Origin of the sequence: Microbispora sp. NBRC 16548 (assembly GCF_030268985.1) — a bacterium.
GTDB classification, from domain to species: Bacteria; Actinomycetota; Actinomycetes; order Streptosporangiales; family Streptosporangiaceae; genus Microbispora; species Microbispora catharanthi.
In genome coordinates, this window is the sequence record NZ_BSSF01000013.1 from 1 (window position 1) to 53,914 (window position 53,914).

Here is a 53,914-nt window from a genome sequence, read left to right on the forward strand (position 1 = left end):
TGGTCATCCGGATCCTGGCCCTGACCTGCGTGATCTGGCACAACGACAGGACCGGTCAGCCGGTCAAACGGTCGCTGATCGCATACGACCACTGACCCAGCCGGAGGGCTTGGAATCAATCATCTAGTCGGCGGGCAGGCCGTTGCGGCGGGCCAGCGTGCCCAGAGCGCTCCGCAGTGTCTCCGTCTCCTCGGGGCTGAGGCCGTCGGTCAGTTCCGCGTCGAGTTCGGCCGCCGCCGCGGTGCACGTGGCCAGCAAATCCCGGCCCTCTTCAGTGAGCGCGAGCGTCTGCCTGCGCCGGTCCATGGGGTCACGTTCCCGCCGTACGGCGCCGAGCTCCTCCAGGCGGTCGGCGAGCGACACCACCAGGCTGGGCGCCACGTTCATGAGCTTGGCGATGTCGAGCTGAGAGGTCGCCGTTCCGGACTCCAGCAGTGCCAGCAGGCCCACGTGCTTGGGCTTGAGTCCGTGGGCGGCCAGGCGTGCCGAGAACCGCTCGGTTATCACGGCCCCCAGCGTGCCGAGCCGGAAGGCCAGCGTGGAGGTCAGCTTGACACCGTTCATGCCTCCAATGCTACCGTCCTCATACAATTCAAGCCCTGAATGATTAGGAGTCAGAACGATGTTGGACCCCGCCTCCGTCCACGTGGTGTTCGCCGACCTCCAGGACGGCATCGTCGACGCCGGTGCCACCAACCCGGCCTCTTCCATCCGCCGCGCGGTCAAGGTCCTGAACGGGCTCGTCGCAGCCCTCGACATCCCGTTCACCGTGTCGGCCGCGCCTCGCCCGGGCGGCCCCGTGATGATCGAGGAGGTGCCGGACAGTGAGCCGTACGTGCGCACCGGACCGTCCTGCTGGGATGACGCCGCCTGGCGTGAGGCCGTCGTGTCCGCGGGCCGCCCCACCCTGGTGATCTGCGGGGTGACCACCGAGATCGTGGTGCTGCGCACCGCCCTCGACGCGCTCACGCATGGCCTCGACGTGCAGGTCCTGGTAGACGCCTGCGGAGGCATCACCGCCCGCACCGAAGACGCCGCCCTGCGGCAGATCGAGGCCGCGGGCGGCGTGGTGACCTCCGTGGCGGGTTTCGCCGCCGACATGGTGCGCGACTTCACCACGCCCACCGGCCGGCGGGTCATCGCCGCCCTGCACCAGTTGGTGTGACCCGCCGCATCACCGGTTCACGGCGGGGCGACGTCAGGCGGTTACCGCGTACGCCAGAACGTGCCGTTGGCCGAGGGGTCGTCGGGGTCGCCCTGCGGCACGGTGAATCCCGCGCCCCACACCGTCGTCGTCCCGGGCCTGCGCGCGATCGAGAACAGGACGGCGTCGGTGCCGGCCTTCCGAGGGACCGGGGTGCTCCGCCACGCCGAACCCGTGACGTGCCACAGAGTGGAGTTCCAGTTGCTCTGCACGACCCACACGCCGCCCGTGCCGTCGGGCTCCACCTCCGTGTACGGCTGGGCGTTGGCGGCGCCGATCGAGGTGGTCCATGAGCTGCCGTTCCAGCGCATGACCAGGGTGCGGCTGTAGGTCACGTCGTCACCCTCGTCGTCGGCGCCTTCCCAGCTGACGCCGCCGACGGCCCACACGTTGCCGGGGCCCACGACGGCGATGTCGTTGAGGACCGCGGCGGCGTCGGGAGCGGGCAGCTCGACCGCGGGCGTGGGCACCAGCGCCCAGGACCTTCCGTTCCACCGCATGATCGCGGGACGGTCGCCCTTGGTCCCCGCCGCCCAGACGTCGCCGGCCTTGTACGCGTCGACGGCGGCGGCGCGGGCCGGCAGCCGGACGCTCTTCCATGAGGACCCGTTCCAGTGCCTGGCCGAGGCCGAGGAGTCGGCGACCGCCCAGACGTCCTTCGCGCCCGTTCCGTCGGCGTCCGTCGTGGAGAAGCCGCTGCCGAGTGAGGCGGTGGTCCACGCGCGGCCGTTCCACCGGGCGGCCTTCCCCGGGCCGAAGACCCATACGTCCCTGTTCGAGGTGGCGGTCACGGCCTTCAGCTCGTACGGCGGGCTGCCGGGGATCACCTTCCACGACCCGCCGTCGAACCACTGGACCAGGCCCCGCTGCCTGCCGTTCACGACCCGGTGACCGGCCGCCCACACCGACCCGTTGCCGAGGACCGTCACATCGTTGAGGACGTCGTCCCCGGGCAGTGTGTTCACCCTGGTCAGCCGCCACGCCGGCGCGCTCTCCCCGGCCTGGCGGCCCTGGTGGGTCACGCCTGAGGCCGCCATGGCCGGCAGGCACGCCAGCCCGAACGCCGTCATGGCCGAGACGAATACGGTACGCACGATGCCTCCCCCTTCCGCTCACCAGTACGACGTCTGATGGAGGGGAGCCGTTCACACGTCGCCGGCGGCGAGGGCCGGACTCACTTCTTCTCCGTCCACGGCTCGTATTCGTCGTCCCCGGGGAGCACCCAGACCTTCGCGTCGGGCCTGACCATCGTTCGTAGCGGCGTCGCCTTGCCGGTCGTCTTCGAGACCCGGTAGACCGCCACCCCCGTCTTGGTCTTCGACCGGACGACCAGGTGTCCCGCCTTGTCGAAGTCGAGGTCGTCGACGTGCTGTCCCCGGGGCAACCGCACGGTCACGGTGCCGCTCGCCTTGCCGGTACGCAGGTTGAGCAGGCGCAGCTTGCGAGACTCGGGCCACGAACCGACAGGCGCCGCCGCCGTCACGTAGTCGTTCGCCAGGGCGATCGGCGACAGCCGCGTCTTCGACCGCAGCCGGGTGCGCAGCCCTCGGTCGAACACCGTCACCCGATCCTCCAGCGCCCCTTGCATCAGCAGCCGCTCGCTGTCGGGGCTGAAGCCCGCGAAGCCCCACTGATCCGTCCCCCCGGGCAGCGGCAACGTCTTGCCTTTCCGCAGGTCCACCAGGACCCCCAGCCCCGGCGCCGAGGTCCCGGTGACCACGAAACTGCCGTCGTCCGACACCGACGGCCACTCCTCGCCGGTCGTGTCCACCGTGATGCTCCGGATCGCTCTTTCCTTGCCGTGCAGAGTCCGCTCGGTGAACCGCCCGTCGGACTTGCGGAAGTAGAAGAAGTGCCGGCCGTCCCCGCTGATGAGGAACGCCGCCCGCGCCCCGGCGTTGACCGCGTCGCGAGGCGCCACGGCGAGCGCTTCCGGCACCTTGACCACGTCTCCGTTGGTCAGCACCAGTTCCCAGGTCTGCGTCCGCTGGGCGTACGCGATCGTGACCGGGGTGGCGGCGGCCGCGGGTCGTCCGATCAGTGGAACGGCGGTCAGGAGAAGTGTCGCGAGAACCGTGCGCAATCTCATGGTGGATGAGATGCCGGAGAACCCCGAAATGTTGCCGGATCCGAAACACTGGTAGGTCTTCGACGAGGCGCCCATGCTGTGCGCGACAGATGGTGCGGATGACGATGTGTACGGCTACGAAGCCGGCGTTCGGTAATCCCTGATCGTGATCGCGGTCGCGGCCTTGCGGATGGGCTCGGTGACCCGCTCGATCATGCGGTTCTTCCCCGGCAGATGCGGCATCAGCCGCAACATCCACATCTGGAACCGGATCTGCGCCGTGGACTTCAGCACCATGCCCTTGAGGTTGTTCGCGGCGAGCTTCTGGTTCTCCTCCACGAAGTGCCGCATCTCGCGCTCGTAGGCGGCGAACCCCGCGGCGTGGTCTCCCGCCGCCTCGGCGAGGCAGCCCGCGAGAACGTAGGCGCCGACCAGGGCCAGGCTGGTGCCCTGGCCGGACGCGGGTGAGGCCGCGTAGGCGGCGTCGCCCACGAGTGCCACCCGGCCCGACGACCAGCGGTCCATGCGCACCTGGCTGATCGAGTCCAGGTAGAAGTCCGGCGCGTCCTCCATGGCGTCGAGGAGGCGCGGAACCTCCCAGCCCTGGCCGGAGAAGAGGTCGGCGAGCAGCTTCTTCTGCTGGGCGGCGTCCCGCCGGTCGTACTCCAGGGGCGGCGAGGAGAAGAGGAACATCGCCTTGGCGTCGTCGCCGCGCCCGGTGCTGTACATTCCGGTGCTTCTGCCCGGTGCCGGATACATCATCTCCGTACGGTCCAGGCGGAGATGGTTCGGCACCGTGAAGATCGAGATGTGGTGCCCGAGGTCGTGGACGAACCGGGACTCCTCGCCGAAGGCCAGCGCGCGCACATTGGAGTGCAGGCCGTCGGCGCCCACTACCAGGTCGAACGTACGCGGAGTGCCGTTCGCGAAGGTGACCTGCACACCTTCGGGGGTCTCCCGCAGGGCGGTGATGGAATCGTCGAAGACGTATTCGACGCCGTCTCCGATCGCCGCGTGCAGGAGCCGGGTGAGGTCACCGCGCATGATCTCGACGTCGTCGCCCTCGCGGCCGCCGAACAGCTGCGCGCTCATCGTGCCGATCTGCCGGCCGCGCGCGTCGACGAAGCGTGCGACCTGCATGTCCGTGCTGTGCCGCCGCACCTCGTCCAGCAGGCCCATGCGAGCGGCGACGTCGAGTGCCGCTCCCCGAATGTCGATCTTGTAGCCGCCGTCCCGCAGCGAGGGCGCGCGTTCGACGACCGTCACCGCGAAGCCGTGCTCGCGGAGCCAGAAAGCCAGCGTCAGGCCGGCGACGCTTCCGCCGGAGATCAAGATGTTCGCCATGCCGTGAACTGTACAAGTGTCTCAATCATCTGTCTAGCACGAATGTCCAAGACATTTGTGCTGGCATGGGCTAGGCTCTGGCCATGGGAAACCGGGAAGATCTGCTCGCGGGCGCCAAGCGGTGCCTGATGGAGAAGGGATACTCCGGCACCACCGCGCGTGACATCGCGGCGGCCGCCGGCACGAGCCTCGCCGCCATCGGCTATCACTTCAGATCGACGAAGGCCCTGCTCGACGCGGCCCTCATCGAGGCGATGGAGGAATGGGGAAAGGAGATCGAGCAGACTCTCGCCGCCGACGCGTCACTCGACGGCGCACCCGCGCAGCGATTCGAGGCGACCTGGACGCGGATCATCGAGTCCTTCGTCAGGCTGAGACCGCTGTGGGCCATCCAGTTCGAGCTCATCGCCCAGATGGACCGGCTCCCCGAGCTGCGCGAGGCGTTCGCGACCGCCAACCGGCAGGCGAAGCTGGGCCTGGCGGCGATCTTCGAACACCTGGATCCGGCCGCGGACGAACGCAAGGCGATGGCTGTCGGCGCGTTCTATCAGGCACTGCTCGGCGGGATGGCGGCCCAGTGGCTCGTCGATCCGGAGCAGGCTCCCTCGGCCCGTGACCTCCTCGAAGCCCTGCGCACGATCAGCGCGAGGCTCGGGACGGAGTGACCTGCGGAAATCGTGGCTCTGCCGCTTGAGGCCGGCCGGGCGGCGGGTGGGCGCGCTCCCCGGCCGGCCTTTCCGCGGGCGTGTCAGTCCGTCGCGGTCAGGGGTCCGTCGGCGTGCGGAACCCGCTCGGCGGGGATGACGCCCAGACGGCCCGCCTGGTAGTCCTCCAGCGCCTGGACGATCTCGGCACGGGTGTTCATCACGAACGGCCCGTAGTGCACGACCGGCTCGCGGATCGGCTGCCCGCCGAGCAGCAGCACCTCCAGATTGGGCTCGGCCTGGGGCTGGGCGGTGTCCGCCGCGAGGGTCAGCGACCCACCCGGGCCGAAGACGGCGAGCTGCCCCTTGCGGACCGGCCGCCGTTCGGCGCCCACGGAGCCCTGCCCGGCCAGGACGTAGGCGAGGGCGTTGAACTCCGGGTTCCACGGCAGGTCGAGCCGGGCACCGGGGCTGACGGTCGCGTGCACCATCGTGATCGGGGTGAACGTGACGCCCGGGCCGGCGTACCCGTCCAGCTCCCCGGCGATCACTCGGAGCAGCGCGCCGCCGTCGGCGGAGGCGAGCAGCGCCGCCTCCCGCCCCCGGATGTCCTGGTAGCGGGGCAGGTGGAACTTGTGCGCGCGAGGAAGGTTCACCCACAGCTGGATGCCGTGGAAGAGCCCGCCCGAGACCACCAGGTGCTCCGGCGGCTTCTCGATGTGCAGCAGGCCGGCCCCGGCGGTCATCCACTGGGTGTCCCCGTTGGTGATGGTGCCGCCGCCTCCGTTGGAGTCCTGGTGCTCGAAGACGCCGTCGACGATGTAGGTGACGGTCTCGAAGCCGCGGTGCGGGTGCCACGGCGTGCCCTTCGGCTCGCCGGGGGCGTACTCGACCTCGCCCATCTGGTCCATGTGGATGAACGGGTCCAGCATCGACTGCGGCACTCCGGCGAACGCGCGCCGTACGGGGAAGCCCTCACCCTCGAAGCCGCTGGGCGCGGTCGTCACCGAGCGAACGGGGCGTGGTGCCGCGACGGCGGGATCCGGTGCGGCGACGCGGGGCAGCGTCAGGGTGTCGGCGGTGACAGCGGGCATGGCCGCCCTCCTAATTGAAATTTCAACTTCCGTCGCCTTGAACCACCCGAGATCGCCGGACATTCCCGCCTGCGGATCGTCGTGCGTCCGTCGCATATCGTCACGGCCGGTGGGGAGGGAGTGGTATGGCTGGAACCATGATCTCCACGAATCGCACCCTTCAAGCCGCCGTACTGTCCCTTGTGGTCCTCCCGATCACCGCCGTCGCGATCGCCCCGCAGGCCGCGGCCGACGCCCGTGGACAGGCCGATGCCGGGGCGACGGCCCGCCGCATGCTGGCGCAGCTGAAGGTGGCCAAGCCGTTGTCGCTTCGCGGCTACAGCCATCGGCGGTTCCAGCCGCGCTGGGCGCACCACAAGGGGGAGTGCGACGCGCGGGAGGTGGTTCTCGTGCGCCAGGGCCGGGGCGTACGGAGGAACGGGGCGTGCCAGGCCGTGAAGGGTGTGTGGCACAGCCCGTACGACGGCAAGATGCTGAAGAGCGTGAAGCAGGTCGACGTCGACCACGTCGTTCCCCTGGCGTACGCCTGGCGTTCCGGCGCCAAGAGATGGAGCCAGGCGAAGCGGCGCGCGTTCGCCAACGACCTCAGCCGTCCCGAGTTGGTCGTGGTGAGCCACTCCGTCAACATGGCCAAAGGAGGCCAGGGACCGCAGAGCTGGCGTCCGCCGCGCCGCGCCTTCTGGTGCCGCTACGCGACCTCATGGATCACCGTGAAGCACCACTACCGGCTCCTGGTGACCCGTGCGGAGAAGGTCGCCCTGCTCAACATGCTCCGCACCTGCGGCAGGTGAACGGACCTGGCGGTGCCGGCGGCTGAAGGCCGTACGAGTTCGTCCCGAGGTCAGCCGCTGCTCGCGGCGCGGGCCTGCTGGATGACCTTGCGGAGGGCCGGGGCCGCCGGGCCGCCGCGTTCGGACAGCAGGGCGATGCGCTGCTTGTGCGCCCGTCGTCTGGCTCGCGGGAGGATCGTCCCGAGCTCTCCCGCGGCGGCCAGGCCGACAAGGGCGGCCTCCCGGTCCTCGACCCGGGAGACCGGACCGGTGAGAGCGGTGGCGACGCGCGCCGTGAGTCGTTTCACCACACGCGTGTCGCGTACGCGGACGTGGCTCCTGTTGAAGACGAGGAACGGCTGGCGCAGCTCGACCCTGACCCAGCGTCCCGTCTCGAGTTCGTCGCGGACCGCCCGGACCGTCGCGCGGCCGTCCTTGCTGATCCAGTGCCGCCATGGCCGGGGCCCTGACTGGGCGATCTGGTGCAGCAGTCCGTCGAGGACCGGGTCGGCGAGCCGATCCTCCGACACCACGCGCACCTTGCCGCCGTCGTCGGTGATCCGGCCGGTCAGCAGCAGGTCGGTGAGCGCGGCCGCGCGCAGCAGGTAGGGGAAGCGGTAGTTCGTCACCACCCGCTCCTTGCGGGGGTCGTAGGCCAGCAGGTAGAGCTGAGCCGTCAGGGAGCCGGGGACGTCCACGCGACTGCCCTCCTTTCATTCGACGGGTGGATCGGCGGCGGGAGCCTCCGGAGGCGGGGTCTCCTTCTTGGCGGGCCGCCCGCGCCGGGGGATGCGGCCGGCGTCGCCCGGGAGCCGTCCCGCCTCCGACAGCGCCCGGCGCAGCAGGAACTCGATCTGAGCGTTGGTGCTGCGCAGTTCGTCGCCGGCCCAGCGGGCCAGTGCGTCGTGCACCGCGGGGTCCAGCCGCAGCAGGATGCTCTTTCTTTCGGTCGCCACAATCTGCTCGGTCGCCTACGGTTCAGCGGTACAGGGAGCCGGTGTTCACCACGGGCTGCACGTCGCGGTCGCCGCACAGGACGACGAGCAGGTTGCTGACCATGGTGGCCTTGCGCTCCTCGTCGAGTTCGATCACGTCGTGCTCGTCCAGGCGGGCCAGTGCGGCCTCGACCATGCCGACGGCGCCCTCCACGATCCGCTGGCGGGCCGCGACCACAGCGCCGGCCTGCTGGCGGCGCAGCATCGCCTGTGCGATCTCGGGAGCGTACGCGAGGCGGGTGATGCGCGACTCGATGACCTTGACTCCCGCCGACGCCACCCGGGCCTGGATCTCGGCCGACAGGCGACCGGTGATCTCGTCCGCGTTCTGACGCAGGGACAGCGTGTCGTCGTGCCCGTCGTACGGGTAGCTGCCGGCGATGTGACGCACCGCGGTCTCGGTCTGGAAGGCGACGAACTCCACGAAGTCGTCGACTTCGAAGACGGCCTTCGCCGTGTCCTCGACCTGCCACACCACCACGGCGGCCATCTCGATCGGGTTGCCGTCGGCGTCGTTGACCTTGGTGACGTCGGTCTCGTGGTTGCGGATCCGGGTCGACACCCGGCGCTTCTGCGTGAAGGGCACCACGAACCGGAGGCCGGGCGTGCGGACCGTGCCCACGTAGCGGCCGAGCAGCTGGATCACCCGCGCCTCACCCGGAGCGACCGCGGTGAGCCCGGTCAGGACGACGAGGGCCGCCAGGAAGAGCAGCACCCCGGCGGCGATCAGGGCGGCTCCCGGCCCGCCGCTGCCGTCGGCCGCGAGGCCGGCTCCGACCGGGATCAGCGCGGTGGGGCTCAGCAGGCCGATCAGGGCCAGGACCAGCATCGGCCACCCCGAGGCCGCTCGCGCCGTCCGCTCGTGGGTTTGGGGGGCCGGCATGTCGACGGCGATCTGCAGGTCTGTCATGTCTTCTCCTCGGTGTCTAGCACGACACTAGCAAAGTGATATCACTTTTTGCCAGACCCGACCTGGTCGCCCGGGACGCAACCGAACCCTCAGTCGTTCTCAAGTGGAGATCGCTAGCTTCGCGCCATGACGAAACGATCTGTCGCCGTGGCCGCGCTCGCGGGGCTGGCCGTCCTCGCCGCTCCCGCCGCGGCCTCCGCGGAGGCCCTGACCACTCTCGCTCGCTCGTCGGCTTCGGGCACCACGACCTTCACCTTCCGAGGGATGAACCTGAGGATCCCCGCGAGCTGGAAGGTGCACCGCAAGGGGGACGAGGTCGTGGTGACGACCGGCGCGTGCAGGCGGCCGGAAGCCTTCGCCGCGAACTGCCGGTCGTTCTGGGTGCTGGGCCCCAAGAAGTTCACCGGCGTGCCGGTCGGGGGCGGCTCCTTCACCTATACGGGCAAGTATCAGTGGTATCCCTTCAGCGCCCCGGTGCCCTGTCCGTTCGACTCCACGACCGGCTGGAACCCCGGCGACAAGGCCGGTTCGAGAGGCCTGTTCCAGATCGGCAGGGGCCACAAGGCTAAGTACGCCGCCTGGCCCAACGAGTGCGTGACGAACAACGGCGCCCACCGGACGAAGAGCTTCACCGCGCGGGAGTGGTTCCTGCCCTCGTCCAAGATCTTGATCATCGATGTCTGGGCCACGCCGGGGCTGGCGGGAGTGCTCAAGGGCGCGACCTGGAGTTGACCGCACGCCGTGTGCCGGATCGGGGCGTCCGGCACACGACCCCTCTCAGGTGCCGGTTTCCAGGCCGCCGCGCAGGAGCGCGGTGAGCCGCCGGGCGTGGGCCACGTCGGTTGCGGTGAGTGCCGCGCCGCCGGCGAGGGCCAGCAGGTCGGTCACGGTGAGTCCGGGCCGTACGGCACCGGCGTCCTGCGCGCGTTCCAGCAGGTCCGACGCGGTGGCGCGGATCGACGTGTGCCACTGGTCGAACAACGCGCTACGGCGACCGGTGGGACCTTCCGTGGCCGCGAGGGCGAGTGGCCGCTTCGTCGCGACGTGCACGACGAACGCGTCCAGCCAGGAGAAGAGCGCGTCGGCCGGGGACGGGCGGGCCGGCAGGCCGGCGCCCTGGCGGCACAACTCCGCCACCTCGTCCGCGTACACGGCGACGAGCAGGTCGGCCCGGGTGGGGAAGTGCCGATACAGGGTCGCGTTGCCGACGCCGGCTCGCCGCGCCACCTCGTCCAGCGCGACCTCGGGTCCCGACTCGGCGACGAGCTCGCGCGCGGCGGCGAGCAGCAGCGCCGCGTTGCGTGAGGCGTCCGCCCTGCGCGTACGGCTTGGCGGTGCGGGCTCGGGACTGCTCGGCGTCATCCACATTCCCTTCTCTTCTTGCTATCCGGGGAGTTCCCCGTTTACGGTAACAGCTCGAACCGGGGAACTCCCCACTTAGAGGAACGGCGGAGGACGATGACCCTGACTGCCGATGACCGCACGGCCATCGCGGACCTGATCAACCTGCACGGCCACCTCACGGACGGCGGCGACTTCGACGGCCTGCGCGAGGTGTTCGAGTCCGGCGTGGTTTACGACGTCAGCGATCTCGGCGGCGGGGTGATCGTCGGGCTTGCGGCGCTGCGCGACGCCGCGCTCACCCTGGGCGAGGCGAACCCCGTCGCCCATCACGTCACCAACATCGTCGTCACCGAGGCGGCGGACGGCCGGGCGCGAGCGCTGTCGAAGGGCATCGGGGTCAACGCCGACGGGACCACGGGCAGTGTGACCTACGAGGACACGCTGGTGCGCGGCGATCACGGCTGGCGGATCAGCCACCGGACGGTCCGCGCCCGCCGGATCCCCCTGACTCCCTGAGGGTGGTCACACGGTGACGACGACCTTGCCGGCGGGGTGTCCTTCCATGAGACGGCGGATCGCGTCGGGCGCTTCGCTCAGGGGGTAGGCGCGGTCGATCGCGGGGGCGAGGGCGCCCGACTCGACGAGCCGCGTGAGTTCCTCCAGGTGCTCGGCCCGCTCCCTGCTCATCACCGGGCGCAGCCGCTGACCCCTGAATATCGACCCGGTGAACATCGACAGCAGTGGCGCCCGGAACGTGCGTCCCATGCCCCCGGTGAAGCGGTATGCCGTGTGCCCGCCGCCGACGATCACCAGCGTCCCGCGCGGGGTCAGGGCGCGCCGCAGCAGGGACAGCGGCCGGTTTCCCGCGGTGTCGACGACGACGTCGTAGCGTGCGCCGTCGCGGTCGATCTCCTCGCGGGCGTAGTCGATGACGTCGTCGGCGCCGAGCGACCGGACGAGCCCGGCCTTCGCCGCCGAGCACACGCCGGTGACGCTCGCGCCGTACGCCTTGGCGATCTGCACGGCGAACGACCCCACGCCCCCCGCCGCGCCGATGACCAGCACCCGCTGTCCCGGCCGGACGCGGGCGACGTCGCGGACGGCCTGCAGCGCCGTCATACCCGAGACGGGCACCGCGGCGGCCTGCTCGAACGTGAGGCCCGCCGGCTTCGGTGCGAGCCTGCTCTGCCGTGCGCTCGCGTACTCGGCGTACGAGCCGCTCTCGCAGGTGCCGTACACCTCCTGACCCGGCTGGAATCGGGTGACGCGGGCGCCGACGGCCGCCACCACCCCCGCCACGTCACGGCCCCGGACCGCGACCTTGGGCCGGCGCATCCCGAAGCCCGCGAGGCGCATGAGGTAGGGCCTGCCGGTCATGAGGACCCACACACCCGGGTCCACGGCGGCGGCGCGGACCTCGACGAGCACCTCCTCGTCGCCGATCGCGGGGCGGTCGACGTCGCGGAGGCGGAGCACGTCGGCCGGGCCGTACGCGTCCTGGACGATGGCTTTCATGGCGTTCCTTCCGGGAGGTCGGGGGGGTACTGGAACACGTCGTCGAGCGGAACGCCGAACACCTGGGCGATCCGGAATGCCATCTCAAGAGACGGCGAGTATCGCCCCTGTTCGATGGCGATGAGGGTCTGCCTGGTCACGCCGATGCGCTCGGCGAGTTCGGCCTGGGTCATCTCGTCGTGGGCGAACCGCAGCGCGCGGATGCGGTTCGTCACGCGTGTGGGCTTCACCACTCCGGAAGGCTCTTGCGATAGACAATGATCTTGGTGATTCCGCCGAGGACCGCCGACAGCACGAAGCAGAGGTAGACGACGTTCGCGATCCAGAACCGGTCCCATCCGGCCATGGCCATGAGCATCGCCGCGAGCGCGCCGATGACGACGAACGCCTGACCGGTGTGGTCGCCGAGCCGCCCGATCTCCCTGTCGCGGGCGTCGACGACCCGCGAGGCCCGAGGGTTGACGATCGACATCCCGATCTCGGCCACGATCGACGCGACGATGGCCCCGCCGACCGTCCACAGCAGGGTGGCGGTGTACGGCACGTCGGGTAACGGGCCTCCATCCGCCCGTCTGAGTACGGCCACGACGTACGCGGCGTAGGCGAGCACGGCGACGACCAGCCTGATCCAGGCGCGCTTTTCGATGTGAGTCACGATCGGCTCCTTGTGATGTACAAAATCTTTGACATCACCAAGGTAGCGAATCTTTGACCTCGTGTACAGAATCTTTTACATCGGACGCCCGTCAGGCGTCAGCGGACACCTGCTCGGCGCCGATGACCTTGAGGAACTGCAGGGACTCGTAGGCCGGGGACCCGGGCTCGGCGGTGAAGATGACCACCTGCTGCTCCTGGTCGGGCACGGTCAGCACATCGAAGTCCAGCTCGATCGGCCCGACGCGCGGGTGCCGCACGGTCTGGCGCAGGTGACGCTCGATGTGGAACCGCTGGGAGTTCCAGAGGCGGGCGAACTCCTCGCTCCCGGCCAGCAGCTCCTCGATCAGGCCGCTCAGCTCACGGCTGTCGGGATAACGGGTGACGGCGACGCGCAGGTAGCCGACCGCCGTGACGACGAACCGCTCCGGGCTGCCCATGCCGTAGTGCCGCCGCTCGGGGTCGGGGTGCAGGAAGTAACGCCGGATGACGTTGCGCTCCTGGCCCGCCAGAGCGGAGAAGTCCTCGAACAGGGCGGCCGCCAGCGGGTTCCAGGCCAGCACGCGGCAGGTGTCGTCCACGACGATCGCGGCGGCGTCGGTCAGCCGGTTGAGCAGGTTCAGCGTGCTCGGCCGCACCTCGCGTACGGGTTCGGCGGACCGGCTCTCCTCCCGCTCCCCGGCCAGGTGGAACAGGTGGGCCCGTTCCTGGTCCGACAGGCGCAGGGCGCGGGCGATCCCGTCGAGCACGCGCCGTGACGGGTGCCGGCCCCGCGCCTGCTCCAGCCGCGTGTAGTGGTCCACCGAGATGTACGCGAGCTGGGCGACCTCCTCGCGCCGCAGCCCGGGGGTGCGGCGGCGGCGTCCCTCCGGCAGGCCGACGTCGGCGGGGCTGACCTGCTCACGCTTGCCGCGCAGGAACTTCGCCAGGCCAAGCTTGTCCATGCCTGTGACCGTACGTCGGAAATCGGCTGCACAGACCGGATAGCCATGGACTCCTGGTCCCTGGTTGTGCGGGACGGCCCGGGGCGACGGTGGGGTTGGCACCGACCGGCGGCGAACACGGACGCGCCGCGGTCACCCGACCTCACGGAAGGCACACGATCATGCGGATCTTCATCACCGGTGCGAGCGGCTACGTCGGCGGAGTCGTGGCCGAGCATCTCGTCAGGGCCGGCCACGAGGTGGTCGCCCTGGCCCGCTCGGACAAGGCGCGCGAGCGGGTCGAAGGGCTGGGCGCCAAGGCGGTGCCCGGGAGCCTGCGGGACCTCGACGTCCTGCGCGGCGCCGCCGCGGCGGCCGAGGCCGTGGTCCACACCGCCGTGGACTACGCCGATCCGGATATGGGCGAGATCGAGCGCGACACCCTCGCGGCGCTGCTGGACGGCCTGCACGACGGTGGCGCGTTCGTCTACACCAGCACGGGACTGGTCTATCCGGACCGGCAGGGCGCCACGGTGGACGAGGACCACCCCGTCACCCCGGAGACGTCGCCGCAGCCCTACAAGGTCCTCGGCGAGCGGCAGGTCCTGGCGGCCGGCCACGTGGCGGGCACGGTGATCCGGGCGGCGCTGGTCTACGGACGCGGCGGGTCGGGACTGCTCCAGGGGCTCATCGGCGCCGGTCGGCAGAACGGGATGGTGCCCTACATCGGCGACGGCGCCAACGAGTGGTCGTCGGTGCACGTCGACGACCTCGCGGCGCTGTACGTCGCCGCGCTGGAGCACCGCGAGCCCGGTGCCGTCGTCAACGCCGCCTCGGCCGAGCGGACCCCGATCCGGCGGATCGCCGAGGCGGTCGCCGGCCTGACCGGCGCCCAGGCCGTGTCGCTGACGCTGGAGCAGGCGGTCGCCGCGATGGGGCCGGCCGTCGACGCGCTGACCCGTTCGTCGCCGATGGACGCCTCGCGGGCGCGCCGGCTGTTCGGGTGGGCTCCGGAGCGGCCCGGACTGATCGAGGAGCTGACGACCGGCTCCTACGCGCGGTCCTGATCGGTGGCTCGTTCCGTTCTCGGGCGCGGTCTGAGGCACAGGGCGCGCCGTACGCGCGGTCCGTGCCTGCGCCACCAGGCCCGCGCCCAGAGCACCTGGAACGCGACCGCGGACAGCAGCACCGCCGCGGCGTCCAGTTCGGCGAGCGGGCCGGCGGGGGCGACCAGCGCGCCTATCGCCCTGCACAGCAGCGTCAGCGTCGCCGGCGCCGTCACGGCGAACGCCACCCCCAGGCAGGCCGCGGTGCCCGCGACCAGCAGCACCGCGTAGGCCCTGAGGGCGCGGCGCTCCCGCTGCGGCAGCCCGGCGAGCGGGTCGGGGGAGGGACGGCGCAGCAGCCGCAGCGCCAGGTGACGGGCGTAGGCGGAGGCGTCGCCGTACATGTTGCGGCACCCGCTCAGGTCCTGCAGCAGGAAGTAGACGTCGGTGCGCATGAACACGAGGAACTGCGTGGCCAGCATGCCGAGCGAGGTCAGCGCGACCAGCGAGAGCGCGGGGTGGCGCCCCAGGACGGCGGTCAGGAGGAGCGCGGCCGAACAGGCCGCCGCGTCCGTCGCCATCCCGGCGAGGTAGACCGTCAGGCGGACGCGCCGCGCGGCCAGCCACACGCCGGACACCTCGGTCTGGACGGCCAGGAACTGCAGCCGGGTGCCGAGCCGGATCCTGCCCGGCACCCCGGCGGCCCTGGCGGTCGACAGGTGGGCCATCTCGTGCAGGAAGACCAGCATCCAGCCGATGGCGATCTGCGACGCGAGCACGAGCGTGCCGCGCTCGCTCCACAGCAGGTCGCGCCAGCCCGGCAGCGTCTCCCACCGCGTGACCGCCGTCGCGATCCCGGCGGCGATCAGGCCGGCGACCAGCAGGTGGACCAGCGGGTGCAGCGTCCACCGCACGTGCCGGGGGCGCAGCCACGGAAAGGTCGGCGGCGCGGCGGGGGCGACCGGTCCGCCGGGCTCGTCCAGGAAACCCAGCTCGCCCAGGGCGCGGACGAAGCCGTGGACGTCGAGATCGGCGCCGGTCTCGGCCCGCAGCCGGCGTTCCGTCTCCTCGACCGTGGCGCCCGCCGACAGCAGCCTGATGGCCCGCATCCCCTCATACGGCACGGCGACGAACGCGTCCCCGTCCGGGCGGCCGACGATCCACTGGGAGCCGTCCTGCCGGAACGCGAGGTCGCGCAGCCGGACCACGCTCGCCTCTCCCAACGTGGGCCTCCAGACGCGGAGTCAGGGGCGGAAGGTCCCGGTGTGGTGCGAGTAGCCGGGCAGGAGGTCGCGCGTCCGCTCGGAGATCACGGGCGGCGGCAGCGGGGCGACCTCCCGCTCGACGTACGCCCGCACGTCCTCTCCCCGGCCGTGGAGTTCCTTGATCGCGGCCAGGCAGGGACCGACGAGGGCGGGATCGGTGATCCGCCGGGCGCCCACGTGTGCGCCGATCTCGTCGTACCGCACCTCGTAGAGCAGCGCGGGGCCGAGCACGACGATCTCGGGCAGCGGCGCGGGGTGCTCCAGCTCCCGCACGGCGTCCGCGTGCAGCACCCGGGGCTGCTCGCCCGCCGTCGCCCGTACGGCCAGGACGTGCAGCTCCCACTGGAGATAGGGGGTGAGCGGCGTCTCCACGATGCGGACCCGGCGGGCCGTGGGCCGGGTCCGGTAGTAGCCGACCAGGAACTCCCGCAGTTCCTCCAGCAGGGCGAGCGACCCGTCCCAGTCGCCGGCCATCATCGCCCGCCAGCTCGCCACGTCGGGTTCGAAGAACTCCTGGGCGCGTTCGAGCTTCCACGCCCCGCCGGGGGCCCGCTCGAACTCCTCGGTGAACTCGGCCTGGTAGGCGTCGGCGGACAGGACCCGCGCCTCGGCCTGCCGTACGTCGTCGAAGACGGTGCCGGCGTTCGCCACCCTTCCCTCCCTGGGTTCCGGCTGCTGGCTCTCGTCGGTCGCGGCGTGCGGGCGGCGGCCCCGCGTCACCCCTGGGGCACCCCCGCGCGCCGCGACCGGCGCTTCTTCAGTTGCCGACGCTGTTGCTGCTGGTCGTGGTCTCGATCTTGTCGAGCAGCCGGATGGTGATCTTCGTCTTCACTGGCACGACGGCCTCGTCGACGGGTTCGGTCTCGTGCTCGTTCGTGTTCATCCGGTTCCTCGTGTTCATCCGATTCCTTTGAAGGGGAGGGGACATGGATGTTCTCGCGAGAACCTGTTCTAGATTCGTCCGTTGACCGGAGACAGTCAAGGTTTTCTTTTGCTCATTCAGCCGGCGTCGATTTCGGTCATTCGTCGCATTGAATTGTGCTCCGAGCCGCCGGCCCGGGTCCCGCACACCGGGCAGCCGGGGCGAGGCGGATGCCGGACCCACACGTGGTGGTCCCCGGCGATCAGGTTGACCCCCTGGATGGTGCCGACCGGCGGCACGGGCACCCCGGTCAGCAGCCCGAGCAGCGCGTGGGCGACGAGCTGGCCGGACACGCCCGCCGAGGTGGCGATCACGCCGGGCCCGCCGAGGTGCACGGGCGTGCCGGGGCGGCGCCGCGCCTCCTCGCCGCTGCTCAGGCACTCGTAGCAGGCGCCCGCTCCCGGCGCGAAGCACCCCACGGTGACCAGCGGTCCGTTGTATCCGCCACCCGCCCAGGGGATGTTCGCGGCGGCGCAGGCGCGGTTGGCCCACACCCGGATGCCGTGCCCGGTGGGCCGGTCCGCGCAGAGGGCGAGCGCGTCGTAGCCCGCGATCAGGTCGTCCAGTTCGCGCCTGCTGCCGATGTGGCGGCGTTCGCCCGTGACGGAGATGTCGGAGTTGACGGTCCGCAGCCGGGCGACTGCCGCCTCCGCCTTCGGGCGCCCGACGTCGTCCTCGCCGTAGAGCACCTGGCGGTTGAGGTTGGACAGCTCGACCAGGTCGGGGTCCACGCAGTGGATCGCGCCGACGCCGACGGCGGCGAGCGCCCAGGCCGCGTGGCAGCCCGTGCCGCCCAGGCCGAGCACCACGACCCGCGCGGACTTCAGCCGGAGCTGGGTCTCCCAGCCGTGGCCGCGCGGCACGACGTCGACCGTGCGGAAGAACGCGTGATTCCTGCTGTAGCGGTCGAGTTCGCGCTCGCTCAGCCCGGCGGGCGGCACCGCCGCGGCGTCCTCCACGTATCGGGTGGCGGCCAGCTGCTCGACGATCGACGGGGGGTCCGGCAGCTCCGGATGGGCCAGACGCAGCCGCTCGGCGATCTCGTCGCGAGAACGGGTGCCGTCCATCAGTGTGAGGGCCGTCCACGCCCAGCCGTACGGGTCCGCGATTTCGGCGGCGATCCCGTAAATCTCGCCGCCGATGCGAATGGTGCCGTCCTCGTATCGGTGAGGCCGGTGCTCGAATTTCACGCGGGGCAGTCGCACGTGACGACGATTACTGGGCGATAACTGTGCGAGTCAACACTGAATTCCGCAGCAGGGAAAAAGCGGTCGGCCGTAAAACGTTCCCGCCTCCTCGGGGGGCTCTCGCGGGGCTCCGCTCCGCCACGAAGAGGGCATGGAACGTCACCGCTGGGCATACGTTGGTGCTGATGAACGATCAGCCTGCCGTGATCTCACCGCCGATGCCGCGCCGCACGATGCTGGCCGCCGCGCTCGCCGCCGTGGTCGTCCCGCTCTCGGGATGCGGAGGCTCGGCGGGCGAGGCCGCCTCGGTCGCTCCCCGCGAGAGCGTGACCCTGCCCGCGTCGGGACGGCCCTCCGCGAGTCCCGAGGGGCTTACGCCGGAGTCTCCCGCACAGGACCTGCCCGCGCCGGACGAGGCGATCCCCAAGGACCCGAAGCGGCTGGCCGACGCCCTCACCCGTACGGCGGGGCGACTGCGTGACGCGATCGACGACTGGAGGCGTACGGGCGACCCCGCGAAGGGGGAGGCTCCCGAGCCGGTGGTCCTGCTGTCCCTGTACGAGCAGCGCGTCTACCGCCATCTCGCCCGCAATCCTGCGGTCGCGTCCCGCACCTACGGAAAACTGCCGAAGGACATGGTCGCGCGGGCGCGGGACAACGTGACGGCCATCCGCGACCTGCTCTCCCTGGCCCATCCCGTCAGCGGCCCGATCAAGATCAAGGTCGAGTCGCCGGAACCCGCCGACGCCCTGCTGGCCGATTTCCGGCGCGCCGAGCGCCGCTTCGGTGTCGAGTGGGAGGTGCTCGCGGCGGTGATGCTCGTGGAGACCAAGTTCGGGCGGGTGCGCTCGCCGAGCTACGTGGGCGCCAGGGGGCCGATGCAGTTCATGCCGGGCACCTGGAAGGCGTACGGCATGGGCGGCGACATCGACGACACCGGTGACGCCCTGCTCGCCGCGGCCAACTACCTCCACGCGTCGGGCGCGCCCGGCGACTACCGGCGCGCGCTGTACGCCTACAACCACTCCCAGGCGTACGTCGACGCGGTCCTGCTGCACGCGCGCCAGATGAAGCGGGACATCAGGAACTACTACGCCTACTACACCTGGCAGGTCTACGTGATCACGACGAAGGGCGAGCGCCGCCTGACCGGCCCCTGACGACAGGGTGGCACCCCGAATCCGTAACCAAAGCCGCTTTCCATGCGACTCATCCTTCGGGGGATCGATCGCGTACGGGAGGTCGGTTGTGCGGCGGCTGACGACGGATGCCGGAATGAAGCCCATCGCGCTGCTACGGGAAGCCGCGATCCTCATCGCGGCGGTGCTCGGCCTGCTCGCGCTGAACCCGCGTCCGGCGCTCGCGGACGACATCGACTGCGGGTTCGGGCCTCCCCGCTCACCCTGGGTGGAGACGTCCGTGACCGTCGCGGAACGCGGCCACGACACCACCGTGATCACGAGCACGACGCGGGTCGGCGTCCCCCGTGACTGGGCGGGGGCCGCCGCCCTGCTCGGCGACGGGAGCGCGGTCGGCTGCCTGCTGCCGGACGGCGGCACGCCGAGCGTCACGATGTCGGCCGACGACACCGAAGTGGTGGTCCAGAGCACGCAGGAGAGCCGGCTGGACCTGTACGACATCCACGGGGGCGGGGAGTCCGCCGGGCTGTGGTCGAGCCGCGAGTCCGGTGGAACCCGGATGGTCACGCTGCTGCCCGCGTTCGGGGCCATGCCGCCCGGGCTGGCCGGGGCACGCTGGCGGACCGTGGCCGTCAAGGCGCCGGAGTCCCGGGTGCGCACTGTGACGCCCCTGCCGTCGGAGGTGCTGCCCGGCGGCACCTACGTCTGGCGGGACGCCGCCGCCCCGCCGCGCGTCGAGGTCGCCCTGCCGTTGTCCGCGCGGGAGGCGTTCCAGCGCTGGGGCGAACTGCGGGGGCAGGAGGTGCTCACGGTCGCGACCTACCTGGGCTTCGCGCTGCCCTACCTGCTGCTGGCCGGGCTGCTCGTGCTGCTCCGCCGGCGTTCGGCCGACCGGGAGGAACGCGTCCTCGTCCGGATCACCCTCGGCGCGCTGGCGATGATCACGGCGGTGGAGACGGTGCTGGTCGTGGGGGCGCTGACCGGCACGCTCTTCCTGGCCGGCGTGTTCCATGTGCCGGACACGCTGGCGATCCTCGTCGTGGCGGCGCCGCTCTGCCTGGCGGTGTGGGGGCTGGCGCGCACCGGACTCCGGCGGGGCGGCGCGGTGCTCGCCGGCGCGGTGCTCGCCGTCATCGGCGGGCTGGTGCTCCTGGCCGCACCGTCCTTCGGCGACGAGCCTTCGGACCCCCTGCGGATCGCGTCGGCCGTCGCCACGGCGCTGCTGCTCACCGGGGCGGCGTGGGCGATCGCGGTCCGGGCCGCCCGCGTCAGGGGCAGGACACCGCGCGCCGTGCGCGCCCTGCTGTGCTGGAGCGTCCCGGGCCTCGCACTGCTGACCCTCGCTTACGTGGCCCACGCGGCCGTCGTCGGGCTGCGGACCGCGGGCTTCCTGCCGGACGCGGCGACGTCTCCTTTCTTCCTGCTGCGCGGCCTCTCCTCCCTGATGTGGCCGCTGGTGGTGCTCCTGCTGCTCCTGCTGCTGCGCGTGCACGGGCGGCGTACGGACTCCATCGGGCCGTCCACCGTGTGGCTCCTGGTGTTCCTGTTCGTCGTGGGGACGATCAGGTGGTCCAACACGTACGCGGGGATGCCCTTTCCGCTCGCCGGGCTCGTGGGGCTGGCCGCGCTGCCCCTGCTGCTGCGGCTGACGCGACGGGCCGAGGTCGCCGACCCAGGCGTGTCGCGCCGCCGGCTCGCCATGATCGTGGACGAGTACCGGGACCTGGAGGCGAGGGAGAAGGGACTGCGGCGGCGCTGGGCGGCGGGGGAGACCGACGACGAGGAACACACCAAGGAGATCGGGCCGGTCGTCGACCGCATCCGCCGGCTCCGCGTGGAGATCGGCCTCGATCCCGACAGGGAGGACGGGCTCAGCCCGCTCGACGTGGCGCTGTCGCGCGGCCCGGGCGTGTCGTGGTGGGCGAACGCGCGGCTCGCCGCCCGGTACGCGTCCTACGTCGGCGCGCCCGCCGCCGTCTTCCTGATCTGGGCCACGTGGAGCACCGACAGCCGGGGGCACGACGGCTGGCTCGACCGGCTCGGCGATCCCAACGGGTTCTACGGCCTGGCCGGCGACCTGATCGGCGGGTTGCTGATCTGGCCGGTGGCGGGCTTCGTGCTGGGCGCGCTGTGGCGTCGCCTGCCCGGCAGGCGCGGCTATCTCAAGGGCGTCGTGCCGGTCCTCGCGTACGCCGCCGCGACGGGGGCCCACGCCGTGCTCAACAACGTCATCGGCCAGGCCCCCGTGCGCGGCTCGCTCGTGCGGGTGCTGCTGCTGTTCCTGGTGCTCACCGTCGTCGCCGTCCTCATGGACGCGCGGACCCTCCAGACCCGCCCGGGCGGCCTCGCGTCGCGGCTCACCCCCGTGGCCGTCGTCTACCGGCTCGGTACGGCGGGCAGCGGGATCGCGCTCATCGTCGCGCAGGCGGCGGCCGTCCTCGGCCTGTGGAGTCAGCTCAGGAACGGCATCGACATCACCTCACAGGTGGACACCTCGGCCCAGGCGCCGATCAGCGCCGACGCACAGGTGCTGCTGGGGCACGTGGACAGGTAGGACGCACCGCGGGCTCAGAGAGCGGGGTAGGCGTTCTTCACCAGCATCACGAACTGCTCGTGGTGCCAGTCGCCCGCCAGCGGCGCGTCGGGGAGGGCGCCGGTCGGCCGGAAACCGTTCGACCAGGGTGTGAGGGAGCCCTTGGGGTCGCACCTGTAGTCGATCAGCCGGTCGGAGCCCTCGGGCAGGAGCGGTCCCCCGACGCCGTCCGACTCGCCGGGCCGCTTGATCCACTGGTAGGCGTCGACGCCCGGAACGGGCGCGGCCACCGGCCGGGCCCCCAGCCCCGCGCCGTTCTGGTTGCACTCCGCGGCGCGTGACGGACGCCGGTCGACGCGGCTCTGGTCCACAAAGGTGTTGAGATCGAGGGAGGTGCTCGCCGCGGTGGGCCGGGCCGGTCCGCCCCAGCCGTTGCGGGAGGTGTCGACGACCACGCCGAGCGAGCCGGGGAAGCCCTTGGCGATCAGGGCGCTCCGCATCGCGACGGCGTAGTCCCGTTCGTTCAGGTAGGGGTTCCAGTCGATGAACCTGCTCTGCTTGATCGGCTGGCCGGCCACGGTCTGGTCGGGGCCGGTCAGGAAGGGCTCCTCGAGGGGGACGTAGTCCGCGACGTTCGTGGCGATGCCGTCGAGGCTGTTCAGGCCCGCCGTCGTGCCGCGCGCGGTCTCGGTGATGGAGGTCACGAGCGCGGTGGAGTTCGTCTCCCAGCCGGCCCATCCCGCTGTGCCCGCGTCCAGGTAGGTGTAGACGTTGGGCAGGGGCGACAGCTTGTCGAGGGCGTAGCGGATGCCCATCACGTACACGCCCGACCCCGCCGCCTGATCACACGGATAGGTGTCCAGGGCCCCTCCCACGATGAGGTCGGTCAGGGCCCGCGGCTCGATCACGGCCGCGACGCGCAGGTTCCGATACTCGGGCCTGGCCAGGAGGGCGGCGACGGGGTCCACGAACTCCGCCTTGTAGCGGTTGAGGCCGTTCTCCTGCTCGTGCAGCTCGGCGTCGGAGACGCGCGACCGGCAGTCGCGGTCGGGCAGGTCGTGGAGGACGAGGGTGATGTATCCGGCACCCTGCTCGACCGCCGTGTCGAGATGGTCCTTCAGCGTACGGGCGACCCCGGAGCCGCCGCTGACGTCCGCGATCCGGTCCAGCCAGACCGCGGTGGGCGTCTTCTCCAGGCCGCGCATCTTCTGCGCGGTCGCGTCGTCCACCTTCAGGGCGGAGGACTCCACGTCGGCCGCCCAATCGGGGTCGACGTACCCCTTGGCGCCGATGAACGGGTTGTCCACCGGCACGTCCCCGCCCGGGCTCGGCGTGATGCTCGGGCTGGGGCTCGGTGACGGGCCCGCGGTGTCGTTGTCCTGCTCGGTGGCGGTCCACAGCACGGCGCTGGGCGCGGTGGCCTGGCTGCTGCGCGTGTCGAAGGTGGCGCTGCCGTTCACCGCGTCGTCGTCCTCGGCGGCGGCCACGGTGAGGGGCTGCGGGATGTTCCAGTCGTCCGGGGTGAAGGTCGGGCTGGTGACGATCGTCAGGTCCTTGTCGCCGGACACGTTGCCGGTGCCGATGTGCACCGTGCCCTCGGGCCTGCGGTTGAGCCACACCTGGACGCTCGCCGTGCCTCCCTCGGGCACGGTGACCGTCTTGGGCTCGATGACGATCCGCAGCGGGCCGGGCGACGGGCTCGCGCTGGGACTGGCGGACGGGCTCGTGCTGGGACTGGCGGACGGGCTCGGCGACGTGCCCGGCACGATGACCTGGCAGGGCACGCCGTTGAAGGCGAAGTCCGTGGGCGGCGGGTTGCTGCCGGTCCAGGTGCCGTTGAATCCGAGCTGCAGGGACCCGCCGGACGCCACCGTGCCGTTCCATGCCTCGTTCTGGGCGGTGACGTGGTCGGCCAGCTGGGTCCACCGGGCCGACCAGCCCTGCGTGAGCTTCTGCGAGCCGGGGAACGTGAACGTCAGTTTCCAGCCGGTCAGCGTTTCGCCGGTGTTCCTGACGGTGATCCCGGCCGTGAAGCCGCCCGAATTCGTTCCCCACTGGGTGCTCGCGTAGGTCACCTGACAGGTGACGGCGGCGTCGGCGGACGCCGCGCCCAGGACCGGTCCCGCCACGGCCGGTGCTGCGATGGGGACGACCGCCGCGGCGGCCGTCAGGATCCTGCGGACGAACCGATGGTGGCCGAAGGGCATGGGCGATCGTCTCCAGGGTGAGGTGACCTGCTCTGGCGTGCCGGCGCCCGTTCCGGTTCGCGCGTGAGGGCCGACGCTCCCCAGATTCGGCAATCGCCCGGCTCATGTACACGATCCGCCGAAGTGGAAATATCCCTTTCCGTGCCGAATTCGCCGGGATCGTGCGGCACCTCGGGAAACGCCGTACGAGATCTGCCGGTCGGCGCCGAATTCCGTGAAATATTCAGCGCGCCGCAGGGCCCGGTTCGGCTCCGGCGCGTCAGAGCCGCCGGCCGGGCCGGTCCACGATGCCGGAGGCCAGCAGGGCGGTCGCCCACACCGAGCCCGCCCGGAAGGCGGGCCGGGAATCGCCCTGGACGTACTCGTCGCGCAGCCACACCATGCGGCTGCCGAGGTAGCGGTAGGTGCGGGGATCGAGGATGTGGTAGCTCAGGGTGCTCGGATCGCCACCCCAGTCGAAGCGAATCCCCAGGCCGCGCCGTCCGGCCGCGTCCGCGACGTCCTTCTCGACCACGACACGGGGGATCTTCATCAGCGCCCGGAACATCGCGCCCTCAAGCTTCGGCGGCATGACCACGTGCCGTTCGAGGTAGAGGAAGATCACGCGGAAGGCCCGCGCGTCCGGGGGCTCGACGTTCTTCTTCACGCCCTCCTCGACCGGCAGGTCGATCCAGTGCCGGTCGCCGCTGACGTGGGCCAGCAGGTCGTCCGGGTCCGTGGGGAGCCGGCGCAGCTTCGCGTCGTACTGCTGGGGGGACAGGTCGTCGTCGCCGGGGTCCGGTGGCACGTCGCTGACGTGCATCCGGCCGTCCTCTCCGTAGCCGGCGGCCTGCTTCCCGTCGTAGCGGATCCAGCCTTCCTGCGTCGTGCCGGGCGAGCCGGGATCGTCGTTGGCCTGCTTGTCCAGCGTCCTGGTGTAGTGCCACTGGTCCGGCCGGGGCACGGCCGGTCGCGGCCGCGACTCGGCGACCTCGGCCGCCTGCCGCAGCACGGTCGCGGAGTCGAGCCGTACGACCGGAGACCGGGCGACGACGCCGGGCTCGTCCCGCCGGGTGGCGATCACGACGGAGGCGGCGCCGCCGAGGGTCCCGGCGAGCAGCAGCCGGCGGCCGAACCGGGGGAGGTGCCAGGTGCGGACGCGGCGCAGCAGTCGTGCCCTGGTGGAGACCAGCCACTCGGCGCCCGGCTCGGGCACCTCCGCGCGCATTTCACGGAGCAGTCGCAGGTCATCCATGAAGGGGCTCCTCACTTGTCGCGGTGGGGTTGTCGCCGCCGAGCGCCGCGCGGGTCTTCGTCCGCGCCCGGTGTAATCGCGAGCGCACGGTCCCGACGGGTATGTCCAGGGCCCTGGAGATCTCCTCGTAGGTGAGGTCGGCCCAGGCGACGAGCAGCAGCACGTCCCGGTCGCCCGCCGACAGCCCGGCCAGCGCCTCGGCCAGGCCGCGCTGCGTGCCCTGCGCGGACACCCGCTGGTCGACCCGGTCGGCGTACGGCTCGGCGACCTCGTCCACCCCGGTCCTCGCCAGTGCCCGGTAGAACCGGGTCTCCGTACGGCGGTGCCGTCCGATGAGGTTCGCGGCGATGCCGTACAGCCAGGGGCGCGCGTCCGGCTGGGTCAGGTCGTAGCGCTCGCGCTTGCGGAAGGCGGTCAGGAAGGTGTCGGAGACGACGTCGTCGGCGAGGGACGCGCCCAGACGGCGGGCGACGTACCGGTGCAGGGCTGAGGCGTGCCGGTCGAACAGGTCCGCGAAGGCCTCGGGGTCGCGCCGGGACCGCCTGATCAGCTCGGCGTCGTCGACGCGGTCGGGTGGTGCTTCGGGGATCACGTGGGGGCTCCATCTATCCGGCTACCCGCTTTCACCCGATGAGGGGGAATGAGTTCGCGGCCGGTTGGAGCCTTCTCGAGCGGTGGCCCGTTACGAGCCGCCGCCGAAACAGAGGCAGCCGCCGATCTGGGTCGCCATCTCCAGTTGGTCGTAGAAGAGCCGATGGCTGAGAATCAGCCCGTCCTCCACGGTGGAGAAGCTGCACGAGCGCACGAGGATGGACCGCCCGGTGCCCTCCAGCACGTCCCCGCCGGGGACGAGCAGCGGCCCCTTGTGCGTGCCGCTGATCGTGAACTCCGCCGCCACCGTGTCCCCGAACATGGTCACCGATTGCGGTGTGATCATCATGTTGGGGAACGCATCCATCCACTCGCCGTAGTAGGAGGCGATCTCCTCCCGGTTCTCGGCGATGCCGTCGGGGGCCACCAGAACGGCCCGCTCGTCGAAGCACTGCGCCAGGGCGTCGAGGTCATGGCGGTTGATGGCCTGTCTCAGCCTGTCCACGGCACGGAGCACTTCGGACATCGGACGTTCCCTTCCCCCGACGAGAGCGGCCGTTTGGTGCGCCTGCGCCGTGACCGGCATGGCGACGCCCGGACATCGGCAGCATTTTCACGATAACCCAGCTCACAGGCTGGGCCGTGTGAGTCCGTGGGGACTCAGGGCTCGTCGGCGGGGAGGGCGAACATCCGTATGTAGAGGGGCCGCGCGCCCGGCGGCGCGTCCTGCGCCCGGTGGCTGTACTTGAGCAGCAGCGCGACGTAGGCGTCGAAGAACTCGGCGAACTCCTCCTTCGTCATCCGGCCGAGCCCGCGCGAGCCCTTGGCCCAGTCGGGATCGCGCCGGTAGGCCTCGGGGAAGCGCTCCAGGAGCGCCCGATCCTCCTCGAAGCCGACGCGGTGGAACTCCTCCAGCGCCGGACGGTCCTCGGGGGCGAGCTGTGCGGGGGTCGGCGCGCGCATGTCGCGTGGGGTCTCGGTCCTGCGCCACCAGCGTTCCCGGCCGCCCGAACGCTCGGGGATCTCCTCGATGAAGCCGTATTTCTCGAGCTGGCGCAGGTGGTAGCTGGTCGTGCCGGTCTTCGCGCCGAGCAGCTCGCCGATCGTGGTGGAGGTCGCGGGCCCGTGGATGTTGAGGTGGCGCAGGATGAGCCGCCGCATGGGGTGGGCCAGCGCCTTGAGGCGGGCCGGATCGTCGAGCAGGAACGGCTCCTCGTCCTTCATGAGGATCACCCTAGTCCTCCAGAACGATATCTGCAGAGAAGCCTTTGCCGAGACTTCTCTGCAGACTAGTTTCGGCACCATGCGTCGAATCGCCCTGGCCCTCGGCCTCGTTCTCACCCTGATGGCGGCCCCCACGGCGGCCGCCTCCGCCGCCCCGCCGTCCCCCGCCGCCGGAGAGGTGGTCGCCGTTCCCGCCGACCTGACCGGAAGAGAGGTGAGCTTCCCCGGCGGCGGCGGCCTCACCCTCCACGGCACCGTGCTGTCGCCGGCGAAGGCGTCAGCCGGGCGGCCCGGCATGGTGCTCGTCCACGGGGCGGGCAGCGGCACGCCGCGCGCCAAACTCATGGGCGAGGCCGTGGAGTTCGCCCGCAGGGGCATGTCCGTGCTCGTCTACGACAAGAGGTCGGAGGGCTACTCGACCTTCCACCGGTCCTACTCGACGCTCGCGGACGACGCGCTGGGCGCGGTGGCCGCGCTGCGGTCGCAGCCGGGCGTGGATCCGGCGAAGGTGGGTGTCTGGGGGCTCAGCGAGGGCGGCTGGGTCGCGCCCCTCGCGGCCTCCCGCTCGCGGGATGTCGCGTTCGTCGTGGTCGTCGGCGCCAACGCGCTCGCGCCGCTGCGGCAGCAGACCTGGGCCGTCGCCGCGGGTCTGCGCAAGGCGGGGGTCGCGGGATCGCTGGTGGACCGGGCCGAGCCGAACCTCTACCGGGTGATCGCGGACGGCGGCATGTTCCCCGAGCCCTGGTACGACCCCGAGCCGACCCTCTCCGCCGTGCGGCAGCCGGTGCTCGCCATCTGGGGCGTCCACGACCTGCTGACTCCGCCGAAGGAGACTCCGCCGATCTTCGCGCGGGCGCTGGAGAAGGGCGGCAACCGGCACTACACGTTCCGGTTCTTCCCCGGGGCGGACCATGCCGCCCACCTCACGCCCGACGGCGGCGTCACCCGGCTTCCCGCCCTCGCGCCCGGGTACGCCGACCTCGTCGGCACCTGGGTCCGGGAGGTCGTCTCGGGGCGGCCGCCGCTGTCGAGCATCTCGGGTCCCGCGCCCGAGCAGGCGACGCCCACCGTGCCGGTGGACCGTCCGGCGCCGTGGGAGTCGGCCCCGGTGCAGCTGGCCGCGATGCTGCTGATGATCGCCGCGTTCGCCGCCTACCCGGTGACGGCCCTCGTCCGCCGGCTGCGCGGGCGGTCCCGTACGGCCCTGCCGGCCGCGCCGCGTGTGCTCGGCGCCGCCGGACTGGTGGCGGTGCTCGGGTCGTTCGCTTTCCTGTTCTACCTGCTCATGACCGGAGGCAAGCTGGCCGCGCCGGGGCCGGTGCTGCTCGGCCGTCCGGTCGTCTGGCTGGCCCTGCAGGCCCTGGCGCTGACCACGGTGGCCGCCTCCGTACGGACCGTCCGGGCGTGGCGGCGGGCTGGGACGAGGGGCGAGCGGGTCCGTCTCGGGCTCCTGCTCGCCGGCGGCGCCGTGTTCCTCCCGTGGTCCCTCTACTGGGGCCTGCTGCTCCCGTGAGCGGGGGTCCGGCCGAGGCGGGCGAGGATCTGGTCGAAGCGGGAGGCCTCCGGGGCGGCCGGCACGCTCGGCGCGAAGGCGGCGCCCGGCCTCTCGCGGTAGTCGCCGTCCGGCACCGCCAGGGCGATCGGCCAGGCGGCCTCGGCCAGGTCGGGGTCGGGATCATAGGCGATCCCCAGTGCGCGGGCGACGTCCCACCCGTGGACCAGATAGTCGATGAAGTGGAAGCCCATGGCGTGCACGGCCGGGAACGGCGCGTCCACCCCCACTTCGGGGAGGACGAACCCGCGGTCGAGCACCCCCTCGGCCGCGAACGCGGCGATGACGCGCTCGGCCGCCGCGGCGTAGGCCCAGACGGGGTCGGGGGCGGGCCGCTCCCGCCACACGTCGGGGTCGGCCCCGCGACCCTCCGCCGCGGCGGCGAAGCCGAGGTGCTGGGCGGTCATGTGCGCGAGCAGGTCGGCCAGGGTCCAGCCCGCACAGGGCGTCGGCCGCTCCAGATCGCCGGGACGCACCTCTGCCACCACTTCGACGCTCGCCTGCACGGCCCGCCGGTCCAACTCCCGGATGTCCATCTCTCCTCCAGTTTTCGTAGGCGAGTGCAGACGATATGCGTCCGCTTATTTTCTGTCAATGTCTAAGCTGTGGGGCATGCCCGACCGCCCCGATCTCGCCGCGATGGCGGCCCCCCTGACCAGGGCGCTGATGGCCGCCGAGACGCCGATCCTGCGGGAGCACGGCCTGTCGATGTGGGCGTACGCCGTGCTTCTGGGCCTGGACGAGCGGCCGGTGCGCACGCAGGCCGCGCTGGCGGAGTCGATCGGCGCGGACAAGACACGCATCATCCGCGTCCTGGACGACCTCCAGCGCAGAGGGCTGATCGAGCGGAGCCCGGACCCGGCCGACCGCCGCGTCCGGCTCCTGTCCATCACGCCGGAGGGCCGGCGCCTGCGGGACGCGGCCCAGGCGGGCATCCGCCTGATGGAGGAGCGGCTTCTGTCGCGGCTGTCCGACGACGACAGGGAGGCGTTCGTGCGGGTGTTGCGGGTCCTGTCGGTCCTGCCCGCGCAGGAGTTCCGGTAAATCCCGTTGATCCGTGAGCGCACCGATGGCTACGGTGTGCGCCCATGTCTTTTCAGTTGACCCGTCTGGTCGATCCGCACACCGGCGCCTCGAGTCACCGTCTGGCCTGGCTGGCCTCCCGGCCTGACGGCGTACCCGCCGGATCGGCGTACCTGCGCCTGTTCACCGCCGCGGGCCACGGGCATCTCGCCGAGCTCGACCTGCACGTCCACCCGGCCGAGCGCCGCGCCGGGGTGGGGTCGCGCCTGCTCGCCGCGGCCCTGGCGGCGGCGCGTGAGGAGGGCCGGCGGTGCGTCACCGCGGAGGCGGAGGCCGGCGCCCCCGGAGAAGCGTTCCTGGCCGCGCGGGGGTTCCGCCCGGCGCTGGGCCTGACGTTCACCCGCCTGGCACTGGCCGGTGTGGACACCGCCGTCCTCGCCGCTGCACTCGCGGAGCCGCATCCGGGATATCGGCTGGTCTCCTGGGAGGGCGTCGTCCCGGACGAACTGGCCGAGACGTTCGCCGCGTCCCGCCGTGCCATGGACGACATGCCGATGGACGGGCTCGACTACAGGCCGACGCCCTGGGACGTCGCCCGGGTCAGGGGCGCCGCCGAGGCGATCGCGCGGTGTGGCGAGCTCCTGTACACCGTCGCGGCGGTCGACGCGGACCGTGGGACGATCGCGGGCTTCACCGAGCTGGTGGTCCCCGGCGACGGCACGGGCGACGGGCAGCACTACGGCACCGGCGTCCTTCCCGAGCACCGCGGGCGCGGCCTCGGCCGCCGGATGAAGGCCGAGATGATCCGGCTGGTCCGCGAACGCCACCCGGACCTCGGGGGGCTGCTCGCCGACACCGCCGACGGCAACACGTACATGCGGGGCATCAACGACGCACTCGGCTACGTGCCGACGCACCGGACCGTCCGCTACCGGCTCGACCTCTAGGTCGCGTCTGACAGATCAAGTCCCGCTGCGCGTGGCCCAGGCGGCCGCTCTGATGTGGCCGGGCGTGACCGCGTTGGGTAGCAGACTGGGAAGGAAGCTGATGCGGTTCGGCAGGGCGGCGGCCGCCCGTGCGTGCCGCGGCCGGAGGCTGCCCGCCGGTTGCCGAAGCAGGGAAGTGAGGAAGCGCCTGACCGTCGGATCGGCGGCGCGACAGCAGTCACGGTCCACCAGGAGGTGTCATGAACGCACCGACCGACGTGCTGGACCTGGTGCGAGACGGCGCGGACCTGATCGTGCCGATCCGCAACGGCGAACCGCACACCGTCATCGATGCTCTTGAGGCCCACGCCGACCGCTTGACCGGTGTTCGGATCCATCAGATGGATCCCGCCCGCGAACGCCCCTATATCAACGGCAAATACCCGGGGCGGCTGACCCACGTCAGCTACTACCTGGGGCCGGGATGCCGGCAGGCGTACTGGAACGGCACGTGTGAGCTCGTCCCGGCGCACTTCAGCGAGGTGCCCCTGCTGCTACGCGAGTACACCCGGCACTCCCTGGTCCTGGCCGCGTCGACCATGCCCGACGAGCACGGCTACTTCAGCCTGGGCACCAATGCCGACTACGCGGCCGCGCTCATCGGCGAGGTGCCGTTCTTCCTGGAGGCCAACCCGCGAATGCCGCGCACTTTCGGACAGAACCAGATCCACGTCAGCCAGGTCGCCGGCTGGTGCGTCGCCGACTACCCCCTGCAGGAGACGATGCGGGCCGTACCCGACGACCGGGACACGCGTATCGCGGAACTGGTCGCCGAGCGGGTGCCGGACGGGGCATGCCTGCAGATCGGCGTCGGCCGCATCCCCGACGCGCTGCTGGCCGAGCTGGCGGGGCACCGCGATCTGGGCGTGCACACCGAGGCGATGTCCGACGGCGTCATGCGCCTGGCGGAGCAAGGCGTCATCACCGGCGCGCGCAAGAAGCTCCATCGCAACAAGCATGTCGCCACCTTCTGCATCGGCACCCGGCGTTTCTTCGACTGGCTCGACGGCAACGCGTCGGTGGCCATGCTGCCGGTCGACTGGGTCAACGATCCACGAGTGGTGGCCCGCGAACCCGCCATGATGTCGATCAACGCCACCAGTGAGGTCGACCTCATGGGCCAGGCGGCCAGCGAGACCATCGCGGGTCGTTACTGGTCGGGCTCGGGAGGGCAGGCCGACTTCGCCCGCGGCGCCATGTACTCCGACGGCGGGCGGGCGTTCCTCGTCACCCACGCGGCCACCGGCGACGGCACCAGCAGAATCAAGGTCCAGCTCGGCCGCGCCACCCCGGTCACCACGCTGAAGAACACCATCGACCACGTCGTCACCGAGTACGGCATCGCCGAGCTGAGGGGCCGCAGCATCTCCCAGCGCGCGGCCGCGCTGATCGCGATAGCGCACCCCGATCACCGCGACCGGCTCACCTACGAGGCCCGCCACGCGGGGTTGTTGCATTGAACGCTGCGGCCGCAGGCGTTCTCCATCGGCTAGCGACTCGTGAAACCGCGCCCGAGCGGCGGGCCGAGCCGCAGCTGGAGCGCGGGATAGCGGGGCGCGTCGAACCCGAAGGACTGATACAGCTCGATCCCGTACGACGTGGCGTTGAGGTCGATCGTCCGGACCTCGGTCTCGGTGCGATACCAGACGAGCAGCGCGTCGAGGCAGGCGCGTGCGAGGCCGAGCCGGCGGCGCCGCCGGTCGGTGCAGATGTTGAAGACGTGGCCCTGCAGGCCGCTCGGGTTCGTCGGCCCCGGAGCGTGGGGGTCGCAGGTGCCCGCCGCGCAGCTCACCAGGCCGAGCTCCGGGTCGTCCACCACGAACGCGGCGAAGTCCCCCGGATCGCGTAGCCGCCGGGCGAACCACGCCTCGGCCGATGCCCGCCAGGGCGCGCTCTCGTCCCCGACCTCCGCCCCCATGTCCTCAAGCATCACGGCGCGCAGGCGGACGAGGGCCGCGGCGTCCGCCGCTCCCGCCCGGCGGACCACCGTCCCCGAGATCGTCATGGTCACCATTGTGGCCGCGCCGGCGGGCAGGCGCGCGACCCCGATCAGGCCGTGGCGGCGGCGTTCTCCGCAGCGCCGTTCTCCGCGGCGCCGTTCTCCGCAGCGCCGTTCTCCGCGGCGGCGACGACGTCCTTCAGCCGGCCCATCGCGTGGTAGGTGCCGAACACGTCCATGTAGTCGCGCGTCTCCACGATCTCGCCGTTCCGTACGCGCAGGGTCAGCAGGCCCGTGGCCCGGAACGGCCGGCCGTCCGGTCCGACCGTGCCGGTGCCCTCCCATTCCCCGGTGACGACCTCGGGATCGGCCGCCTCGTGGACGACGACGTCGTGGATCTCGGCGAGCCGCACGGGGCTCGCGCCCCACGCCGCACGGTAGAGGGCGCGGATCTCCTCCCGCCCCTCCAGCCGGGCGGGGAACAGCGGCGCCCGGAACGGGAACGTGTGAAGGGCGTCGGCGGCGTAGAGGTCGGCGAGGTCGTCGGCCGACCTGTCGACCATCGCCCGGTGAAAGCGGGCCAGGACCTCGCGCGGGGTGAGCTGCATCCGTTCGCTCCGATCATCATTCGAAAGCACTTCACTCAACAGTCGTTGACTCAACGAATGTAGAGCGAACGGGCCGATGTGGTCAACACCGGTAGAGTCGTCACGTGGAGGGGACGCCGACGAGCCGGGCAGAGCGCCGGCGCCGCACCGAGGAGCGCATCCTGTCCGCCGCGCGGGCGATCTTCGCCGAGCGCGGCTTCCAGCGCACGACGATCCGGGCCGTGGCGGCGGCCGCGGAGGTCGATCCAGCCCTGGTCATGCAGTACTTCGGGTCGAAGCAGGAGCTGTTCGAGCAGGCCGTGCGGATCCCGTCGATCCCGCCGCTGGACGGCGAGCTGGAGCCGGTCGAGGAACTGCTGGGCAGGATCGGCATGAAGATGGGGCCGCTGCCGCAGGCGACGCTGGCGATGATGCGCTCCATGCTCACCCACCCCGACGCGGCCGAGGAGGTGCGCGGCAAGCTCGACGGCCAGGTGACGCAACTGGCGGACGCGATCGGTTCCGGTGACGCCGAACTGCGGGCGGCCCTGATGGTCAGCACGATGCTGGGCGTGACGATCGCCCATCAACTGCTCGGCCTCACGGCCCTGCGCGGCGCGTCTCCCGAACGGATCGCCGAGACGCTCCGCGCATCCCTGCGCGCCCTCGCCGACGGCTGAACAGGGCCCCGTACGGTATGACCGCAGGTGAGGCACTCCCGACAACCCTGTGACCGCTGTGATTAGAGGGACCGGCCGGGGGCAGTGCCGCTTCCATGGTCATCTCGGCTTCCCCCGGCACTCGGCGAAGTGAGCGGGGGCTCTGTTCGGCCTGCGTGCGTGAGCTGTTCGACCGGGCCGGCCGCAGGTACTCGTATCCGCTCGTCTGCTGCGACGACTGCCGCCCGCCCGCGGCCGAGGCGCCCTCCGCCGTCCTGTGCGAGGACTGCGGACGGGAGAGCCGGGAGCCGGACGTCCGCAGATCCGCGTCCGTCGCGACGGGCTGCGCGGCCTGCGGCCCCGCCCTGCGGTGGGAGGCGGCCACGGGGGCGGACGCGCTGGCGGCGGCCGTCGCGGCGATCGAGGCCGGGGGAGTGGCCGGCCTGCGCGACCTGTTCGCCGACCAGGTCGTCTGCGACGCGAGATCCGAGCAGGCGCTGGCCCGCATGGACGGCGCGTCCGGACCGGTGCGGGTGCTGGTCAGGAATGTCTCGATGGCCCGGGAGGTGGCGAACCTGTCCGCTCCCGACATCCGCGCGCTGGTCGAGCGTGCCGAGCCCGCCACGCTGGTGCGGCTGCGCGAGCCGGTGCTGCCCCGGGCCGTGCGGCGCGGGACTCCCGACGTCGACCTGTTCCTGCCGCGCACCCCGCTGCAGTATCTGCTCACCGCGCGCCTGGACGGCCCGCTGGCCGTATGGGACCGGTCGGGCGAGCGGGCGGACGAGTGGCCGTGCGACGGGACGCTGACCGTGAGCGGGCCGGCGCGCGCCGGGCGTCAGAGTCGGACGACGGGGTTGCCGGCTCGCCTGGCGCTGGGCGGGACCTCCTCCCCCTTCATCAGGAGGGAACCGGCCGCGAGCCCGGCGCCGTCGCCCGTCAGCACCTCGTAACGCATCGCGGCGCTCGGCCGGCGCTTGACGCCCGGGGTGTGCTCGCCCAGGGAAGCGACCGCCGCGCTGGCGAAGAGCGATCTACGATCGGCGGATGTGCGATCGTCTCCAGATCGACCGCAATCACCCGAAGATGGGCACGCGGGGCACGCAGAGCGCTCGAATCGGCGTGCAGGCGGCCTGGCTCGGCCATCCGGTGACCGTCGCGGCGCTCGCCGTGCTGATCGTCAACGACCGGGTGCTGAAACCCCTGTGGCCGGGCGCGGTCACGGGTGCTGTTCGCCTGGATGAAGACGACAGGGATCGGCGCGGAGGCGGCGACCCGGGCGTGCGTGCCCGCCGAGCCGCGGCGCTGTTACCGGGTCACGCCGGGCCGGCTCAGGGTCGAGCAGACCACGGACGGGGGAGCGACCTGACGGTCGCCTGGGAGATCTCCAGAGGCAGGCAGGACTGGCTCGATCGGGCCTACGAGAATCCCGACCCCTTCGGCGAGCACAGCGACCGGGCCACCTCCGTGGCCGTCGCCGTCCAGGCGGTGCCCGGTGGCCACGTCGTGGCCGTGGCGAACGGGACCGACGGAGTCGTCCTGCGCGACGTGTCGGGACGGTGGCGGCGGCTGGGCTTCCCCGAGTACGACGCGGAGAGGGCGCCGCTGTTGGAATCCGCCGCCCCTCCCCTCGCGTCCCCGGGGGAGCGGATCGGCACCGAGTTGGGGGTCGCCGTTCTCGTGGCGCTCGCGGCCCTGCCGGCGGCCCTCGGCACCACGGCGGGGGCGCGCAGGTGGCCGGTCCGGTTCGGGATCTGCGCCGCCGCCATGTGGACGAGCGTCCTGCTGGTCGTGACCGCGGACGGGCCGGCCGGCGTCGTTTCCCTCGCGCTCTTCGTGCCCATGTTCGCGGCCGGCGCGGCCGGCGTACTCGCCGTCTGGCTGTGGTCGCGGCCGAGGTGGACCCGCCTCCTGCTCGCCGCGCCCGCCGCGTTCGCCGCCGTGTGCCTGCCGTTCCTCGGCTGGAGCGCAGGCCTGCCCGACGACCACGGCATCGCGGTGCTGCTCGCGGTCCTGCTCTCTGCACGGTGGTTCTGGTCGTCGCCGTACGCGCCGCCGTACGGGTCCGGATGCGGACGCGGAGGGAGCGGGGCCTGCCCGTTCCCCCCGCGAGGTGATTCACGTGATGTGATTCGCGTGAAGCGCCGCGTGTGATCCGATCAGGCGTTGGCGCAGATGGCGTAGACGCTGATGCCGACGGTGTTGTAGTAGTTCTGCCGGCCGAGCGCGATCCATCCGGTGCCGTCCGCGGTGGGGAAGCTGCCCACGAGGACCGCGTCGTTGCCCTGCGCCTCGCCGCCGCCGCCCACGGCGCGCTTGCCCGCGGGGCAGTACACGGTGCGCCGGGTGAAGTTCGGCACGTTCGCGTTGGGCAGCGTCACGACCTGGTAGCCGTCGACGACGGCGCGGGACGTGGTCTGCGGGCCCGCGTCGGCCAGCGCGGTCGCGCCGGTGACCGTGAGGCCGGTGAGGACCAGCGCGCCTGTCGTGATTGCGTGAACAAATCGCACGTAAAAGCTCCGTTGTGTCGAAAATGACCGAATTCGAACCGAAGAATCGGGTGTGAATGGCGCCAACGCCGTCCCCGTCGGTTCCGTGGCCACACTTACCCTTGATCGTCTGGCGTCACACTTCGCAATGGTGTATTTACTCCTCGTATTGCCTGCGTCGACTTCGGCATGACACAAGGTCACGACCGTCCATGCGGGTCCGGCGCGGCGCAGGGGGCGGCCGTTCGCCCGTGGGTACGTTCCTGCTCGGGAGGATCGCCATGAGAAAGATCGTCGCTGTCGCCGTGCTCGCTGCGATGACCATGCTCGGCACGGTCGCCGCAGTCGCGTCGGTGGCCGCCGGGACCGGCGGCCACCCGAGGACCGGCCCGTGGGCCGGGAGCCCGCCGCAGGCGCCCGCGCCGCCCAAAGGGGGCGTGAAGCAGCAGGAGGTGAGCCAGAAGCAGTACGACATCCTCGTCGGCCAATGCCGCTACCCGAAGACGCCGGAGGCGCGGCACCGCTGCCGCACGCAGGTGCGCGAGCAGTACAGGGTGGGCGCGTTCAACCCGAACCTCGACTGCCGCACGTACTCCGGGGTCAGCGTCTGCGGCGTGCTCGAACTCGACGCCGCGCAGCGCTCCTGCGTCGAGGAGTCGGTGGGCGGCGGGCTGACCCGCCGGCGGGCCGAGGTGGAGTGCTATGCCTTCCGCTGAGGCCGCCCTTTTCGGCGAAATCTCCGGTCCAACCTAAATATTTGGCCAAACCGCAACTTTCCGTGATCTACCCTGCGGGGGTGGACGCCAACAGTCAGGGTGCCGCCGAACTCCTGGAAGCGTTGATGCGAACGGCGGCGCGGTTCAGCGAGATGGGACGGTCCGTCTCCCGCGACTTCTTCCCCCACGTCCGCGTCGAGCCCGTCTCGGACCTGGCCGGGCCCGCCGTACGGCTCGGCGCCGCGCTGGCGCTCCAGGGGCACGACCTCGTGTTCGAGACCGCCGTCGCGGTCGGCGAGGAGACGTTCAGCGTGCGGGGCGGCCTCGTGCTGGACGGCGAGGAGGAGATCCTGGTCCTGCCGTCCGTCGAGACCGCCGACGCGGTCGCGTGCGCGGCCATGCTGGACCGCTATGTCGACGAGCTCACGACACCGGCCCGCTGGCACGTGCAGCGGCTTCTGGAGTCCTGCGAAGCGGACTCCTAGAAGGAGCGACGTCCCGCGAGGCGGACTCCTGACGCCTCACAGCGCCTGGAGTCCCTGGATCACCTCACGGAGGATGCGTTCCTCGGGCAGCTGGGCGACCGTGGCCTGCGGCCGCGCGCTGATCAGTCCCTGGTCGCGCAGGTCGCCCAGCAGGATGCGTACGACGTTCAGCGACAGGCCGAGCTCCGAGGCCAGGTCGGCCACGGAAAGGGGGACCCGGCACAGCTGCAGGATCCGCCAGTGCTCGGGGGCCAGCCCGGAGATCCCGCTGTACGCCGCGGGAGCCGTCCTGATGATGGACATCAGGTCGAAGTCCGGCCCGCTCGGGCGCGTACGGCCGCGGGTGAGCGTGTAGGGGCGCAGCAGCGGCCCGTCCTCGTGCTCGGTCACGAGTCCTCCTGTGCGCGTTGCCAGCCCGCCTGGAAGGAGGAGAACAGGTCGCCCCGCTCCTCCTTGAGCTGCGGCGCCAGGTTGGCCTGCCGCACCCGGCGGGGCAGGGAGTCCTGGGCGCCGCCGATCGGCGGCGTGAGGGCCAGGGCTGGGGGCGAAGCCTCCGGCTGGGCGAGGCGCTCGACCGCCGGTTCCCTCGTCTCGTTCTCCACCACGATCTCCTGCGGGAGCAGGAGCACGGCGCTCGTCCCGCCGTACGGCGAAGTGCGCAGGGAGACGCGGATGTTGTGCCGCCGGGCCAGCAGCCCGACGACGAACAGCCCGAGCCTGTCGCTGTCGGCCAGGTCGAACTCCGGCGGGTCGGCGAGCCGCGCGTTGAGGTGCGCCAGCTCCTCCGGGGGGATGCCGAGCCCGCGGTCCTCGACCTCGATGGCGAAGCCCCGGGCGACCATCTCCCCCCTGACCTGCACGCGGGTCTGCGGCGGGGAGAAGACCGTGGCGTTCTCGATCAGCTCGGCGAGCAGGTGGACGACGTCGGTGACGCTGCTGCCCGCGAGCGAGTACCCGTGCGGCATGTTCACGTCCACCCGCAGGTAGTCCTCCACCTCCTCGGTGGCGGCGCGGGCCACGTCGTACAGCCGGACCGGGTTGCGCCAGCCGCGGCCGGGCACGGCGCCGGACAGGATGATCAGGCCCTCCGCGTGGCGGCGCATGCGGGTGGTGAGGTGGTCGACGCCGAACAGCCGTTCCAGCAGGTCGGGGTCGGTGATCTCCTTCTCCAGGCCGTCCAGCATGCCGAGCTGGCGCTGCAGCAGCGACTGGCTGCGCCGGGCCAGGTTCAGGAAGACCTTGTTGACGCCCTTGCGCAGCTCGGCCTGGCCGACGGCCGCCTCGATCGCGGTGTGCTGCACCGAGGTGAAGGCGCGGCCGACGTTCTCGATCTCGACGGTGTCGCTGGCCTGGGCCATCGGCGGCGTCTCGGCCGCCACGTCGACGTCCTCGCCGCGCCGCAGCCGCCGTACGAGGTCGGGCAGCCGCCGCCCGGCCAGGTCGGCCGCGGCCCGGTGCAGGACGCTCAGCTCGCCGGTCACCGTACGGGCGAACCGGAAGGAGATGAACGCGGTCGCGAGAACGGCCGCGAGGCCGAGCCCGCCGACGATGCCGATGTCCCAGAGCACGCTCTGCGCCAGCGGCACGGCGCGCGCGGCGGTGGCGTCGGCGGCCACGTTGGTCGTCTCGGTGAGCTGGCGGGTCAGGGCCTGGGCCGTCGTCGGCCATGCGATCGCCTCCGGCGGGAGCGGCTGGCCCGGCCGCACCCTGGCGATCACGTCGTCCTCCAGGGAGACGAACGACGTGTAGATCGGGGTGGAGTTCAGCGTGCCGTACTGCTTGAGCAGGCCGGCGTCGAGCTGGCTCGTGCCGAGCTGGTAGAGCAGGCGGCGCTTGCCGACCATTCCGGAGAAGGCGTCCCGCTCGTCCTGCGTCATCCGCCCGGACGCCTGCGCGCCCAGCACGAGGGCGGACTGCTGGCTCACCAGCTCGCGGCTGCGGGTGATCAGGATGAGCGCCTTGGTCTGCTCGATGATGTCGATGTCCGGGGAGATCATCAGCCGGTCGTAGACCTGGTGGGCGGTCTCGACGACCGAGCTGTACTCCTCGATCACGTCGAGGCGGGTGAGCCGCTGGTCGTCGACCTGGCCGCGCAGGACGTCGAGCCGGTCCATCTGCCGGATCAGGTCCTGGACCCGGTCCCACATGGCGGAAGGCGTCTCGTCCCGGGCCTGCTCCGACAGACGGGTCAGCAGGACCGCGGTGGCGTCGGTCTTGCGGCGCTGCCCCTGAAGGTCGGTGCGCAGCGTCGAGGTGCGCCAGGCGAGGTAGCTCACCGACACGAACCGCTCGCTCTGCAGCTCGTTGATGGCCTCACTGACGGGATAGACGATGTTGTCGTAGACCTTCTGGATGCGCAGGAGCTGCTGCCCCTGCTCGATGGTCAGCTTGGCGGCGAACCCCCAGATCACCACCAGGGCGGTCAAAGGCACCAGCAGGATCGCGAATATCTTGAAGCGGATGGACCGTTTCCGACCAGCCATCAGACCTGCCCGTCGGTTACACATGTGTTAACAGTGGCGAAACCCTAGCAATCCGTGAGCCTCTGGTACCAGGGATCGTTCCTAACGACTTGGGCCACAGCCCCATATCAGGACAGTCTCGACGTTACGGAGAAAAGCTCTTGCTGCTTTCTGTCTAGTTGTCAGACAATCCTTCCATGAACTCCAGATCGGGCCCGCTCGCGGTGGTCGCGGCGGCCGTCCTGTGGGGCACCGCGGGCACCGTGGGCACCCTCGCCTCCGCCGGCTCCGTCTCGCTGGCCGCGGCCCGCCTCGTGCTCGGCGGGGCCCTGCTGGGCGCGTTGGCGCTGGTCACGCACCGACGCACCCCCATCGGGAACGTTCCGACGCGCTGGCCGCTGGTCCTGGGAGCCGCCGCGGTCGCGGCCTACCAGCTGTGCTTCTTCGCCGCGGTCGGCAGGACGGGCGTGGCGATCGGCACGGTGGTGGCCATCGGCAGCGGGCCGGTCTTCACCGGGCTCCTGTCCTGGATCGTCGGACACGAGCGGCCGAGCGGGCGCTGGGCACTCGCCACGGCCGCCGCCGTCGCCGGATGCGCGGTGCTCGTCACCGGCGGGAGGGGAACGGGTGGCGTGGACGCGGGAGGCGTCGCGCTCGCCCTCCTCGGCGGGCTCCTGTACGCCTTCTACGCGGTCGTCGCGGCCCGGGCCATCGGCAGGGGCATGGAGTCGGGGATCGTCATGGGCGTTCTGTTCGGCGGCGCGGCCGTGCTCATGCTGCCGGTCCTCGCACTGACCGGACCGGCCTGGCTCGCGCGCCCGGGCGGCCTGCTGACCGCGCTCTACCTCGGCTGCGCCACCACGGGCCTGGCCTATCTCCTGTACGGCCGGGGACTGCGCACGACCCCCGTCGCCACGGCGGCCACGCTCGCGCTGGCCGAGCCGGCCGTCGCGGCCGTGCTGGGCGTCGTGGCGCTGCGCGAGCACCTGTCCCCCGTCTCGTGGGCCGGTCTGGTGCTGCTCGCCCTGGGGCTGGTCGTGGTGGCGCTGCCCGCCAGGGCGCGGGGCCCGGAAGCCGTCGCACCCGGCACGGAACGGGCGGCGGCGGGAAGTCGCCAGTAGGCTCGGCCCCGTGACCACCCTGAGGCCCGTCTCCACCGTCGAGGCGCTCGCCGCCGCGCTGCGCGAGCGGGTGCTGTCCGGGGACATCGAGCCGGGGGCCGCGCTGCCCGAGCAGGAGCTGTCCGCCCGGTACGGCGTGGCCCGCCCCACCGTGCGTGAGGCGCTGGCGCTGCTCGTGCACGAGGGACTGCTGCGGCGCGAGCGCAACCGCAGCGCGTACGTCCCGGTGATCACCCCCGCCGACCTGGCCGACCTCATGTACGTGCGCGCGCCGCTGGAGGAACTGATGGCACAGGCCGTCGCGGGGCGCCGGGTGACGGCGGCGGAGGAGGCGCTGGACCGCCTGTCCGGCCTGCCGCCGGGCGCGCCCTGGGCGGCCGTGGTGGCCGAGCACATGGCGCTGCACGAGGCGCTCGTCGCCGCCGCCGGTAGCCCCCGTTTGGAGCGCCTATACGCCACGCTCGCGGCCGAGACGCGGCTCGGACTGGTCGGGCTGAGGCACGCGTACGAGGATCCCCACGAGCTCGCGGCCGAGCACGCCGCGCTGCTGCGCGTCATCGCCGAGGGACCGGCGGACGCGGCCGTCCAGGCGGTGCGCGAGCACCTGCGATGGCGGCACGCCTGAGCCCGGAGGAGGTCCGGGCGATTCCTCCTGCGCGTTATCTCCCGGGGGCGGATTTCCTCGCACGGTTTCCCTTGGTCGCGGATTCTCTTGCACCGTGCCGCTCCAAGTCGTCACAATCGCGCCCATGCACGGCAACCCAGTGCCGGACACCTATGTGTACGTCACCGAAGAAGGCGTGACACGTCACTACGCCGACGGCAGCGTCGAGGCCCTCGCTTGGGAGGACGTGGTCGAGGTCCGCGTCGGCGGCCTTGGCGACCAGGATCCGCCCGGCCAGCCGGAGGACGTGTTCATCGTCCTGCTGGACCGTGAGGGCGAGGGCTGCGTGGTCCCGCACTCGGCGACCGACGCGAGCTTCCTGGCCCGGTTGCGTTACCTGCCGGACTTCGACCTCGACCGGCTGAGCACCGCGGTCGAGAGCGCGCGCTCGGACTACGTCGTCGTGTGGCGCAGCCCGGAGCCGCCGTCCCCGTTACCCGACCTCGAATACGACTAGAGGCCGGAAGCGCCGGGCCGGGCCCCACTCCTGAGCGCCTACGAATAAGACTCCGAATCTAGTTCGGCCTGCTGGCGGGGGATGTCCGGGCTTTACGGGCTGACGCGGGCGGCGCGCACGACACGGACGGAAATCCCCCGGCAGGCGCTCCGGCCCTCATCCGGCCCACCGGGAGGCGCCGCATGCGGCGGATCCGTATCGGCCCCCTGTCACGGCTCTCGGCGGGGCGCCGTGGAGGCTCGCATGGCCGGGCACGCGTACTCCACCTGCGTCTACTCTCGCCCCGGCTGCCCCGGTCGGTGGCACCCCCCGCACGAGGAGTGCATTTCGGCAGGTTACGGAGGTGCATACTTCGGGTGACATTTCCTCAAGCCCATCGAAGACGGCATCATTGGACCGTTCCGTCAAGCCATTTCGATAGTGTCAGGACGGCCGAATGTGGACATGAGCCGTCGTTCCGTCGGCGTAGATCGCTCTTTAATATCAAAGTCGGATAGCGGGCGATGAAGCGTATGTGCTTCAGGTCAACCTGTGTGGCGGAACAGGCGTCATGTCTGCAGAGTCCGGCGACTAGGGGCGTGATAGATGGAGACGCGGTTGGGGTCGACCCCGACGCGAACTGTCACCACGCACGTTGAACAGCGGAGATACGCCAGCATGGCGACGGCGGCCTACTTCAGGCTGCTGATGGCCGGCGACCTGGTGTGTTCGATCTCCGCGTTCGGCGTGGTGGAGGGGACACGGCTCGCGCTCGGCGCGTTCATACCCGTGGTGGACCTGATCTTCGGCATCACCTTGACCATCATCTGGCCCGGTGTCATGAGCTTGGTCGGCAGCTACCGCAGGAGTGCTCACGGGGAGGGCACGGAGGAGTTCCGTGCGGTCACCCAAGGCGGCTTCGGACTGGTGGCGACCATCGCGATCGGCGCGTACGTCACGCAGACCACCGTCGCGAGAAGCTACGTCATGGCGATGGTGCCGCTCGCGACGTGCATCACGCTGGTCTTCCGGCACCGCATGCGCAAGCGCCTGCACCGGTCCCGCTCGCGTGGTGAGTACCTGCGGCGCGTCGTGGCGGTCGGGCACGGCGCGGCGGTCCTCGACCTGGTCATGCAGTTGCGGCGGCAGCCGTACCACGGGATGCGGGTCGTCGCCGCGTGCCTGCCGGGCCCGCAGGACCGCGGCATGCTGCTCGACGTCGACGACGTGCCCGTGCTCGGGGACTTCACCGACGTGGCGGCGGTCGTCGACGAGGTGTCCGCCGACGCGGTGGCCGTCCTGGCCTGTCCAGAACTGGACGGCGCCGCGCTGCGCCGCCTCGCGTGGGGCATCGAGTCGAGAGGCGCGGAGCTGTTCGTCGCCCCGGCGCTCATGGATGTCGCGGGTCCCCGGGTGAGCGTGCGGCCGGTCGCGGGGATGCCGCTGCTCCACGTGCGGCATCCCGACCTCGACGGCGCCCGCCAGCTCGTGAAGAGCGCGTTCGACAAGGTGGTCGCGGCGGTCGCGCTGGCGATCCTCGCGATGCCGATGCTCGCCATCGCCGTCGCGATCCGCCTGACGAGCCCCGGGCCCGCCTTCTTCAGGCAGACCAGGGTCGGCCGGCACGGGCGGGAGTTCGACATGCTCAAGTTCCGGACGATGGTCGTGGACGCCGAGAGGCTGCGCGACGTCCTCATTGACGAGAACGAGTCAGACGGCGTGCTGTTCAAAATTAGGAACGATCCAAGAATCACCCGTGTGGGGGCCGTCCTGCGCCGTCACTCGCTCGACGAACTCCCCCAGCTCCTCAACGTGCTGCGGGGGGAGATGTCCCTCGTCGGGCCCCGCCCGCCGCTGGCGTGCGAGGTCGAGCAGTACGCGGTGGACGTGCGCCGCCGCCTCGTCGTCAAGCCGGGCATGACGGGCCTGTGGCAGGTCAGCGGCAGGTCCGATCTGTCCTGGGACGAGTCGGTCCGGCTCGACCTGCGCTATGTGGAGAACTGGTCGTTGATGCTGGACCTGCAGGTGCTCTGGAAGACGTGGTCGGCGGTCACCCGCGGCGACGGGGCGTACTGAGGTGAAGGCCCTCGTCCTGGCCGGCGGCTCCGGAACCCGCCTGCGGCCCATCACGTACACGCAGGCCAAGCAACTGGTCCCCGTGGCGAACAAGCCGGTGCTCTTCTACGGCCTGGAGTCGATCGCGGCGGCCGGCATCCGTGAGGTCGGCATCGTCGTCGGCGACACGCACGCCGAGATCGAGGCGGCGGTGGGCGACGGTTCCCGGTTCGGCCTGCAGGCCACCTATCTCCGGCAGGAGGCGCCGCTCGGGCTGGCGCACGCCGTGCTGATCGCCCGCGACTACCTCGGCGACGACGACTTCGTCATGTACCTCGGCGACAACTTCGTGGTGGGCGGCATCGAGAGCCTGGTCGAGCGCTTCAGGACACGGCGGCCGAGCGCGCAGATCATGCTGACCCGGGTGTCCGATCCCCGCCAGTTCGGCGTCGCCGAGCTGGACGCCGACGGCCGGGTCGTCGCGCTCGTGGAGAAGCCGAGCGAGCCGAAGAGCGACCTCGCCCTGGTCGGCGTCTACCTGTTCACTCCGGCGGTGCACGAGGCGGTGGCGGACCTCAAACCGTCCTGGCGGGGGGAACTCGAGATCACCGACGCGATCCAGTGGCTCATCGACGCCGGCCACGACGTGGAGCCGTCGATCATCTCGGGCTACTGGAAGGACACCGGGAACGTCACCGACATGCTCGAGGTGAACCGGCTCGTGCTGGAGTCGGCGGAGCCCCGGGTCGACGGCGACGTGGAGGACTGCGAGCTCATCGGGCGGGTCGTGGTGGAAGCAGGGGCGTCGGTGCGCGGCTCCCGCATCGTCGGCCCGGTCGTGGTCGGCTCGGGGACGGTCATCAGCGGCTCCTACATCGGGCCGTTCACCTCGATCGGCGCCGACTGCCGCATCGAGGGGAGCGAGGTCGAGTACTCGATCGTGCTGTCGCGCGCCTCCATCAAGGGAGTGCGCAGGATCGAGGCCTCGCTGATCGGGCACGACGTCGAAGTCACCCCCGCGCCGCACGCGCCCCGCGCCCACCGTCTCGTGCTGGGCGACCACAGCAAGGTGCAGATCATCTCATGAGCGGACACACCGGGGGCGGGGGCGCGCCAGGACGCGCGCTCCCCGCCCGCAGGCCGTCAGGTGTGGCAGGGGAGCGCCCCGACGGTGGACGTGACGCGGTAGTCGTCGTCGACGGTGACGAGCGTGTTGCCCGACCAGTCGATCGACGAGCAGTCGGCCTCCACCGGTCCGTACACCCAGGAGCGGTTGACGAGCCGGTTGTTCCGCACGACCACTCTGCCGTGCGCGTTCTTGACCTGGATGCTGTACGTGCCGCCCATGACGAGGTTGTCGGTGAGCGTCACGTCGACCACGCGCGGGTCGGTGATGAAGATCGGCGCGGTGATGTCCCTGGCGTCGCGCTGGTCGACCGTGTTGTGCTGGAAGACCAGCCCCTTGCCGGCCATGTACGTCTGGATGCCGTCGGAGTGGTCGCCGGGGTTCGAGCACAGGTGGACGTAGGAGTCCCGGATGGTGACGTCGTCACCCGAGACCCGGAAACCGTCCCCGTGCCCGCGGACCAGCACGCGCGTGGCGGTGTAGTGCGACTCGCCCACGCCCGGAGTGCTGACGCAGCCGCTCGCCGGGCCCACGGTGGAGTCGCTGATCGTGAACGAGTACTGCCGGGTGCCCCGCTCGTTGATGACCGTGCCGTCGATCTGGCTGTTGCGCACGGTGACGCCATCGGCGTTGATCACCAGGTCGCCGGTGATGTGCACGCCGTCGATGACCGTCCCCGGTGTGGTGACCTGGTAGTCGTTGCCGCCGAGGTTCGCCGCCTTCCGCAGCGGGCTGACCGAGCGGGGGGCGCCGGTGCACGCGGGGGTCGGGTAGCCGCCGGGGCAGGCGGATCCCGCGGGTGCGGTCGGCGGGGGCGCCGGGCTCTGCGCCGGGCTCTGCGCCGGGACCGAGGGGCTGCGCGACGGGCTCCGGGTGGGCCGGCCGCCGGTCGGCTCTCCGCCGGGTGTGCGAGACGGCTCCCGGGACGGGCTCACGACCGTGGTCGGCTCCTCGGACGGCCGCGCGGACGGCACGACGGAGGGCTCGGCCGACGGCTCCGCGGACGGCTCGACGACCGGGGGAACGGAGGGGCCCGGCGTCGGCTCGAAGGAGAGCGGCGCCGAGGGCTCGATCGTGACCTCCCCGGAGGGGTTCGGCGAGACCCGCGAGACCGACGGCCAGGGCCTCGGCGTGTACGTGACGACGTCGCGCGACCGGGTCGCCGAGGGGACCGGGCGCACGGACGGAGCGGGCTCCCTGTCCAGCCAGCGATAGATGGGGCCGACGTAGTACGTGTAGTTCTTCGGGTTCCACCGGTGGGGGAAGCGGCTCGGGCCGTAGGTGTAGACCCCCACGTGGCGGGCGGCCGTGCTGAGCGGCCCCGATCGCAGTGCCCCGGCCGACGGCCGGCCCGCGTACGTGCCGTGCTCGCTGTGGTAGGAGACGGTGTAGACCTTCCCGCCCACGACCGGCACCGCACTGTCGAAGCGGGCCTCCTGCCAGCCGGAGCGGCTCTCGTCACGGAAGGTCACCGTGGCGAGGCGCGTCCCCGCGGAGTCCCAGAGGCTGCCCGTGTGGCTGCCCTTCTCACCGGGCGCCTTGTAGAAGCGCACGCCGCTCACCCAGCCGTCCTGGGCGGCGGTGAAGCGGGTGCCGAGTTCGACGGGGCTCCGGTCCCTGTGGACGGGCGGGCTGAGCCGGTCGTCCCTGGACCAGAAGCCGACCTCCTTGGCCTGCAGCGTGACCCGCGGCTCGGGGGCGGCGACCGGGCCCGGGTTCGCGGTGTGCCGCGTCACGACGGCCGCCACCGGGATCGCGGCGGCGACGAGCGCGGTCGCGATCAGCAGCGCCGGACGCGGGCGCGGCAGATACCGAGAGGTGCGGGCGGACCTGGGGTTCGCTCCGTGGCGTGGGTGTTTGTTGGGGGCCATATCTCCGACCTCCGCGCCGAGGCGCTCAGTTCGTCATTTTGTCCTTGCCGATCCACTGCCGGGGGCTATTGTGACGCCTGAGACGACGAGTGCGCATGAATTTGGCCAAATTACGTCTTTCACTCACTCGGGCTCGGCCTTCAGGTCGCCCGTTTCCTTACTGAAATACGATGCGGTCCTCCCCTATTGCTTTTTTAGGTGCAAAACCATCCACATCTGGAGATTCCTGACGTGAGGCTATTGATCACTGGTGGCGCCGGTTTCATCGGCTCCCAGTACGTCCGCACCGTGCTCACCGGCGGATATCCCGCCTTCGCCGGAGCGCGGGTCACGGTGCTGGACCGGCTGACCTACGCGGGCAATCTCGCCAACCTCGCTCCCGTCGAGGGTGGTTACGACTTCGTCCACGGGGACGTCTGCGACGCGGCCCTGCTCCGCGAGGTGGTTCCCGGTCACGACGTAGTGATCAATTTCGCGGCCGAATCCCACGTCGACCGTTCGATCGAAGGCGCGGCCGACTTCGTGCGCACCAACGTCCTCGGCGTGCAGACCCTCCTCGACGCCTGCCTCACCTCGGGCGTCGGGAAGGTCGTGCAGGTGTCCACCGACGAGGTCTACGGCTCGATCGACGCGGGCTCCTGGGACGAGAGCGCGCCGCCGGCCCCGCGTTCGCCGTACTCGGCCGCGAAGGCCGGTGGCGACATGCTGGCCAGGGCGTACGCGATCACCCACGGGCTCCCGGTGTCGATCACCAGGTGCGGCAACAACTACGGGCCGTACCAATACCCCGAGAAGGTCGTTCCGCTGTTCGTCACCAACCTCATCGAGGGCCGCCGAGTCCCGCTCTACGGCGACGGGGGAAACGTCCGCGACTGGGTCCACGTAGCGGATCATTGCCGGGGTATCCAGCGCGTCGCCGAGGTGGGGGAGCCCGGCGAGGTCTACCACATCGCCGGGACCGCGGAACTGTCCAACCTGGAGCTCACCGAGCGGCTGCTCGCCGCGTTCGGCGCGGGCTGGGACCGGGTTGAACGCGTGGCCGACCGGAAGGGGCACGACCGGCGCTACTCGCTCGACGACCGGAGGCTGCGCGCCCTCGGCTACGCCCCCGAGATCTCCTTCGAGGAGGGTCTGGCCGGCACCGTGCGCTGGTACGTCGACAACCCCCAGTGGTGGAAGCCGTTGCGGGCGCGCGCATGAGGTGGATGGTGACGGGTGCCAAGGGCATGCTCGGCGTGGATCTCATGGAGGCGCTGACCGGTGCGGACGCCACCGGTTTCGGCCGCGACCTCGACATCACGGACGGCGGGGCCGTGGGGGACGCCCTGGACGACCTCGCTCCCGGCGTCGTGGTGAACTGCGCCGCCTGGACCGACGTCGACGGCGCCGAGACCCGCCCGGACGAGGCCATGGAGGTCAACGGCCGCGCCGTCGAGGGGCTCGCACTGGCCTGCGTCAAGCGCGGGGTGCGCCTCATCCACATCTCCACCGACTACGTCTTCGACGGCATGGGCCGCGAACCGTACGGCGAGGACGACGACCCGGTGCGCCCGGTCAACGCGTACGGGCGGTCGAAGCTGACCGGGGAGCGGGCCGCGCTGGAGCACGGCCACACGGTCGTCCGTACGGCCTGGCTCTACGGCGCCCGTGGCCGCAACTTCCCGGCCACGATCATCCGCCTGGCGGCCGAGCGGGAGACCGTGTCGGTGGTGACCGACCAGGTGGGCCAGCCGACCTGGTCCGCGGACCTGGCCGCCCGCCTGGTCGAGCTGGGCCGTTCCGGCGCGCCGGGCGGCGTCTACCACGGCACCAACGCGGGGCGGACGACCTGGTACGAGTTCGCCCGTGAGATCTTCACGCTGCTCGGCGCGGACCCCGGCCGGGTCGTCCCGACCACGTCCGCCGCCTTCGCCCGCCCCGCCCCGCGACCGGCCTGGAGCGTGCTGGGGCACGGCCGATGGGCGCGGGCGGACCTGCCGCCGATGCGGCACTGGCGCGAGGCCCTGCAGGCGGCGTGGCCCTACCTGAGCGTGTCGTAGAAGGCGAGGCAAGCGTCATGATCCGGCAGCAGTCCCGCCTCGCGCGCCTCCTTGAGAGAGGGAGCGGCGGCGTCCTTGTCCGACAGGATCGGCTCCACGTGCGAGGGCCACTCGATACCCAGATCGGGATCGAGCGGGTGCACGCCGTGTTCGCGCCCCGGCGCGTACGGCTGGGAGCAGAGGTAGACGACGGTGGCCTGCTCGCTCAACGTGAGGAAGCCGTGGCCCAGCCCCTCGGCGATGTAGAGACCGCGCCGGTCGGTGTCGTCGAGCAGCACGCTCTCCCAGGACCCGTACGTGGGAGAGCCCACTCTGAGGTCCACGACGACGTCGAGGACGCTCCCGGCGACGCAGGTGAGGTACTTGGCCTGCCCGGGCGGCACGTCGGCGAAATGGATCCCCCGCAGCGCCCCCTTCCGGGAGACGGTGCAGTTGACCTGTGCGAGGTCCAGTCCGTGTCCGGCGACCTCCCGCAGGTCGGCGGCCTTGAAGGCCTCGAGGAGCGCGCCGCGCTCGTCGGTGTGAATGCGGGGGGTGTGGCACCAGGCCCCGGCGATGCTGAGCCGATCCATGGTCGAAGCATCGCATACACGGCCGTAACTCGATCGGCTCATGACGACGATTACGTTCATGGCAACCAGCCGTGGGTCCCGCACGTCTTCGGACGGCAACCATGTGATGAGGGAGCATATTGATGACAAAGTGCCGGTTGTGCGGGTCCACGGCGCTCGCGAGCATCGTCGATCTCGGGGCGACACCCCCGTGTGAGCGGTTCCTTACGCGGGAACAGCTGGACGAGCCGGAAAACACCTATCCCCTGCATCTGCGTCTGTGCACGGACTGCTGGCTGGCCCAGATTCCTCCGCTCATCACGCCCGAGGAAACATTCACCGAATACGCGTACTTCTCGTCCTATTCGACGTCCTGGGTGGAGCACGCCCGCCGGTTCGTGGCCGGCGCCGCCGAGCGGCTGGGGCTGTCCGATGCCTCGTTCGTGGTCGAGGTGGCCAGCAACGACGGTTACCTGCTGCGCCACGTGGTCGAGCGCGGGATCCGGTGCCTCGGGATCGAACCGTCCGCCAACGTCGGCCAGGCGGCGAAGGACGCCGGAGTGCCGACCCTCACGGCCTTCCTCACGCCGGAGACCGGTGCCGCCGTACGGGACGAGCACGGCCCGGCCGATCTCGTCGTCGCCAACAACGTGTACGCCCACATTCCCGACGTCATCGGCTTCACCCAGGGGCTGCGGGCCCTGGTGGCCGACGACGGCTGGGTCTCGATCGAGGTGCAGCACCTGCTCACCCTTATCGAGGGCACGCAGTACGACACCATCTATCACGAGCACTTCCAGTACTACACCGTCGCCTCCGCGATGCGGGCCCTGGCGAGCGGCGGACTGGCCCTCGTGGACGTCGAGTCGCTGCCGACCCACGGCGGGTCGATCCGGCTGTGGGCCCGGCCGGTCGAGGCGGCGGGGGAGCCGGGCCCGCGAGTGACCGACCTGCTGGCCAGGGAGAAGGCCGCGGGCCTGCACGAGCTGTCCGGGTACGCCGAGTTCGCCGCCCGGGTCGCCCGAGTGCGGCGCGACCTGCTGGCCTTCCTCATCCGGGCCGCCGAGGAGGGCCGGACCGTCGTCGGCTACGGCGCGCCCGGCAAGGGGAACACGCTGCTCAACCACTGCGGCATCCGGCCGGACCTGCTGTCCTACACGGTGGACCGCAATCCGTACAAGCACGGCAGGTTCACTCCCGGCACCCGCATCCCCGTCCTGCCGCCGGAGCGCATCGAGCAGGACCGGCCCGACTACGTGCTCGTGCTCCCGTGGAACCTCCGTGCGGAGATCACCGAGCAGCTCGCCCACGTCCGTGACTGGGGAGGCCGCCTGGTCTTCCCCATCCCCCGATTGGAGGTGGTCTCGTGAAGGTCGTCCTTTTCTGCGGCGGATACGGCACCCGCATGCGCAACGGCACCGCCGGTGACGTCCCCAAGCCCATGCAGCTCGTCGGGCCGCGGCCGCTGATCTGGCACGTGATGCGCTACTACGCCCACTTCGGGCACACCGAGTTCATCCTCTGCCTCGGCTACGGGTCCCACCACATCAAGGACTTCTTCCTCAACTACCAGGAGACGACGTCCAACGATTTCGTCCTGCGGGCGGGCCGGGTCGAGCTGTTGTCGACCGACATCTCCGACTGGTCGATCTCGTTCGTCCAGACCGGCATCGACTCGCCCATCGGCGAGCGGCTGCGGCGGGTCAGGGACCACCTCGGCGGCGACGAGATGTTCCTCGCCAACTACGCCGACGTGCTGACCGACGCCCCGCTGCCCGAGATGATCGACCGGTTCGCCGCCTCCGACGCCGGGGCGCTGATGATGGTCGTCCCGCCGTCGGAGACCTTCCACTGCATCGAACTGGGCGAGTCGGGGACGGTCGGCGGCATCACGCCGGTCAGTCAGATGCCGTTGTGGGTCAACGGCGGCTACTTCGTGCTGCGGCAGGAGATCTTCGACCACATCCCGGAGGGCGGCGACCTGGTGGGCGACGGCTGCGCGGAGCTGGCCAAGCGGGGCCGCCTGCAGGCATACCCGTACCGCGGATACTGGCGGCCCACCGACACGGTCAAGGAACGGGTGGCTCTCGACGACGCGTACTCGCGCGGCGAGCGGCCGTGGGCGCTGTGGGAGCGGGCGTCGTGATCGGACTGGTTCCGGCCCTCCCACAGGGCCGCACGGCGCGGATCGCCGCGCTCGCCGCCCACTGCGACGACCTGCCCATCGGCGCCGGCGGGACCCTGCTGACCGTCTGCCGCGCCCGCCCCGGCATCCGGATCGACGCCCTCGTGCTGTCCGGCGGGGGCACCGTGCGGGAGGACGAGGAGCGAGCCGCCCTCGCCGCCTTCTGCCCCGGCGCCGACCTGCGGGTCACCGTGCTCAAGCTGCCCGACGGCCGGCTTCCCGCGCACTGGGACGAGGCCAAGGAGGCGGTCGAGGACCTGCGCGCGGCGGGCGACCCCGACCTGGTCGTCGGCCCGTGGCGGGGCGACGCCCACCAGGATCACCAGGGGCTGGCGCAGCTCGTCACCACGGCGTTCCGCGACCACCTCACCCTGGGCTACGAGATCGCCAAGTGGGACGGCGACCTCGGGCGGCCCTCGGCCTACCACCCCCTGTCTCCCGAGGTGGCCGAGGCCAAGGCGGACCTGCTGCTGGAGCACTACCCCTCGCAGCGGAACAAGCCCTGGTACGACCGGGAGGCCTTCCTCGGCCTGGCCCGCCTGCGCGGGATCGAGTGCCACACGCGCTACGCCGAGGCGTTCCACGTCACCAAACTCACCCTCGACCTTTCAGGAGAATGACCCAGATGCGCGTGCTGTTGACCGGACACCAGGGCTACCTGGGCACGGTGATGGCCCCGGTGCTCGCCGGGGCGGGCCACGAGGTCGTCGGCCTCGATTCCGGGCTGTTCGCCGACTGCGTCCTCGGCCCGGCCCCCGACGACCCGCCCGGGCACGCGGTCGACCTCAGGGACGCCGGGCCCGAGGTCTTCGCCGGAATCGACGCGGTCGTGCACCTCGCGGCCCTGTCCAACGACCCCCTGGGCTCGCTCGCCCCCGATCTGACCTACGACATCAACCACCACGCGTCCGTGCGGCTGGCCCGGCTCGCCAGGGACGCGGGCGTGCGCCGGTTCCTCTACGCCTCCACCTGCTCGGTCTACGGCGCCTCCGGCGGAGACGACCTCGTCGGCGAGGACGCCCCGCTGCGGCCCGTCACCCCGTACGCGGAGTCGAAGGTGCGGGTGGAGGACGACCTGTCGAAGCTCGCGGACGACGACTTCTCCCCGGTCTACCTGCGCAACGCCACGGCGTTCGGGTTCTCCCCCCGGCTGCGGGCCGACATCGTGCTGAACAACCTGGTCGGCCACGCGCTCCTGACGAATCAGGTGCGGGTGCTCTCCGACGGCACGCCGTGGCGGCCGCTGGTCCACGCGCGCGACATCGCCGAGGCGTTCGCCCAGGCGCTGGTCGCGCCCAGGGAGGCCGTCCACGACCGGGCCTTCAACGTCGGGACCGAGCTCAACAACGTCACCGTCGCGGAGATCGCGTCCCACGTGGCCGAGGCGGTGCCGGGGTCGGACCTGGTCATCACCGGTGAGGCGGGGAACGACCCCCGGTCCTACCGGGTGGACTTCTCCCGTGTGCGCGCGGCGCTCCCGGGCTTCCAGGCCAGGTGGACGGTCAAGGAGGGGGCGGTCGAGCTGATCGACGCCTACCGGCGGTTCGGTCTGCGGCAGGGGGACTTCGACCGGCGATTCACCCGGCTCGCCCGGCTGTCGGACCGCCGCGGGGCGGGCACCATCGGCGACGACCTGCGGCCGGTGGCCGAGTGAGCGATGTCGGCCGCCGGATGCACGCACTGGTGGAGCGGCTCTACCCGCTGTGCCGGAGCATCACGGGCGACGGGGTCCGGCGCACGCTGGAGATCGTCGGGGAGTCCCTGCCGCTCGAGGTCCACGAGGTGCCGACCGGCACGGAGGTGCTCGACTGGACGGTGCCGAAGGAGTGGAACATCCGCGACGCGTACGTCAAGGACCCCTCCGGCCGCAAGGTGATCGACTTCACGGAGTCGTCGCTGCACGTCGTCGGCTACAGCACGCCGGTGTCGGCCACGCTCACACTGGACGAGTTGCGCCCGCACCTGCACACGCTGCCCGAGCAGCCGGACCTGATCCCGTACCGCACCAGCTACTACGCCGAGACATGGGGCTTCTGCCTGCGCCACGAGACGCTGGCGGCCCTGCCCCCGGGGCCGTACGAGGTGGTGATCGACTCGACGCTGGCCGACGGGCACCTCACCTACGCCGAGCACGTCGTGCCCGGCGAGTCGGCCGACG

The 53,914-nt window shown here is 71.4% G+C and carries 59 protein-coding genes (1 of these 59 cut by a window edge); 29 read left to right on the forward strand and 30 right to left on the reverse strand.

Annotated elements, in window-relative coordinates:
• Positions 1-123: 123 nt before the first annotated feature.
• Positions 124-564 carry a MarR family winged helix-turn-helix transcriptional regulator gene (locus QSK36_RS30765; RefSeq protein WP_285784788.1) on the reverse strand — a complete coding sequence of 147 codons (441 nt, stop codon included), beginning with the start codon at positions 562-564 and terminating at the stop codon, positions 124-126.
• Between the two features lie 58 nt (positions 565-622).
• Here QSK36_RS30765 and QSK36_RS30770 point away from each other — a divergent pair, with 58 nt between their 5' ends.
• Positions 623-1,165: an isochorismatase family protein gene (locus QSK36_RS30770; RefSeq protein WP_285784789.1), complete on the forward strand. Its 543-nt coding sequence runs from the start codon at positions 623-625 to the stop codon at positions 1,163-1,165.
• Positions 1,166-1,206: 41 nt separating this feature from the next.
• Here the strand turns inward: QSK36_RS30770 and QSK36_RS30775 are convergent, their stop codons facing one another.
• The 3 genes from QSK36_RS30775 to QSK36_RS30785 form a co-directional block, all read right to left on the reverse strand.
• Positions 1,207-2,298 (reverse strand): hypothetical protein, encoded by a 1,092-nt coding sequence (locus QSK36_RS30775; RefSeq protein WP_285784790.1) that lies wholly within the window; start codon positions 2,296-2,298, stop codon positions 1,207-1,209.
• A gap of 80 nt (positions 2,299-2,378) precedes the next feature.
• Complete coding sequence (locus QSK36_RS30780; protein ID WP_285784791.1) at positions 2,379-3,293, reverse strand: WD40 repeat domain-containing protein; 915 nt, start codon at positions 3,291-3,293, stop codon at positions 2,379-2,381.
• Positions 3,294-3,407: 114 nt separating this feature from the next.
• Positions 3,408-4,616: an FAD-dependent monooxygenase gene (locus tag QSK36_RS30785; RefSeq protein WP_285784792.1), complete on the reverse strand. Its 1,209-nt coding sequence runs from the start codon at positions 4,614-4,616 to the stop codon at positions 3,408-3,410.
• 83 nt (positions 4,617-4,699) lie between these two features.
• Here QSK36_RS30785 and QSK36_RS30790 point away from each other — a divergent pair, with 83 nt between their 5' ends.
• Complete coding sequence (locus QSK36_RS30790; RefSeq protein ID WP_285784793.1) at positions 4,700-5,281, forward strand: TetR/AcrR family transcriptional regulator; 582 nt, start codon at positions 4,700-4,702, stop codon at positions 5,279-5,281.
• Between the two features lie 83 nt (positions 5,282-5,364).
• Here the strand turns inward: QSK36_RS30790 and QSK36_RS30795 are convergent, their stop codons facing one another.
• Positions 5,365-6,354 carry a pirin family protein gene (locus tag QSK36_RS30795; protein ID WP_285784794.1) on the reverse strand — a complete coding sequence of 330 codons (990 nt, stop codon included), beginning with the start codon at positions 6,352-6,354 and terminating at the stop codon, positions 5,365-5,367.
• Between the two features lie 125 nt (positions 6,355-6,479).
• On the opposite strand from QSK36_RS30795, the gene QSK36_RS30800 reads away from it, so the two are divergent.
• Positions 6,480-7,145, forward strand: coding sequence for an HNH endonuclease family protein (locus tag QSK36_RS30800; RefSeq protein ID WP_285784795.1), 666 nt, complete (start codon positions 6,480-6,482; stop codon positions 7,143-7,145).
• A gap of 50 nt (positions 7,146-7,195) precedes the next feature.
• On the opposite strand, the gene QSK36_RS30805 is transcribed toward QSK36_RS30800, so the two are convergent.
• The 3 genes from QSK36_RS30805 to QSK36_RS30815 are packed head-to-tail and all read right to left on the reverse strand — an operon-like array spanning position 7,196 to position 9,029.
• Positions 7,196-7,822, reverse strand: a complete 627-nt coding sequence (locus QSK36_RS30805) for a GOLPH3/VPS74 family protein (protein ID WP_183544777.1) — start codon at positions 7,820-7,822, stop codon at positions 7,196-7,198.
• Between the two features lie 15 nt (positions 7,823-7,837).
• Positions 7,838-8,080 (reverse strand): type II toxin-antitoxin system antitoxin, encoded by a 243-nt coding sequence (locus tag QSK36_RS30810; RefSeq protein ID WP_139579025.1) that lies wholly within the window; start codon positions 8,078-8,080, stop codon positions 7,838-7,840.
• A 22-nt stretch (positions 8,081-8,102) separates the two neighbouring features.
• Positions 8,103-9,029 carry an SPFH domain-containing protein gene (locus QSK36_RS30815; protein WP_183544779.1) on the reverse strand — a complete coding sequence of 309 codons (927 nt, stop codon included), beginning with the start codon at positions 9,027-9,029 and terminating at the stop codon, positions 8,103-8,105.
• A 126-nt stretch (positions 9,030-9,155) separates the two neighbouring features.
• On the opposite strand from QSK36_RS30815, the gene QSK36_RS30820 reads away from it, so the two are divergent.
• Entirely contained in the window at positions 9,156-9,761 is a 606-nt protein-coding gene (locus QSK36_RS30820) for a hypothetical protein (protein WP_183544781.1), read from the forward strand.
• A gap of 45 nt (positions 9,762-9,806) precedes the next feature.
• Here QSK36_RS30820 and QSK36_RS30825 read toward each other — a convergent pair whose 3' ends face one another.
• Entirely contained in the window at positions 9,807-10,391 is a 585-nt protein-coding gene (locus tag QSK36_RS30825; protein ID WP_285784796.1) for a TetR/AcrR family transcriptional regulator, read from the reverse strand.
• Between the two features lie 96 nt (positions 10,392-10,487).
• Here QSK36_RS30825 and QSK36_RS30830 point away from each other — a divergent pair, with 96 nt between their 5' ends.
• Complete coding sequence (locus QSK36_RS30830) at positions 10,488-10,889, forward strand: nuclear transport factor 2 family protein (RefSeq protein WP_285784797.1); 402 nt, start codon at positions 10,488-10,490, stop codon at positions 10,887-10,889.
• A gap of 6 nt (positions 10,890-10,895) precedes the next feature.
• On the opposite strand, the gene QSK36_RS30835 is transcribed toward QSK36_RS30830, so the two are convergent.
• From QSK36_RS30835 to QSK36_RS30850, 4 genes are all read right to left on the reverse strand, one after another.
• A complete protein-coding gene (locus QSK36_RS30835; protein WP_285784798.1) occupies positions 10,896-11,888 on the reverse strand; it encodes an NAD(P)-dependent alcohol dehydrogenase in 993 nt (330 codons plus the stop codon).
• The gene (locus tag QSK36_RS30840) at positions 11,885-12,121 is read right to left on the reverse strand and encodes a helix-turn-helix transcriptional regulator (protein ID WP_139579020.1); all 237 of its coding nucleotides are present in this window, start codon (positions 12,119-12,121) and stop codon (positions 11,885-11,887) included. Before QSK36_RS30840 ends, QSK36_RS30835 begins: the two co-directional genes overlap by 4 nt.
• Entirely contained in the window at positions 12,115-12,543 is a 429-nt protein-coding gene (locus QSK36_RS30845; RefSeq protein WP_285784799.1) for a hypothetical protein, read from the reverse strand. The genes QSK36_RS30840 and QSK36_RS30845 overlap by 7 nt, the downstream gene beginning before the upstream one ends.
• A 91-nt stretch (positions 12,544-12,634) precedes the next feature.
• Positions 12,635-13,486 (reverse strand): helix-turn-helix transcriptional regulator, encoded by an 852-nt coding sequence (locus QSK36_RS30850; protein WP_285784800.1) that lies wholly within the window; start codon positions 13,484-13,486, stop codon positions 12,635-12,637.
• Between the two features lie 161 nt (positions 13,487-13,647).
• Here QSK36_RS30850 and QSK36_RS30855 point away from each other — a divergent pair, with 161 nt between their 5' ends.
• Complete coding sequence (locus tag QSK36_RS30855) at positions 13,648-14,532, forward strand: NAD-dependent epimerase/dehydratase family protein (RefSeq protein WP_285784801.1); 885 nt, start codon at positions 13,648-13,650, stop codon at positions 14,530-14,532.
• Here QSK36_RS30855 and QSK36_RS30860 read toward each other — a convergent pair.
• The 4 genes from QSK36_RS30860 to QSK36_RS30875 all read right to left on the reverse strand — a co-directional run bounded on the left by QSK36_RS30860 (position 14,517) and on the right by QSK36_RS30875 (position 17,903).
• Positions 14,517-15,734, reverse strand: coding sequence for a hypothetical protein (locus tag QSK36_RS30860; protein ID WP_285784802.1), 1,218 nt, complete (start codon positions 15,732-15,734; stop codon positions 14,517-14,519). The genes QSK36_RS30855 and QSK36_RS30860 overlap by 16 nt on opposite strands.
• Positions 15,735-15,755: 21 nt before the next feature.
• Positions 15,756-16,427 carry a DUF6879 family protein gene (locus QSK36_RS30865; protein WP_285784803.1) on the reverse strand — a complete coding sequence of 224 codons (672 nt, stop codon included), beginning with the start codon at positions 16,425-16,427 and terminating at the stop codon, positions 15,756-15,758.
• Between the two features lie 106 nt (positions 16,428-16,533).
• Positions 16,534-16,677, reverse strand: a complete 144-nt coding sequence (locus tag QSK36_RS30870; RefSeq protein WP_182898217.1) for a hypothetical protein — start codon at positions 16,675-16,677, stop codon at positions 16,534-16,536.
• 98 nt (positions 16,678-16,775) lie between these two features.
• Complete coding sequence (locus QSK36_RS30875; RefSeq protein ID WP_221264624.1) at positions 16,776-17,903, reverse strand: HesA/MoeB/ThiF family protein; 1,128 nt, start codon at positions 17,901-17,903, stop codon at positions 16,776-16,778.
• Positions 17,904-18,070: 167 nt separating this feature from the next.
• Between QSK36_RS30875 and QSK36_RS30880 the strand changes: the two genes are divergently transcribed.
• Together QSK36_RS30880 and QSK36_RS30885 are read left to right on the forward strand one after the other, a co-directional pair.
• The gene (locus tag QSK36_RS30880) at positions 18,071-19,045 is read left to right on the forward strand and encodes a lytic transglycosylase domain-containing protein (RefSeq protein ID WP_285784804.1); all 975 of its coding nucleotides are present in this window, start codon (positions 18,071-18,073) and stop codon (positions 19,043-19,045) included.
• A 115-nt stretch (positions 19,046-19,160) separates the two neighbouring features.
• Positions 19,161-21,578, forward strand: coding sequence for a DUF6185 family protein (locus tag QSK36_RS30885; RefSeq protein ID WP_285784805.1), 2,418 nt, complete (start codon positions 19,161-19,163; stop codon positions 21,576-21,578).
• Between the two features lie 14 nt (positions 21,579-21,592).
• Here the strand turns inward: QSK36_RS30885 and QSK36_RS30890 are convergent, their stop codons facing one another.
• The 5 genes from QSK36_RS30890 to QSK36_RS30910 all read right to left on the reverse strand — a co-directional run bounded on the left by QSK36_RS30890 (position 21,593) and on the right by QSK36_RS30910 (position 26,813).
• Positions 21,593-23,764, reverse strand: coding sequence for a glycoside hydrolase family 6 protein (locus QSK36_RS30890; protein WP_285784806.1), 2,172 nt, complete (start codon positions 23,762-23,764; stop codon positions 21,593-21,595).
• Between the two features lie 259 nt (positions 23,765-24,023).
• A complete protein-coding gene (locus tag QSK36_RS30895) occupies positions 24,024-24,998 on the reverse strand; it encodes a CU044_5270 family protein (RefSeq protein WP_183544804.1) in 975 nt (324 codons plus the stop codon).
• Positions 24,991-25,590 carry an RNA polymerase sigma factor gene (locus QSK36_RS30900; RefSeq protein ID WP_285784807.1) on the reverse strand — a complete coding sequence of 200 codons (600 nt, stop codon included), beginning with the start codon at positions 25,588-25,590 and terminating at the stop codon, positions 24,991-24,993. Before QSK36_RS30900 ends, QSK36_RS30895 begins: the two co-directional genes overlap by 8 nt.
• 90 nt (positions 25,591-25,680) lie before the next feature.
• On the reverse strand, positions 25,681-26,115 hold the full coding sequence (locus QSK36_RS30905; protein ID WP_183544806.1) for a nuclear transport factor 2 family protein: 435 nt from the start codon (positions 26,113-26,115) through the stop codon (positions 25,681-25,683).
• Between the two features lie 134 nt (positions 26,116-26,249).
• On the reverse strand, positions 26,250-26,813 hold the full coding sequence (locus QSK36_RS30910; protein ID WP_285784808.1) for an ArsR/SmtB family transcription factor: 564 nt from the start codon (positions 26,811-26,813) through the stop codon (positions 26,250-26,252).
• A 79-nt stretch (positions 26,814-26,892) separates the two neighbouring features.
• On the opposite strand from QSK36_RS30910, the gene QSK36_RS30915 reads away from it, so the two are divergent.
• Positions 26,893-28,326 (forward strand): alpha/beta hydrolase family protein, encoded by a 1,434-nt coding sequence (locus tag QSK36_RS30915; protein WP_285784809.1) that lies wholly within the window; start codon positions 26,893-26,895, stop codon positions 28,324-28,326.
• On the opposite strand, the gene QSK36_RS30920 is transcribed toward QSK36_RS30915, so the two are convergent.
• Positions 28,302-28,901 (reverse strand): TIGR03086 family metal-binding protein, encoded by a 600-nt coding sequence (locus QSK36_RS30920; RefSeq protein WP_285784810.1) that lies wholly within the window; start codon positions 28,899-28,901, stop codon positions 28,302-28,304. The genes QSK36_RS30915 and QSK36_RS30920 overlap by 25 nt on opposite strands.
• A 58-nt stretch (positions 28,902-28,959) precedes the next feature.
• On the opposite strand from QSK36_RS30920, the gene QSK36_RS30925 reads away from it, so the two are divergent.
• From QSK36_RS30925 to QSK36_RS30935, 3 genes are all read left to right on the forward strand, one after another.
• Positions 28,960-29,409 (forward strand): MarR family winged helix-turn-helix transcriptional regulator, encoded by a 450-nt coding sequence (locus QSK36_RS30925; RefSeq protein ID WP_285784811.1) that lies wholly within the window; start codon positions 28,960-28,962, stop codon positions 29,407-29,409.
• Positions 29,410-29,453: 44 nt separating this feature from the next.
• Positions 29,454-30,335: a GNAT family N-acetyltransferase gene (locus QSK36_RS30930; protein ID WP_183544812.1), complete on the forward strand. Its 882-nt coding sequence runs from the start codon at positions 29,454-29,456 to the stop codon at positions 30,333-30,335.
• A gap of 239 nt (positions 30,336-30,574) precedes the next feature.
• Positions 30,575-31,834, forward strand: a complete 1,260-nt coding sequence (locus tag QSK36_RS30935; protein WP_183544814.1) for an acetyl-CoA hydrolase/transferase family protein — start codon at positions 30,575-30,577, stop codon at positions 31,832-31,834.
• A gap of 29 nt (positions 31,835-31,863) precedes the next feature.
• On the opposite strand, the gene QSK36_RS30940 is transcribed toward QSK36_RS30935, so the two are convergent.
• Entirely contained in the window at positions 31,864-32,379 is a 516-nt protein-coding gene (locus QSK36_RS30940) for a GNAT family N-acetyltransferase (protein WP_220505121.1), read from the reverse strand.
• Between the two features lie 44 nt (positions 32,380-32,423).
• A complete protein-coding gene (locus QSK36_RS30945; RefSeq protein WP_285784812.1) occupies positions 32,424-32,921 on the reverse strand; it encodes a nuclear transport factor 2 family protein in 498 nt (165 codons plus the stop codon).
• A gap of 104 nt (positions 32,922-33,025) precedes the next feature.
• Here QSK36_RS30945 and QSK36_RS30950 point away from each other — a divergent pair, with 104 nt between their 5' ends.
• The 3 genes from QSK36_RS30950 (at position 33,026) to QSK36_RS30960 (ending at position 35,710) form a co-directional block, all read left to right on the forward strand.
• On the forward strand, positions 33,026-33,580 hold the full coding sequence (locus tag QSK36_RS30950; RefSeq protein WP_285784813.1) for a TetR/AcrR family transcriptional regulator: 555 nt from the start codon (positions 33,026-33,028) through the stop codon (positions 33,578-33,580).
• A gap of 95 nt (positions 33,581-33,675) precedes the next feature.
• Positions 33,676-34,509 (forward strand): Sua5/YciO/YrdC/YwlC family protein, encoded by an 834-nt coding sequence (locus QSK36_RS30955; protein ID WP_285784814.1) that lies wholly within the window; start codon positions 33,676-33,678, stop codon positions 34,507-34,509.
• 94 nt (positions 34,510-34,603) lie between these two features.
• Positions 34,604-35,710 carry a hypothetical protein gene (locus QSK36_RS30960; RefSeq protein WP_285784815.1) on the forward strand — a complete coding sequence of 369 codons (1,107 nt, stop codon included), beginning with the start codon at positions 34,604-34,606 and terminating at the stop codon, positions 35,708-35,710.
• Positions 35,711-35,715: 5 nt separating this feature from the next.
• Here the strand turns inward: QSK36_RS30960 and QSK36_RS30965 are convergent, their stop codons facing one another.
• Positions 35,716-36,066: a hypothetical protein gene (locus tag QSK36_RS30965; RefSeq protein ID WP_285784816.1), complete on the reverse strand. Its 351-nt coding sequence runs from the start codon at positions 36,064-36,066 to the stop codon at positions 35,716-35,718.
• 260 nt (positions 36,067-36,326) lie between these two features.
• Between QSK36_RS30965 and QSK36_RS30970 the strand changes: the two genes are divergently transcribed.
• Both QSK36_RS30970 and QSK36_RS30975 read left to right on the forward strand, forming a co-directional pair.
• Positions 36,327-36,761, forward strand: coding sequence for a hypothetical protein (locus tag QSK36_RS30970; protein ID WP_221264626.1), 435 nt, complete (start codon positions 36,327-36,329; stop codon positions 36,759-36,761).
• Between the two features lie 80 nt (positions 36,762-36,841).
• Entirely contained in the window at positions 36,842-37,246 is a 405-nt protein-coding gene (locus QSK36_RS30975; RefSeq protein WP_285784817.1) for a hypothetical protein, read from the forward strand.
• A gap of 36 nt (positions 37,247-37,282) precedes the next feature.
• Here QSK36_RS30975 and QSK36_RS30980 read toward each other — a convergent pair whose 3' ends face one another.
• A complete protein-coding gene (locus QSK36_RS30980) occupies positions 37,283-37,636 on the reverse strand; it encodes a DUF742 domain-containing protein (RefSeq protein ID WP_182898233.1) in 354 nt (117 codons plus the stop codon).
• Entirely contained in the window at positions 37,633-39,729 is a 2,097-nt protein-coding gene (locus QSK36_RS30985; RefSeq protein WP_183544825.1) for a sensor histidine kinase, read from the reverse strand. Before QSK36_RS30985 ends, QSK36_RS30980 begins: the two co-directional genes overlap by 4 nt.
• Before the next feature lie 176 nt (positions 39,730-39,905).
• Between QSK36_RS30985 and QSK36_RS30990 the strand changes: the two genes are divergently transcribed.
• The 5 genes from QSK36_RS30990 to QSK36_RS31010 all read left to right on the forward strand — a co-directional run bounded on the left by QSK36_RS30990 (position 39,906) and on the right by QSK36_RS31010 (position 45,071).
• Complete coding sequence (locus QSK36_RS30990; RefSeq protein WP_285784818.1) at positions 39,906-40,829, forward strand: EamA family transporter; 924 nt, start codon at positions 39,906-39,908, stop codon at positions 40,827-40,829.
• A gap of 10 nt (positions 40,830-40,839) precedes the next feature.
• Positions 40,840-41,454 carry a GntR family transcriptional regulator gene (locus QSK36_RS30995; protein ID WP_139578994.1) on the forward strand — a complete coding sequence of 205 codons (615 nt, stop codon included), beginning with the start codon at positions 40,840-40,842 and terminating at the stop codon, positions 41,452-41,454.
• A 124-nt stretch (positions 41,455-41,578) separates the two neighbouring features.
• Positions 41,579-41,950, forward strand: coding sequence for a hypothetical protein (locus tag QSK36_RS31000; RefSeq protein ID WP_139578993.1), 372 nt, complete (start codon positions 41,579-41,581; stop codon positions 41,948-41,950).
• A 657-nt stretch (positions 41,951-42,607) separates the two neighbouring features.
• Positions 42,608-44,005 (forward strand): sugar transferase, encoded by a 1,398-nt coding sequence (locus QSK36_RS31005; protein WP_285784819.1) that lies wholly within the window; start codon positions 42,608-42,610, stop codon positions 44,003-44,005.
• 1 nt (position 44,006) lies between these two features.
• Positions 44,007-45,071 (forward strand): glucose-1-phosphate thymidylyltransferase, encoded by a 1,065-nt coding sequence (locus tag QSK36_RS31010; RefSeq protein ID WP_182898238.1) that lies wholly within the window; start codon positions 44,007-44,009, stop codon positions 45,069-45,071.
• A gap of 56 nt (positions 45,072-45,127) precedes the next feature.
• Here QSK36_RS31010 and QSK36_RS31015 read toward each other — a convergent pair whose 3' ends face one another.
• Positions 45,128-46,981 carry a DUF4082 domain-containing protein gene (locus QSK36_RS31015; RefSeq protein WP_285784820.1) on the reverse strand — a complete coding sequence of 618 codons (1,854 nt, stop codon included), beginning with the start codon at positions 46,979-46,981 and terminating at the stop codon, positions 45,128-45,130.
• Between the two features lie 231 nt (positions 46,982-47,212).
• On the opposite strand from QSK36_RS31015, the gene rfbB reads away from it, so the two are divergent.
• Entirely contained in the window at positions 47,213-48,181 is a 969-nt protein-coding gene (rfbB, locus tag QSK36_RS31020) for a dTDP-glucose 4,6-dehydratase (RefSeq protein ID WP_183544834.1), read from the forward strand.
• Complete coding sequence (gene rfbD / locus QSK36_RS31025; RefSeq protein WP_285784821.1) at positions 48,178-49,020, forward strand: dTDP-4-dehydrorhamnose reductase; 843 nt, start codon at positions 48,178-48,180, stop codon at positions 49,018-49,020. The genes rfbB and rfbD overlap by 4 nt, the downstream gene beginning before the upstream one ends.
• Here the strand turns inward: rfbD and rfbC are convergent.
• Positions 49,002-49,592, reverse strand: a complete 591-nt coding sequence (rfbC, locus tag QSK36_RS31030; protein WP_285784822.1) for a dTDP-4-dehydrorhamnose 3,5-epimerase — start codon at positions 49,590-49,592, stop codon at positions 49,002-49,004. The two genes, rfbD and rfbC, sit on opposite strands and share 19 nt — an antisense overlap.
• Positions 49,593-49,714: 122 nt before the next feature.
• On the opposite strand from rfbC, the gene QSK36_RS31035 reads away from it, so the two are divergent.
• The 5 genes in view from QSK36_RS31035 to QSK36_RS31055 are tightly spaced (at most 5 nt apart) and all read left to right on the forward strand, a layout consistent with a single transcriptional unit that may run on beyond the window.
• Positions 49,715-50,941 (forward strand): class I SAM-dependent methyltransferase, encoded by a 1,227-nt coding sequence (locus QSK36_RS31035; protein ID WP_183544840.1) that lies wholly within the window; start codon positions 49,715-49,717, stop codon positions 50,939-50,941.
• Positions 50,938-51,717: a sugar phosphate nucleotidyltransferase gene (locus QSK36_RS31040; RefSeq protein WP_139578985.1), complete on the forward strand. Its 780-nt coding sequence runs from the start codon at positions 50,938-50,940 to the stop codon at positions 51,715-51,717. The genes QSK36_RS31035 and QSK36_RS31040 overlap by 4 nt, the downstream gene beginning before the upstream one ends.
• Positions 51,714-52,376, forward strand: a complete 663-nt coding sequence (locus tag QSK36_RS31045; protein WP_285784823.1) for a PIG-L deacetylase family protein — start codon at positions 51,714-51,716, stop codon at positions 52,374-52,376. Before QSK36_RS31040 ends, QSK36_RS31045 begins: the two co-directional genes overlap by 4 nt.
• 5 nt (positions 52,377-52,381) lie before the next feature.
• On the forward strand, positions 52,382-53,410 hold the full coding sequence (locus QSK36_RS31050) for an NAD-dependent epimerase/dehydratase family protein (protein WP_285784824.1): 1,029 nt from the start codon (positions 52,382-52,384) through the stop codon (positions 53,408-53,410).
• Positions 53,407-53,914 carry the beginning of a DUF4910 domain-containing protein gene (locus tag QSK36_RS31055; protein WP_285784825.1) on the forward strand. It continues 767 nt past the right edge of the window, so the window shows 508 of its 1,275 coding nt (coding positions 1-508); its start codon is at positions 53,407-53,409; its stop codon lies off the right edge, out of view. The genes QSK36_RS31050 and QSK36_RS31055 overlap by 4 nt, the downstream gene beginning before the upstream one ends.

What these genes read in the sequence shown, in the direction of transcription:
- QSK36_RS30835 (WP_285784798.1), bottom strand. Translation starts at nt 11,888, where the DNA reads ATGAAAGCCATCGTCCAGGACGCGTACGGCCCGGCCGACGTGCTCCGC.
- QSK36_RS31050 (WP_285784824.1), top strand. Translation starts at nt 52,382, where the DNA reads ATGCGCGTGCTGTTGACCGGACACCAGGGCTACCTGGGCACGGTGATG.
- QSK36_RS31035 (WP_183544840.1), top strand. Translation starts at nt 49,715, where the DNA reads ATGACAAAGTGCCGGTTGTGCGGGTCCACGGCGCTCGCGAGCATCGTC.
- QSK36_RS30870 (WP_182898217.1), bottom strand. Translation starts at nt 16,677, where the DNA reads ATGAACACGAGGAACCGGATGAACACGAACGAGCACGAGACCGAACCC.
- QSK36_RS31005 (WP_285784819.1), top strand. Translation starts at nt 42,608, where the DNA reads ATGGCGACGGCGGCCTACTTCAGGCTGCTGATGGCCGGCGACCTGGTG.
- QSK36_RS31015 (WP_285784820.1), bottom strand. Translation starts at nt 46,981, where the DNA reads ATGGCCCCCAACAAACACCCACGCCACGGAGCGAACCCCAGGTCCGCC.
- QSK36_RS30925 (WP_285784811.1), top strand. Translation starts at nt 28,960, where the DNA reads ATGTCTAAGCTGTGGGGCATGCCCGACCGCCCCGATCTCGCCGCGATG.
- QSK36_RS30935 (WP_183544814.1), top strand. Translation starts at nt 30,575, where the DNA reads ATGAACGCACCGACCGACGTGCTGGACCTGGTGCGAGACGGCGCGGAC.
- QSK36_RS30880 (WP_285784804.1), top strand. Translation starts at nt 18,071, where the DNA reads ATGAACGATCAGCCTGCCGTGATCTCACCGCCGATGCCGCGCCGCACG.
- QSK36_RS30795 (WP_285784794.1), bottom strand. Translation starts at nt 6,354, where the DNA reads ATGCCCGCTGTCACCGCCGACACCCTGACGCTGCCCCGCGTCGCCGCA.
- rfbC (WP_285784822.1), bottom strand. Translation starts at nt 49,592, where the DNA reads ATGGATCGGCTCAGCATCGCCGGGGCCTGGTGCCACACCCCCCGCATT.
- QSK36_RS30930 (WP_183544812.1), top strand. Translation starts at nt 29,454, where the DNA reads ATGTCTTTTCAGTTGACCCGTCTGGTCGATCCGCACACCGGCGCCTCG.
- QSK36_RS30780 (WP_285784791.1), bottom strand. Translation starts at nt 3,293, where the DNA reads ATGAGATTGCGCACGGTTCTCGCGACACTTCTCCTGACCGCCGTTCCA.
- QSK36_RS30830 (WP_285784797.1), top strand. Translation starts at nt 10,488, where the DNA reads ATGACCCTGACTGCCGATGACCGCACGGCCATCGCGGACCTGATCAAC.
- QSK36_RS31000 (WP_139578993.1), top strand. Translation starts at nt 41,579, where the DNA reads ATGCACGGCAACCCAGTGCCGGACACCTATGTGTACGTCACCGAAGAA.
- QSK36_RS30855 (WP_285784801.1), top strand. Translation starts at nt 13,648, where the DNA reads ATGCGGATCTTCATCACCGGTGCGAGCGGCTACGTCGGCGGAGTCGTG.
- QSK36_RS30770 (WP_285784789.1), top strand. Translation starts at nt 623, where the DNA reads ATGTTGGACCCCGCCTCCGTCCACGTGGTGTTCGCCGACCTCCAGGAC.
- QSK36_RS30985 (WP_183544825.1), bottom strand. Translation starts at nt 39,729, where the DNA reads ATGGCTGGTCGGAAACGGTCCATCCGCTTCAAGATATTCGCGATCCTG.
- QSK36_RS30895 (WP_183544804.1), bottom strand. Translation starts at nt 24,998, where the DNA reads ATGGATGACCTGCGACTGCTCCGTGAAATGCGCGCGGAGGTGCCCGAG.
- QSK36_RS30890 (WP_285784806.1), bottom strand. Translation starts at nt 23,764, where the DNA reads ATGCCCTTCGGCCACCATCGGTTCGTCCGCAGGATCCTGACGGCCGCC.
- QSK36_RS30825 (WP_285784796.1), bottom strand. Translation starts at nt 10,391, where the DNA reads ATGACGCCGAGCAGTCCCGAGCCCGCACCGCCAAGCCGTACGCGCAGG.
- QSK36_RS30800 (WP_285784795.1), top strand. Translation starts at nt 6,480, where the DNA reads ATGGCTGGAACCATGATCTCCACGAATCGCACCCTTCAAGCCGCCGTA.
- QSK36_RS30790 (WP_285784793.1), top strand. Translation starts at nt 4,700, where the DNA reads ATGGGAAACCGGGAAGATCTGCTCGCGGGCGCCAAGCGGTGCCTGATG.
- QSK36_RS30920 (WP_285784810.1), bottom strand. Translation starts at nt 28,901, where the DNA reads ATGGACATCCGGGAGTTGGACCGGCGGGCCGTGCAGGCGAGCGTCGAA.
- QSK36_RS30765 (WP_285784788.1), bottom strand. Translation starts at nt 564, where the DNA reads ATGAACGGTGTCAAGCTGACCTCCACGCTGGCCTTCCGGCTCGGCACG.
- QSK36_RS30915 (WP_285784809.1), top strand. Translation starts at nt 26,893, where the DNA reads ATGCGTCGAATCGCCCTGGCCCTCGGCCTCGTTCTCACCCTGATGGCG.
- QSK36_RS30850 (WP_285784800.1), bottom strand. Translation starts at nt 13,486, where the DNA reads ATGGACAAGCTTGGCCTGGCGAAGTTCCTGCGCGGCAAGCGTGAGCAG.
- QSK36_RS30815 (WP_183544779.1), bottom strand. Translation starts at nt 9,029, where the DNA reads ATGACAGACCTGCAGATCGCCGTCGACATGCCGGCCCCCCAAACCCAC.
- QSK36_RS30960 (WP_285784815.1), top strand. Translation starts at nt 34,604, where the DNA reads ATGTGCGATCGTCTCCAGATCGACCGCAATCACCCGAAGATGGGCACG.
- QSK36_RS30955 (WP_285784814.1), top strand. Translation starts at nt 33,676, where the DNA reads ATGGTCATCTCGGCTTCCCCCGGCACTCGGCGAAGTGAGCGGGGGCTC.
- QSK36_RS30940 (WP_220505121.1), bottom strand. Translation starts at nt 32,379, where the DNA reads ATGACGATCTCGGGGACGGTGGTCCGCCGGGCGGGAGCGGCGGACGCC.
- QSK36_RS30785 (WP_285784792.1), bottom strand. Translation starts at nt 4,616, where the DNA reads ATGGCGAACATCTTGATCTCCGGCGGAAGCGTCGCCGGCCTGACGCTG.
- QSK36_RS30970 (WP_221264626.1), top strand. Translation starts at nt 36,327, where the DNA reads ATGAGAAAGATCGTCGCTGTCGCCGTGCTCGCTGCGATGACCATGCTC.
- QSK36_RS30990 (WP_285784818.1), top strand. Translation starts at nt 39,906, where the DNA reads ATGAACTCCAGATCGGGCCCGCTCGCGGTGGTCGCGGCGGCCGTCCTG.
- QSK36_RS30885 (WP_285784805.1), top strand. Translation starts at nt 19,161, where the DNA reads ATGAAGCCCATCGCGCTGCTACGGGAAGCCGCGATCCTCATCGCGGCG.
- QSK36_RS30820 (WP_183544781.1), top strand. Translation starts at nt 9,156, where the DNA reads ATGACGAAACGATCTGTCGCCGTGGCCGCGCTCGCGGGGCTGGCCGTC.
- QSK36_RS30905 (WP_183544806.1), bottom strand. Translation starts at nt 26,115, where the DNA reads ATGTCCGAAGTGCTCCGTGCCGTGGACAGGCTGAGACAGGCCATCAAC.
- rfbD (WP_285784821.1), top strand. Translation starts at nt 48,178, where the DNA reads ATGAGGTGGATGGTGACGGGTGCCAAGGGCATGCTCGGCGTGGATCTC.
- QSK36_RS30910 (WP_285784808.1), bottom strand. Translation starts at nt 26,813, where the DNA reads ATGAAGGACGAGGAGCCGTTCCTGCTCGACGATCCGGCCCGCCTCAAG.
- QSK36_RS30945 (WP_285784812.1), bottom strand. Translation starts at nt 32,921, where the DNA reads ATGCAGCTCACCCCGCGCGAGGTCCTGGCCCGCTTTCACCGGGCGATG.